At 66.1% G+C, this 53,550-nt stretch carries 48 protein-coding genes and 1 pseudogene; 11 read left to right on the forward strand and 38 right to left on the reverse strand.

What is annotated here, in order from left to right; translation table 11 throughout:
- Positions 1-274: pseudogene (locus Q673_RS33025) on the forward strand (hypothetical protein); the annotation flags it as partial.
- 56 nt (positions 275-330) lie between these two features.
- Here Q673_RS33025 and Q673_RS33030 read toward each other — a convergent pair.
- From Q673_RS33030 to Q673_RS33060, 8 genes are all read right to left on the reverse strand, one after another.
- Positions 331-981, reverse strand: a complete 651-nt coding sequence (locus Q673_RS33030; RefSeq protein WP_023007058.1) for a TetR/AcrR family transcriptional regulator — start codon at positions 979-981, stop codon at positions 331-333.
- Positions 982-1,139: 158 nt separating this feature from the next.
- A complete protein-coding gene (locus tag Q673_RS33035; protein WP_023007059.1) occupies positions 1,140-1,580 on the reverse strand; it encodes a DMT family transporter in 441 nt (146 codons plus the stop codon).
- Positions 1,581-1,721: 141 nt separating this feature from the next.
- Positions 1,722-3,161, reverse strand: coding sequence for a dihydropyrimidinase (hydA, locus tag Q673_RS33040; RefSeq protein ID WP_023007060.1), 1,440 nt, complete (start codon positions 3,159-3,161; stop codon positions 1,722-1,724).
- 45 nt (positions 3,162-3,206) lie between these two features.
- Positions 3,207-4,700 carry an NCS1 family nucleobase:cation symporter-1 gene (locus Q673_RS33045; RefSeq protein ID WP_200861425.1) on the reverse strand — a complete coding sequence of 498 codons (1,494 nt, stop codon included), beginning with the start codon at positions 4,698-4,700 and terminating at the stop codon, positions 3,207-3,209.
- 79 nt (positions 4,701-4,779) lie between these two features.
- Complete coding sequence (locus tag Q673_RS0118710) at positions 4,780-5,655, reverse strand: nitrilase-related carbon-nitrogen hydrolase (protein WP_031218613.1); 876 nt, start codon at positions 5,653-5,655, stop codon at positions 4,780-4,782.
- A 678-nt stretch (positions 5,656-6,333) separates the two neighbouring features.
- Complete coding sequence (gene ald, locus Q673_RS33050; RefSeq protein ID WP_023007063.1) at positions 6,334-7,449, reverse strand: alanine dehydrogenase; 1,116 nt, start codon at positions 7,447-7,449, stop codon at positions 6,334-6,336.
- A 69-nt stretch (positions 7,450-7,518) separates the two neighbouring features.
- Positions 7,519-9,009, reverse strand: coding sequence for a CoA-acylating methylmalonate-semialdehyde dehydrogenase (locus Q673_RS33055; RefSeq protein ID WP_023007064.1), 1,491 nt, complete (start codon positions 9,007-9,009; stop codon positions 7,519-7,521).
- A 39-nt stretch (positions 9,010-9,048) separates the two neighbouring features.
- Complete coding sequence (locus Q673_RS33060; protein ID WP_023007065.1) at positions 9,049-10,392, reverse strand: aspartate aminotransferase family protein; 1,344 nt, start codon at positions 10,390-10,392, stop codon at positions 9,049-9,051.
- A gap of 169 nt (positions 10,393-10,561) precedes the next feature.
- Between Q673_RS33060 and Q673_RS33065 the strand changes: the two genes are divergently transcribed.
- Positions 10,562-11,491, forward strand: coding sequence for a LysR family transcriptional regulator (locus Q673_RS33065; protein WP_031218614.1), 930 nt, complete (start codon positions 10,562-10,564; stop codon positions 11,489-11,491).
- Between the two features lie 81 nt (positions 11,492-11,572).
- On the opposite strand, the gene Q673_RS33070 is transcribed toward Q673_RS33065, so the two are convergent.
- The 10 genes from Q673_RS33070 to Q673_RS33115 form a co-directional block, all read right to left on the reverse strand.
- The gene (locus Q673_RS33070; protein ID WP_023007067.1) at positions 11,573-12,535 is read right to left on the reverse strand and encodes a GlxA family transcriptional regulator; all 963 of its coding nucleotides are present in this window, start codon (positions 12,533-12,535) and stop codon (positions 11,573-11,575) included.
- 60 nt (positions 12,536-12,595) lie between these two features.
- Complete coding sequence (locus Q673_RS33075; protein WP_031218616.1) at positions 12,596-13,339, reverse strand: Crp/Fnr family transcriptional regulator; 744 nt, start codon at positions 13,337-13,339, stop codon at positions 12,596-12,598.
- A complete protein-coding gene (locus tag Q673_RS33080; protein ID WP_023007069.1) occupies positions 13,299-14,528 on the reverse strand; it encodes a molybdopterin molybdotransferase MoeA in 1,230 nt (409 codons plus the stop codon). Before Q673_RS33080 ends, Q673_RS33075 begins: the two co-directional genes overlap by 41 nt.
- Positions 14,525-15,130 (reverse strand): molybdenum cofactor biosynthesis protein B, encoded by a 606-nt coding sequence (gene moaB / locus Q673_RS33085; RefSeq protein ID WP_023007070.1) that lies wholly within the window; start codon positions 15,128-15,130, stop codon positions 14,525-14,527. The genes Q673_RS33080 and moaB overlap by 4 nt, the downstream gene beginning before the upstream one ends.
- A gap of 96 nt (positions 15,131-15,226) precedes the next feature.
- Positions 15,227-16,045: a peptidylprolyl isomerase gene (locus tag Q673_RS33090; protein ID WP_023007071.1), complete on the reverse strand. Its 819-nt coding sequence runs from the start codon at positions 16,043-16,045 to the stop codon at positions 15,227-15,229.
- Positions 16,046-16,219: 174 nt separating this feature from the next.
- Positions 16,220-16,903, reverse strand: coding sequence for a respiratory nitrate reductase subunit gamma (gene narI / locus Q673_RS33095; RefSeq protein ID WP_023007072.1), 684 nt, complete (start codon positions 16,901-16,903; stop codon positions 16,220-16,222).
- A 12-nt stretch (positions 16,904-16,915) separates the two neighbouring features.
- Complete coding sequence (gene narJ / locus Q673_RS33100) at positions 16,916-17,698, reverse strand: nitrate reductase molybdenum cofactor assembly chaperone (RefSeq protein ID WP_023007073.1); 783 nt, start codon at positions 17,696-17,698, stop codon at positions 16,916-16,918.
- The gene (gene narH / locus Q673_RS33105) at positions 17,691-19,253 is read right to left on the reverse strand and encodes a nitrate reductase subunit beta (protein WP_023007074.1); all 1,563 of its coding nucleotides are present in this window, start codon (positions 19,251-19,253) and stop codon (positions 17,691-17,693) included. Before narH ends, narJ begins: the two co-directional genes overlap by 8 nt.
- A complete protein-coding gene (locus Q673_RS33110) occupies positions 19,250-23,005 on the reverse strand; it encodes a nitrate reductase subunit alpha (protein WP_023007075.1) in 3,756 nt (1,251 codons plus the stop codon). Before Q673_RS33110 ends, narH begins: the two co-directional genes overlap by 4 nt.
- A gap of 217 nt (positions 23,006-23,222) precedes the next feature.
- Entirely contained in the window at positions 23,223-24,494 is a 1,272-nt protein-coding gene (locus Q673_RS33115; protein WP_023007076.1) for an MFS transporter, read from the reverse strand.
- A 171-nt stretch (positions 24,495-24,665) separates the two neighbouring features.
- Here Q673_RS33115 and Q673_RS33120 point away from each other — a divergent pair, with 171 nt between their 5' ends.
- The 7 genes from Q673_RS33120 (at position 24,666) to Q673_RS33150 (ending at position 31,954) form a co-directional block, all read left to right on the forward strand.
- Entirely contained in the window at positions 24,666-26,597 is a 1,932-nt protein-coding gene (locus tag Q673_RS33120) for a type IV pili methyl-accepting chemotaxis transducer N-terminal domain-containing protein (RefSeq protein ID WP_023007077.1), read from the forward strand.
- The gene (gene narL / locus Q673_RS33125) at positions 26,594-27,259 is read left to right on the forward strand and encodes a two-component system response regulator NarL (RefSeq protein WP_023007078.1); all 666 of its coding nucleotides are present in this window, start codon (positions 26,594-26,596) and stop codon (positions 27,257-27,259) included. The genes Q673_RS33120 and narL overlap by 4 nt, the downstream gene beginning before the upstream one ends.
- 285 nt (positions 27,260-27,544) lie before the next feature.
- Complete coding sequence (locus tag Q673_RS33130) at positions 27,545-29,137, forward strand: MFS transporter (RefSeq protein WP_023007079.1); 1,593 nt, start codon at positions 27,545-27,547, stop codon at positions 29,135-29,137.
- Between the two features lie 45 nt (positions 29,138-29,182).
- Positions 29,183-30,481 (forward strand): MFS transporter, encoded by a 1,299-nt coding sequence (locus Q673_RS33135; RefSeq protein WP_023007080.1) that lies wholly within the window; start codon positions 29,183-29,185, stop codon positions 30,479-30,481.
- A gap of 103 nt (positions 30,482-30,584) precedes the next feature.
- On the forward strand, positions 30,585-31,046 hold the full coding sequence (locus Q673_RS33140) for a DUF4870 family protein (protein ID WP_023007081.1): 462 nt from the start codon (positions 30,585-30,587) through the stop codon (positions 31,044-31,046).
- A complete protein-coding gene (locus tag Q673_RS33145; protein ID WP_023007082.1) occupies positions 31,043-31,612 on the forward strand; it encodes a cytochrome c oxidase subunit 3 family protein in 570 nt (189 codons plus the stop codon). Before Q673_RS33140 ends, Q673_RS33145 begins: the two co-directional genes overlap by 4 nt.
- A 51-nt stretch (positions 31,613-31,663) precedes the next feature.
- The gene (locus Q673_RS33150; protein ID WP_023007083.1) at positions 31,664-31,954 is read left to right on the forward strand and encodes a hypothetical protein; all 291 of its coding nucleotides are present in this window, start codon (positions 31,664-31,666) and stop codon (positions 31,952-31,954) included.
- Positions 31,955-32,032: 78 nt separating this feature from the next.
- Here the strand turns inward: Q673_RS33150 and Q673_RS33155 are convergent, their stop codons facing one another.
- From Q673_RS33155 to Q673_RS33250, 20 genes are all read right to left on the reverse strand, one after another.
- The gene (locus tag Q673_RS33155; protein ID WP_023007084.1) at positions 32,033-32,251 is read right to left on the reverse strand and encodes a hypothetical protein; all 219 of its coding nucleotides are present in this window, start codon (positions 32,249-32,251) and stop codon (positions 32,033-32,035) included.
- A 37-nt stretch (positions 32,252-32,288) separates the two neighbouring features.
- Positions 32,289-34,235 carry a nitric oxide reductase activation protein NorD gene (locus tag Q673_RS33160; protein WP_023007085.1) on the reverse strand — a complete coding sequence of 649 codons (1,947 nt, stop codon included), beginning with the start codon at positions 34,233-34,235 and terminating at the stop codon, positions 32,289-32,291.
- A gap of 267 nt (positions 34,236-34,502) precedes the next feature.
- Complete coding sequence (locus Q673_RS33165) at positions 34,503-35,315, reverse strand: CbbQ/NirQ/NorQ/GpvN family protein (RefSeq protein ID WP_023007086.1); 813 nt, start codon at positions 35,313-35,315, stop codon at positions 34,503-34,505.
- Between the two features lie 56 nt (positions 35,316-35,371).
- Positions 35,372-36,727, reverse strand: a complete 1,356-nt coding sequence (locus tag Q673_RS33170; RefSeq protein WP_023007087.1) for a cbb3-type cytochrome c oxidase subunit I — start codon at positions 36,725-36,727, stop codon at positions 35,372-35,374.
- Between the two features lie 61 nt (positions 36,728-36,788).
- Complete coding sequence (locus Q673_RS33175; RefSeq protein ID WP_023007088.1) at positions 36,789-37,241, reverse strand: c-type cytochrome; 453 nt, start codon at positions 37,239-37,241, stop codon at positions 36,789-36,791.
- Positions 37,242-37,471: 230 nt separating this feature from the next.
- Positions 37,472-38,200: an amino acid ABC transporter ATP-binding protein gene (locus tag Q673_RS33180; RefSeq protein ID WP_043525339.1), complete on the reverse strand. Its 729-nt coding sequence runs from the start codon at positions 38,198-38,200 to the stop codon at positions 37,472-37,474.
- A gap of 58 nt (positions 38,201-38,258) precedes the next feature.
- A complete protein-coding gene (locus tag Q673_RS33185) occupies positions 38,259-39,362 on the reverse strand; it encodes an amino acid ABC transporter permease (RefSeq protein ID WP_023007090.1) in 1,104 nt (367 codons plus the stop codon).
- 1 nt (position 39,363) lies between these two features.
- Complete coding sequence (locus Q673_RS33190; protein ID WP_023007091.1) at positions 39,364-40,542, reverse strand: amino acid ABC transporter permease; 1,179 nt, start codon at positions 40,540-40,542, stop codon at positions 39,364-39,366.
- A gap of 83 nt (positions 40,543-40,625) precedes the next feature.
- A complete protein-coding gene (locus Q673_RS33195; RefSeq protein WP_023007092.1) occupies positions 40,626-41,654 on the reverse strand; it encodes an amino acid ABC transporter substrate-binding protein in 1,029 nt (342 codons plus the stop codon).
- A 130-nt stretch (positions 41,655-41,784) separates the two neighbouring features.
- A complete protein-coding gene (locus Q673_RS33200) occupies positions 41,785-42,102 on the reverse strand; it encodes a carboxymuconolactone decarboxylase family protein (RefSeq protein WP_023007093.1) in 318 nt (105 codons plus the stop codon).
- A 59-nt stretch (positions 42,103-42,161) separates the two neighbouring features.
- Entirely contained in the window at positions 42,162-42,548 is a 387-nt protein-coding gene (locus Q673_RS33205; RefSeq protein WP_023007094.1) for a SirB2 family protein, read from the reverse strand.
- 22 nt (positions 42,549-42,570) lie between these two features.
- Positions 42,571-43,782, reverse strand: coding sequence for an NnrS family protein (locus Q673_RS33210; RefSeq protein ID WP_023007095.1), 1,212 nt, complete (start codon positions 43,780-43,782; stop codon positions 42,571-42,573).
- Between the two features lie 305 nt (positions 43,783-44,087).
- Complete coding sequence (locus Q673_RS33215; protein ID WP_081712088.1) at positions 44,088-45,668, reverse strand: cytochrome D1 domain-containing protein; 1,581 nt, start codon at positions 45,666-45,668, stop codon at positions 44,088-44,090.
- A complete protein-coding gene (cobA, locus tag Q673_RS33220; RefSeq protein ID WP_023007097.1) occupies positions 45,668-46,504 on the reverse strand; it encodes a uroporphyrinogen-III C-methyltransferase in 837 nt (278 codons plus the stop codon). Before cobA ends, Q673_RS33215 begins: the two co-directional genes overlap by 1 nt.
- A gap of 20 nt (positions 46,505-46,524) precedes the next feature.
- Complete coding sequence (gene nirJ / locus Q673_RS33225; protein ID WP_023007098.1) at positions 46,525-47,742, reverse strand: heme d1 biosynthesis radical SAM protein NirJ; 1,218 nt, start codon at positions 47,740-47,742, stop codon at positions 46,525-46,527.
- A gap of 18 nt (positions 47,743-47,760) precedes the next feature.
- Positions 47,761-48,312, reverse strand: a complete 552-nt coding sequence (gene ahbB, locus Q673_RS33230; protein ID WP_023007099.1) for a siroheme decarboxylase subunit beta — start codon at positions 48,310-48,312, stop codon at positions 47,761-47,763.
- Positions 48,287-48,745, reverse strand: a complete 459-nt coding sequence (locus Q673_RS33235) for an Lrp/AsnC family transcriptional regulator (RefSeq protein WP_023007100.1) — start codon at positions 48,743-48,745, stop codon at positions 48,287-48,289. Before Q673_RS33235 ends, ahbB (Q673_RS33230) begins: the two co-directional genes overlap by 26 nt.
- Positions 48,742-49,284: a siroheme decarboxylase subunit beta gene (gene ahbB / locus Q673_RS33240; protein ID WP_023007101.1), complete on the reverse strand. Its 543-nt coding sequence runs from the start codon at positions 49,282-49,284 to the stop codon at positions 48,742-48,744. Before ahbB (Q673_RS33240) ends, Q673_RS33235 begins: the two co-directional genes overlap by 4 nt.
- Positions 49,281-49,796 carry an Lrp/AsnC family transcriptional regulator gene (locus tag Q673_RS33245; protein ID WP_023007102.1) on the reverse strand — a complete coding sequence of 172 codons (516 nt, stop codon included), beginning with the start codon at positions 49,794-49,796 and terminating at the stop codon, positions 49,281-49,283. Before Q673_RS33245 ends, ahbB (Q673_RS33240) begins: the two co-directional genes overlap by 4 nt.
- Before the next feature lie 57 nt (positions 49,797-49,853).
- Positions 49,854-51,584: a nitrite reductase gene (locus Q673_RS33250; RefSeq protein WP_023007103.1), complete on the reverse strand. Its 1,731-nt coding sequence runs from the start codon at positions 51,582-51,584 to the stop codon at positions 49,854-49,856.
- A 359-nt stretch (positions 51,585-51,943) separates the two neighbouring features.
- On the opposite strand from Q673_RS33250, the gene Q673_RS33255 reads away from it, so the two are divergent.
- Positions 51,944-52,285: a c-type cytochrome gene (locus tag Q673_RS33255; protein WP_023007104.1), complete on the forward strand. Its 342-nt coding sequence runs from the start codon at positions 51,944-51,946 to the stop codon at positions 52,283-52,285.
- Between the two features lie 27 nt (positions 52,286-52,312).
- Complete coding sequence (locus tag Q673_RS33260; RefSeq protein ID WP_023007105.1) at positions 52,313-53,515, forward strand: cytochrome D1 domain-containing protein; 1,203 nt, start codon at positions 52,313-52,315, stop codon at positions 53,513-53,515.
- Positions 53,516-53,550 lie beyond the last annotated feature (35 nt).

The following is a 53,550-nucleotide window of genomic DNA, read 5'->3' on the forward strand; positions in this document are numbered from 1 at the left end:
CGCTGGCTTCACGGAATCAGGTGCTCCTTTTACGCTGGGAGCTGCACGCTTCCTTTTCGACGGGTTTCTTGACTATTCAACGGCAGAATCCGACCACAAGTCTGAGCTTAACTTCACCCCTCAGCTGAAACTGGATATTGGCCACTTCAGTGGCAACCCTGGCGTGCTGTATGCCGGCATCGAGTATGCCTATTGGCGTAACAAATTCGGTCTTTCCGATGAGGTCATGGATACTGAAAGCTCGGTAAGTGCGCTGGTCAAGTTCCACTTCTAGAGCCGAGGCCCATGACATGTCACATAGGAGGAGCGCACTGCGCTCCTCCTTTTTTCTCAGCCACTTCGGAGTCCCAGTCCTTTGAGTAGCACATGCGTCAGGAAGTCCCCGGCACGCCGAAAATCGTCCTCATCTAACTCACTCTTACCCATTGCCAGACAGACCTGCGTGGAAAAATCGGCATACGTCTGCGTGGAAGCCCAGATAGAGAAAAAGAGATGCTCAGGCTCTATGGGGTCCATCTCACCGCTAGCAATCCATCCACGCACTAGTTCAATATCGGTTTCGAGCTGCGGCAGAAGATTCTGTTCGATATAATCCTTCAGATGAGCGGCTCCGCTGATCACCTCATTGGCGAAGACCTTGGATCCATAAGGACGAATACGAGAGAGCTCCAGCTTGCCCCGAATATAGTTCTCCAGCATGCCAGCAGGCGTATCACCGGCCTGCTCCATCAGCGCCATCTTCTCGATCCACAGGTCGAGGATATATTTCAGCACGTTCTGGTAGAGACTCTCCTTGGAAGGAAAGTAGTACAACATGTTCTGCTTGGAGAGGCCGGCCCTCTCCGCGATGGCTTCCAGTGAAGCACCGTTGAGGCCCTGCTCGGCGAAGATGATCTCGGCGGCATCGAGGATCTTCTGTTCCAGGGCCTTACGATTCGCTGAACGGCGGGGTGAATTTTGCTCGGAGGCGGGTTGACTCATGGGGCTATCGACCGGTTTGTCGTGTGCCGTTCCGGCAAGCCGTCATCGCAAGCAGGGCAATAACTCACGACACGTCCAGAGTACCGGTGCAAGAGGCACACCAAGGGAGGTATGAAGTTCGTTCAGCATACCGTCGCCCTATTGCAGCGTCCAGCCACTCAGTAACGGCGAATCAACATCACGCCTACGAAAAGCAGCACCACTCCCACAAGCCGTGGCAAAGAGATGGAGTGCTGGGGAAACCCCAGCGCTCCGAAATGGTCCAGTAGCACGGAGGCCAGCATCTGGCCAGCCACCACCAGCGCCAGCAGCGTTGCGGCCCCCAGCTTGGGAGCAAAGGCTACCATCACGGTCACATAAAAGGCTCCCAGCACTCCGCCGGACCAGCTCCAGGCAGGAATGTCTGATAGCTGCTGCCAGCTGGGTACGATGAGCCGTGCGCCCAAGGCAGCCCCTAACAATACCAGGGTTCCCACACCGAAGGAGACGGCAGCCGCCCATAGAGGATGCCCCCATCCGCGAGCCAGGCCAGCATTGATCCCCGCCTGCATGGGCAGCATGGCACCGGCTGCCAACACAGTGATGAAGTGAAACCACATAGGGTACTCCCCCTATAACGCAGTCAACAGAACGACCAGCCGCAGGCTTAGCGTCCAGATACTATACGGGGCCCACAGCACTCGCTGTGGGCCCCTTCACCATTGACACCGGATTACCAGTTGTTCCGGAGTCATATTTTCTCAGCGCTTGACGGCCTGAGGTTCGTTCAGCTCGGTCTGGCGCGCCACGGCTTCCAGCACCGGGGCATAAGCAGGCCGTTTGACATAGCGCCCTGCTCCTCGCTCAGCATTAAGCTCGCCATCACGCCACACCACCTTGCCATGACTGAGAGTGTGGGAGGGAACGCCCGTAACAGTACGCCCCTCGAAGATATTGAAATCCACATTCATATGGTGAGTTTCCGCAGAAATGGTACGTTTACCCTGAGGATCCCATACCACGATATCCGCATCAGCCCCTACCGAAATACTTCCTTTGCGAGGATACATGTTGAAAAGCTTGGCCGTATTGGTGGAGGTCACCGCCACGAACTCGCTTAGCGTAAGGCGGCCTTTATTGACGCCTTCATCCCAGAGAATGGCAAGGCGATCCTCCACCCCAGCGGTACCGTTGGGGATCTTGGTAAAGTCATCACGGCCTGCAGCCTTCTGATCTTTGCAGAAACAGCAGTGATCTGTAGCGGTAGTGTGAAGATTACCGCCCTGCAGTCCGTTCCAGAGTGCATCTTGGTGCTCTTTCGGGCGGAAGGGGGGGCTCATCACGTGTCCCGCGGCAAAGTCGAAGTCCTCGCTGCGATAGACGCTATCGTCGATTGCCAGATGGCCTGCGAGGACCTCGCCGTATACACGCTGACCTGCAGAGCGGGCCCTGGTGATGGCATCCAGAGAATCCTTGCAGGAGACATGGACAATATAGATCGGCGTATGCATCGCCTGCGCGACCTGAATCGCCCGGTTGGCCGCTTCGCCTTCTACGAAGGGTGGCCGCGAGAGGGGGTGAGCCTCAGGGCCGGTAATCCCCTTTTCCAACATCTCTTGCTGAAGTTGATAGACCAGTTCGCCGTTTTCAGCATGCACCGTCGGCATGGCACCCAACTCTACACAGCGACGGAAGCTTTTCACCAGGGTCTCGTCATCGGCCATGATAGCATTCTTGTAGGCCATGAAGTGCTTGAAACTATTAACGCCATGCTCGCGCACAAGAGTTTCCATGTCTTCATATACCGAGTCATCCCACCAGGTGATAGCGACATGAAAGGTATAGTCAGCAGCAGATTTCTCTGCCCATTCTCGCCACTGGTTATAGGCGTCAAGCAAGCGCTGTCCAGGCTGAGGGATGACGAAGTCGATGATACTCGTGGTGCCACCGGCCAGCGCAGCGGCAGTCCCCGTGTAGAAATCATCGCTTGCTACGGTCCCCATAAAGGGAAACTGCATATGAGTGTGAGGATCGATGCCGCCAGGCATGACATATTGCCCTTTTGCATCAACAATTTCTGCGCCCGATGGGACATCCAGATTCTCACCGATGGCGTCAATTTTTCCATCTTTACAGTAGACATCGGCCTTGAAGGTGTAATCGGCGGTGACAACGGTTCCACCCTTGATCAACACAGACATGAGACTCTCCTTCTTGCTTTTGTAGATAATGCTTCATGGATGAAGCTAGGATGTTGCACTTGCAGCAACAGGCCGTGTCATTTTCATCAGCACCAAGTAGACCATGGCACCGACCACGACACCGACGAACCAGGCGTAGTTGTAGATTTGAGAGAAAATCTGGGGAACGCTGTCTATCAGCCCTGCCGCCGCCAAGAATCCAGGAAGGTTGGGAAGAACCGCAATGATAAATGCGATCCAGGCGATGGGGTTCCAGCCATTGGAATAGCTGTAACGGCCATGGTTCTTGAAGAGCTCATCATGCGCCAACTCGGTCTTCCTCAGGAGCACATAGTCAGCCAGCATAATCCCCGCCAACGGCCCGAGCAGCGCCGAGTAGCCAATCAACCAGGTAAAAATATATGCACCAGTCGTCTCAAGCAGCTTCCAGGGCATGATAGCAATACCCAGGCCTGCGGTGATGTACCCCCCCATCCGGAAAGAAATCTTGCCGGGCAAAAGGTTAGCAAAGCCATTGGCAGGTGCCACGACGTTGGCAGCCAGGTTAGTAGTAACGGTTGCAATAATAAGTGCCAACAAGGCGATGACTACAGCGGTACCGCCCATACGCTCAGTAATCGCGACTGGATCCCAAAGCGCTTCTCCATAGATCACGATGGTTGCCGACGCGACGGCTACAGCAATGAATGCCAGGATTGCCATGGGAATTGGCAGCCCCAACGCCTGACCAATGAGTTGGTGCCTCTGACTCTTGGCAAAGCGAGTAAAGTCAGGAATGTTCAATGCCAGGGTCGCCCAGAAGCCCACCATCGCCGTCAGGCCAGGCCAGAATACCAGCCAGAACTCACCTTCTCGAGAGCCACCCTCAACGAACTCTGACGGGGTCGAGAGCATGGGGCCGAAACCACCGGCCTTGGTCACCGCCCAGATAAGCAAACCAAAGCACATTGCGATCAAGAAGGGAGCAGCATAGGTCTCAAGGAAGCGGATCGACTCAGTACCGCGTGCGATGAAGTAGACATGCATACCCCAGCTGGCGAGGAAACATAGCAGCTGTGCCAGGTCGATACCCAACCCTGGGATAGGTTCTCCTACCAATGCTCGTTCTGTCAGAATATTAAGAATGGAATAGATGGCGGAACCGCCGATCCAGGTCTGGATGCCGAACCACCCACATCCGACTACGCCACGCATCATGGCTGCAAGCTTGGCGCCAGAGGTGCCGAAAGAGGCCCTCAACAATACCGGAAATGGGATACCGTGCTTGGCTCCGGCGTGCCCAAGAAGCAGCATGGGAACCAATATGATGGTATTGGCTATGAAGACAGTCAGTACCGCTTGCCACCAGGCCATTCCCTCTGGGATCAGACTTGCCGCCAGCATATAGGCCGGGACGCACACAACCATCGATACCCAAAGGCTGGCTATGTTCTGCCAGGACCAAGTCCTTTCCTCTTTATCAACAGGTGCCAGGTCGACATTCCATAGTTCAGAGCTGTAACCAGATTTCATCTGAGCTTTATTTGTTTTTTCACTCACGACTCATCTCACTATTTTGTTATCTTTACTTCAGGAGGGGTAATAACACCCCCTCCCAACTTTTCATTTTTCAGCTTGCTTAATACTCCACCAGGTCATCATAAGACTCCGGCCGCCGATCCCTGAAGAACTGCCAACCCTTGCGAACCTCACGTATCATGTCGAGATCTATTTCGTGAACAAGCAGTTCATCCTGGTCTTCGCTAGCTTGAGCCTCAATCTGGCCCATGGGGTTGGCAATATAGCTGGAACCGTAGAACTCCCCCATGCGGTCGTCCCATGGGGCCTCTCGCCCTACCCGGTTGATGGCTCCAATGAATACGGCATTGGCTGCGGCAGATGCCGGCTGCTCCAGCTCCCATAGGTACCGACTCTTGCCCTTGACGGTAGCGGAGGGGTTCACAATATACTCAGCTCCGTTAAGCGCAAGAGCCCGCCAGCCTTCCGGGAAATGCCGGTCATAGCAAATATAAACACCTAACTTACAGTAGGCCGTCTCAAATACCGGATATCCTGAGTTTCCAGGTTTGAAATACAGCTTCTCCCAGAAGCCGGGAGCCGTGTCGGGGATATGGTTTTTGCGATACTTACCTAGGTAGCTTCCGTCGGCGTCAATAACAGCCGCAGTGTTATAGAAAACACCAGGCATGGCTTCTTCATATATAGGCACGACGATAACCATGCGGTGCTTCTTGGCATATTCTTGCATCAAGCGAGTGGTAGGGCCGTCAGGTATATTTTCGGCTGCATCATACCACTTGCTATCCTGACTGGGACAGAAATAAGGCTGTGTAAACACCTCTTGAAAGCATAGCACCTGCACGCCTTTTTCTGCCGCTTCATCAATCATTGGCAGGTGTGCATCGATCATCTTTTTTCTAATCTCTTCAGGTGACATTGATGTATCACCTTTCAGAGACATTTGAATTAGCCCACACATTACCTTGCTTGGCATAAGACACCTCTCTTATATTGTTAGCTTACTATTAGCTTCCTGCCTAATAACAAGGGATCCTCATCTTTCCCTGGTTTATTCATGGCCTTCATCAGCATACCGGCCACACCATATGCAATACATTCAGCCCCGGCAGTCTCCCTACCCCCCCTTATTTACCTCAAGAAAAACTGTCTGCCACAGGGCAATGTCACTTCTACACCCGTGGCTTTGCGCGTCATGTCGTCTGGATATTTTGCGTGAGATACACAGGTCATTTAATACTCGCCATGGCTTTATATTTTGTTTTACCTACTGGTAAAGGTAAGAGCCATAGCCAGGATGGTCAAGGATTTTTTTGCCAAGTGGTAAAACCCTGTTTTCTCGCTCAAAATGAGTGCATCGCAGCCCTTGTCGCATCAATATCGTGCATGATTAATCCATAAGGCCCGCCTGGACCTCTGTCGATAAGAAGCCACAGGCTCGTCGAGAAAAAGGAGGGAGGAGGCAAATCATTCGCAATGCATGCGATGCCGTTAATGATCAAAGCGTTTTGCTGTTTGAACAAGCGGAGACCCCGGCTGACAGCGACGGCTGTCGCTACCAGCCGGGGTTAGGTTGCAGGGGGGTGAATTTGCCTAATCAAACTGAGAAAACGTCAGCATCATAATCAGGCAAATGGTGCGCCTATAATAAGCTTTAGGCCAATAACCCTGTGATAGGGGCATGGCTCAGCCCGAATGCTTCGGCCACCGCGGCATAGGTGACCCGGCCGGCATGGACGTTGAGCCCGGCGGCGAAGTGGGTGTCGTCGGCCAGCGCCTTGCGCCAGCCCTTGTCGGCCAGCGCGATCACGTACGGCAGGGTGGCATTGGTGAGCGCCTGGGTGGAGGTGCGCGCCACCCCGCCGGGCATGTTGGCCACGCAGTAGTGGACGACACCATCGACCATGTAGGTGGGCTCGGCGTGAGTGGTCGGCTTGCTGGTCTCGAAGCAGCCGCCCTGGTCGATGGCCACATCCACCAGCACGCTGCCGGGCTTCATCTCGGCAAGCATGGCACGGGTGATCAGCTTGGGGGCGGCGGCACCGGGGATCAGCACGGCGCCGACGATCAGGTCACTCTCACGCACCGCCTCATCGATGGCATCCGCGGTGGAGAAGACCGTCTTCATGCGCCCCTGGTAACGATCATCGAGAGTCTCAAGCCGCGGGATCGACTTGTCCAGCACCGTCACCTCGGCACCAAGGCCCAGCGCCATGCGCGCCGCGTTCTCACCAACCACGCCGCCACCGATCACCGCGACCCGGGCCGGCGCCACGCCGGGCACTCCGGGCAGCAGCACGCCGGACCCGCCCTGGGCCTTCTCCAGGCTGTGGGCACCGGCCTGGATCGCCATGCGCCCGGCCACGGTGCTCATCGGTGCCAGCAACGGCAGGCCGCCCTGGTTGTCGGTGATGGTCTCGTAGGCGATGCAAGTGGCGCCGCTCGCCATCAGGCCGCGGGTCAGCGACTCCTCGGCGGCGAGGTGTAGGTAGGTGAAGAGCGTCTGGCCCTCCTTCAGGCGGGCAACCTCCTCGGGTTGGGGTTCCTTGACCTTGAGAATCAGCTCGGCGCCGTCCCAGAGGCGCGCCACGTCCGCTTCGATGCGGGCGCCAGCAGCTTCATAGGCGGTGTCGGCGAAACCGGCGCCATCACCGGCACCGGCCTGCACGGTGACCGCATGACCACGCCCGACCAGTTCCCTGGCGCCGGTGGGAGTGAGCGCAACGCGATACTCATGATTCTTGATTTCCTTGGGAATAGCGATCTGCATGGTAGTTGTCTCTTGTTAATCTGCAGAGGCGCATGCAAGGAGATGCATGCGCCACGCCTTATGCTGACGTTACGAGGGGAAGGAGAACTGCGCCCCTTCGCGCACCCCGGCCGATGGCCAGCGCTGGGTGATAGTCTTGCGACGGGTGTAGAAGCGTACCGAATCGGGCCCATAGGCGGCGAGGTCACCGAACAGCGAGCGCTTCCAGCCGCCGAAGCTGTGGTAGGAAACAGGCACCGGGAGGGGCACGTTAACGCCTACCATGCCCACCTGGATATGGTCGCTGAAATAGCGCGCCGCTTCGCCGTCACGGGTGTAGATACAGGTTCCATTGCCATACTCATGGTCATCGATCAGCTGCATGGCTTCTTCCATGGTATCGACTCGCATGACCAGTAGCGCTGGACCGAAGATCTCCTCCTGGTAGCAGGTCATCTCCGGCGTCACCCGATCGATAAGGGTACCGCCTACATAGAAGCCTTCCTCATGGCCCGGCACCTGCACATCACGGCCATCGACCACGATGGTCGCGCCCTGCTGTTCGGCACTGTCGATGTACCCACACACCTTCTCCTGATGGGCCTTGGTGATCACCGGCCCGAAATCGTTCCCGGCATCATGGAAGGGGCCGACCTTCAGGGTGGTCATCTGCTCCTTCATCTTGCTGATCAAGGTGTCGGCGGCCTCGTCACCCACGGCCACGGCCACCGACAGTGCCATGCAGCGCTCACCGGAGGAACCGAATGCCGCCCCGGTCAGAGAGTTGACCACGTTCTCCATGTCGGCATCGGGCATCACGATGGCGTGGTTCTTGGCACCGCCCAGGGCCTGGCAGCGCTTGCCATTGGCGCTGGCCCGCGAGTAGATGTACTCCGCGATCGGCGTGGAGCCGACGAAGCTGACGGCCTGGACACGCGCGTCGTCGAGAAGGGTATCCACCGCTTCCTTGTCGCCGTTGACGACGTTGAGGACGCCCGCGGGCAACCCCGCCTCCAGCGCCAGCTCGGCAATGAAAAGCGCCGAGGTGGGGTCTCGCTCGGAAGGCTTGAGCACGAAGGTGTTGCCACAGGCGATGGCCATGGGGTACATCCAAAGCGGCACCATGGCGGGGAAGTTGAACGGCGTGATGCCGGCCACCACGCCCAGCGGCTGGAACTCGCTCCAGGAGTCGATGCCGGGCCCGGTGTTCTTGCTGTGCTCCCCCTTGAGCAGTTCCGGTGCACCGCAGGCGTACTCCACGTTCTCGATACCCCGGGCCAGCTCTCCCTGGGCGTCATGAACGATCTTGCCGTGCTCCTCACCGACCAGCCGGACGATTTCGTCGGCATGCTGCTCAAGCAGCTGCTTGAAACGGAACATCACCCTGGCCCGCTTGGCCGGAGGCGTATTCCGCCATGCCGGGAAGGCGGCCTGCGCTGCGCTAATGGCTTCCTCCACCGTGGCCTTGGAGGCCAGACTGACCTGTCCCTTGACGGCTCCGGTAGAAGGGTTGAAGAGCTCTTGGGTGCGTCCGTCGCGTTCGACGCGGGCACCATTGATCAGATGGCCAAGTGTTGTCATGGAAAACCTCTTGAAAATTGATTGTGGTTTTAAGAGTTATTAGCCAAGTTCAGCAATCGACTCTCCGATGGCACTCACCACCCGGTCGATTTCTTCGCGCTCGACGATAAAAGGGAGGCCGAGCTGGATGGTGTCGCCGCCATAGCGCACGTAGAAGCCCTTCTCCCAACACTTCATGGCTATCTCGTAGGGCCGGCGAGCCGGCTCGCCGGGATAGGGCTCGATCGTGAGCGCGCCGGCCAGGCCATAATTGCGGATGTCACTGATATAGCGCGTGCCCTTGAGCTCGTGCAGCGCCTCCTCGAAGTGCGGGCTCATCTGACGCACCCGTTCGATGAGGCCCTCCTGCTCCAGGATATCCAGGGAGGTCAGGGCGGCGGCACAGGCCACCGGATGGCCAGAGTAGGTGTACCCATGGGGCAGCTCGAGCATGTAGTCGGGCCCACCCTGCTCCATGAAGGCCTGGTAGATCTCGCCCGTGACCATGACCCCGCCCATGGGTACCGCACCGTTGGTCAGCTGCTTGGCGAAGTTCATCATGTCGGGTACCACGCCGAACGCCTCGGCGCCGGTCATGGCGCCCATGCGCCCGAAGGCGGTGATCACCTCGTCGAAGATGAGCAGGATATCGTGCTGATCGCAGATCTCGCGGAGGCGCTTGAGATAGCCGACCGGTGGCGGGATCACCCCTGCGGAGCCGGCCAGGGGCTCGACGATCACCGCGGCGATATTGGAGGCATCATGCAGGGCGATCAGCTCCAGTAACTCTTCGGCCTTCTCGGCCCCGCGCTCGGGCATGCCACGGGTGAAGGCGTTCTCAGGGATCAGGGTGTGGGGCAGATGATCCGCATCGACACCCTGGCCATAGAGGGTACGGTTGGCACCGATCCCCCCCACGCTGAAGCCGCCGAAGTTGACTCCGTGATAGCCCTTGGCACGGCCGATCAGCTTGGTCTTGGCCGGCTTGCCCTTCTTGCGCCAGTAGGCGCGGGCGATTTTCAGGGAGGTGTCGGCACTCTCGGAACCGGACCCCGTGAAGAAGGCGTGGTCCAGCCCCTCCGGCGTCAGCTCACGCAGGCGGTGCGCCAGCTCGAAGGCCTTGGGGTGACCAAACTGAAAGGCCGGCGCATAGTCGAGCTCGCGCAGCTGGCGACTGACGGCGTCGGCGATCTCGGGACGCGAATGCCCGGCACCACAGGTCCACAGGCCCGAGAGGCCATCGAAGACGCGACGTCCCTGAGCATCGACCAGATAACTGCCCTCGGCACCGACGATGATGCGCGGGTCGCGCTTGAACTGACGGTTGCCGGTGTAGGGCATCCAGAATGCATCCAGCTGCTCGGCACTCAAGCCGGCAGCATGGGGAAATTCCTGAGCGGTCATGGCGGTGGCCTCCCTTTATTGTTGGCATCGACAAGCGCTACATGACTCAACTTAGCCCCCCACCTTTATCAATTAAATTAAAATGTATTGAATCTCACGCAAGCATTTAGTTAACTTATTCGGCGATCAAGCCACCCTCAGCATCCACGCCAGCCAGGAGGCAGTCATCATGTCCCAACGTAGAGGCAGTCCCATGGGGCAGATGGGTGATGCCGACCTTCGGCTTCTGCGTATCTACCGTAAGGTGGTGGAGTGCGGCGGCTTTTCAGCCGCCGAGGTGGAGCTCGGCATCAGCCGGGCTGCCATCAGCATGGCCATGAACGACCTTGAGACACGTCTCGGTTTACGCCTCTGCCAGAGGGGGAGAAGCGGTTTCGCTGTGACCGATGAGGGCGCGGAGGTTTATGAGTCGGCGCTGCAACTGCTGGCTTCCGTGGAAGGCTTCCGCACGCGGGTGAATGGGTTGCATGCTCAACTCAAGGGCGAGCTCAACATCGGGATCACCGACAACCTGGTGACCATGCCGGAGATGCACATCACCAATGCGCTGAGGGCGCTGAAAGAGAGGGGACCCGATGTGCGAATCAATATCCGCATGATTCCCCCCAGCGACATCGAGCTGGCCGTCCTGGACGGAAGGCTACACACGGGCGTGATTCCCAACCTGAAGGTCCTCCCTGGCGTCCACTACATGCCCCTGTACGAGGAGGCCTCACAGCTTTACTGCTCGAATGAGCACCCACTCTTCACCATGGATAAGGCGACCGAGGTCGAACTGGGCCATCACGATGCGGTAGTGCCGGCCTATGCCCAGACCCCCGAGATCAAGGAGGTACATGAACCGCTCAAGCCTGCCGCCACCGCCAGCGACAGGGAGGGGGTCGCCTTCCTTATCCTCTCCGGCCGGTACATTGGCTACCTGCCGACCCATTACGCTGAACGCTGGGTTCGCGACGGAAGGATGCGCGCCTTGACCCCTGAGCGATGGCACTACTCGACACGCTACAGCGCCATCACTCGCAAGGGCGCCCCCCCCAACCTGGTGCTGGAAAGCTATCTGGAAGAACTGGCGAAAGACCTCAACAGTCGACCCCGCTGAGGGCCAAGCCAGACCCAGGGCCGTAGTTGCTCGTTCTGCGACAGCATAGGTGATCCATTACCTATTACATTCGCTGCACCATTACTGCCGCCGCGCCTCCCGCGGCGGGTGGCCGTAACGCTCGCGGAAGGCGCGGGAGAAGCTGGTGCCGGAGGCGAAGCCGCAGGCCAGGCCGATGGCGAGCACCTCCATGTCGGTCTCGGTGAGCAGGTGGTGGGCGCGTTCCAGGCGCAGGCCGAGGTACCAGCGGCGGGGCGTGGTGGCGAGGTGCCGCTCGAAGAGGCGCTGCAGCTGGCGGGAGGAGACCCCGCAGCGCGCGGCGATCTCGGCCAGCGGCAGCGGCGCCTCCAGGTGGCGCTCCATCAGCGCCACCGCCTGCACCAGGCGCCGGTTGTGGGTGCCCAGGCGGCGGGCCAGGGTCATGCGCTGCTGGTCGCTGCGGCTGCGCAGGCGCTCATGGATCAGCTGCTCGGAGACATCCACCGCCAGCCGGGTGCCATGGCGGCGGGCGATCACCTCCAGCGCCATGTCCATGGCGGCGGCGCCGCCGGCGCAGGAGAAGCGCCGCGGGCCGAGCTCGAACAGCTCGTCGCTGGTGGGGATGGCGGGGAAGCGCTCGCGGAAGGCGGGCAGGCTCTCCCAGTGCAGGGTGACCCGCTCCCCCTCCAGCAGGCCGGCGGCGGCGAGCAGGAAGCAGCCGGTATCGAGCCCACCCAGGGTGCAGCCGGCCTGGTCCAGGCGGTGCAGCCAGGCCATCAGCGGCCGGGTGAGCATGGCCTCGGGCGCGAAGCCGCTGCACACCGCCAGCGAGGGCAGCTGGTGCACCTCGTCGATGGCGGCGTCAGCGAGCAGGGTCATGCCGTTGCTGGCGGTGACGGGCTCGCCGTCGACGCTGATCAGGCGCCACTCGAAGAGCGGTCGACCGCTGATGCGGTTGGCGATGCGCAGCGGCTCCACCGCGGCGAAGAAGGCCATCATCGAGAACTGCGGCAGCAGCAGGAAGCCTACCGCCTCGGGCAGCGGGCCCTTGTAGTCCAGTCGCACGCCGTCCGTTCCCCTCGGTCAGTCGTCGGTCGGGTCGTCGCTGCTCCCTACGGCGCGACCTCAGTCATCGGCCATCATCAGGTCGCGCAGCTTCTGCTCGTCGAGCACGGTGAGCCGCTGGCGGTCGATGTTGATGGCGCCGTTGTCGCGCAGCTTGGCCAGCAGCCGAGAGAGGGTCTCCGGGGTCATCGCCAGCTGGGCGGCCAGCCAGCGCTTGGGGATGGTGAGGCGCACCACCCGGGGCTCCTTGCCGCGCCCGGCGGGCAGCTGGCGCAGGATGTAGCTGACCAGCCGCGACATGGCATCCCCCTGGGTGAGCAGGGCGAGATCCTCGAGGCGGTCAGTGAGCTCCAGGGCCAGGCGGCTCATGAACTCGGCGCGGCACTCGGGGTGGCGGTCCATGGCCTCGCGGCAGCGCTCGGCGGGGATCGACAGCACATGGGTGCGGCGCAGCGCCTCGGAGGAGTAGAGGTAGATGCCCTCCCGGGAGACCATGCTCAGCTCGCCCAGGGTGCCGCCGCGCTCCACGCAGCGGATGGTGGCCAGGCGGCCGTCGCCGGCGCTGCGCACCAGGCGCACCGCGCCGCTGATGACGATATGCAGCCAGCGCGCCGGGGTGTCCTGGCGGAACAGCCACTCGCGGCTGGCCAGGGTGCGCGGCTCGCAGTCCTCCAGCAGCGCCTCGACCTCGTCGTCGGAGAGCGCGCCCAGCCAAGGCACCCCGCGCACCAGCTCGCGCAGCTGGCGGGGCTTGAACAGCAGGTCAGCGGCCGAACTGGGCGGCTGGGCAGTATCCATAGACATGGCCTTCCTCCACATCGGTATCGGCATCCACCAGCAGGTAGCCATGGGCCTGGCTGGCGGCACTCAGCATGTGCGACCCCTGGCCGCCGGCCAGCCGCGCCACCGGCTCGCCCGTTTGCCAGTCGATCACCACCCGCAGCAGCTCGCGGCGCCCGCGCGGGCCGCGCCGGGAGAAGCCGGCGGTGACCGCAAAGCGCTCGAGTGCCGCGGGCACCATGCCCTGGCGACCCTGCAGCAGCGGCAGGGCCAGGAACTGCCAGCCCACCAGCGAGGCCACCGGGTTGCCGGGCAGGGCGATCAGCGGGATGCCGGTGGCAAGCGAGTCGCCCAGGTAGCCCAGCGCGAAGGGCTTGCCGGGCTTGATGCCCACGCCATGGAAGGCGATGCCGCCCAGCCGCTCGATGGCGGGGCGCACGTGATCCTCCTCGCCCACCGACACGCCGCCGCTACAGACTACCAGATCGGCCTCGTCGCGGGCCCGGCCAAGGGCCTGATGCAGATCAAGGGGATCGTCGAGAACCACTCCCAGGTCCAGCACCTCGACGCCCGGCTGGCCCATCAGCGCCTTGAGCATGGCGCGGTTGCTGTCGAAGACTTGGCCCGGCGCGCGGGTCGCGCCCGGCTCGATCAGCTCGTCGCCGGTGGAGAGCAGCGCCACCCGCACCCGGCGGTGCACCGTGACCTCGGCGATGCCGTGGCTCGCCAGCAGGGCGATGGCGGCGGCCTCCAGGCGCGTGCCGGCGCGGCTCTCCTCGCCCCGGCGACGGATGTTGGCGCCACGCGGCAGCTCGCCGTCGACATGCACGCGTCCCTCGGCGTCGAGGCGCACCTTCTCCTGGGGCACCACGGCGTCGGCGCCCAGCGGCACCGGGGCGCCGGTGAAGATGCGCGCGCAACCGCCCTCCGGCAGGTGCAGCACGCCGGCGCCGGCGGGGATGCGCTGCACCACCGGCAGCCCCTCGGGGCCGAGCTCGGCGACGCGCAGGGCGTAGCCGTCCATGGCGCTGTTGTCGACGCCGGGCAGGTCCAGGGCGGCCTCGACCGCCTCCGCCAGCACCCGCCCCTCGGCGTCGCCCAGCGTCACCCGCTCGCGCCCTTGCACCGGCCGGCCGGCGGCGATCATGCGCTCGCGCGCCTCGAAGAGGTCGAGCAGGCCGGAGGTGACAACCTCCGCACAGCCGCAGTTCATGCGTCGACCTCCGCGCCGCTTTCTGTCTCGATCGGAGCCTCGCGCGGCGCGGTGTCGGGCTGGCGGCTGGCGCAGCTCGCGCCCTGGGGCAGCACCATGGCCACGAAGTTGCAGGGACGGGTGCGGGCGTCGAGCTGCTCGGCCAGGATGCCGTCCCAGGCGGTGGCGCAGGCCTTGGGCGAGCCGGGCATGGCGAACACCAGGGTGCGGTCGATCACCCCGGCCACGGCGCGGGACTGCACCGTGGAGGTGCCGATGCTCTGGTAGGAGAGCTGGCGGAACAGCTCGCCGTAGCCGTCGATGGCCTTGTCGAACAGCGGGGTCAGCGCCTCGGGGGTGGTGTCGCGCAGGGTGAAGCCGGTGCCGCCGTTGACCAGCACCACCTGGATGTCGTCGCGGATCACCCACTTCGAGACCACCGCGCGGATGCGGTAGATGTCGTCGGGGACGATGCGCCGCTCCACCAGGGCATGGCCGGCATCGGTGAGCCGGGCGGAGAGCAGGTCGCCGCTGCCGTCCTCGTCGAAGCCGCGGGTGTCGGAGACGGTGAGCACGGCGATACCGAGGGGCGCGAAGGGGGTATGGGCGTGAACATGGGCCATGGGATCCTCCTCGTCGCCCACCAGGGGCAGGCGACGCATGAATGGCGAGAAAAGGAGAGGAACCGATGAGGGGGCCAGGCGGCCCCCTCCATCCGGCTACTGCATCAGGGCGCTGCTGCCCTCGTCGTCGAGCGATACCCCCTCGACGCCAATCTCGGCCTGCAGTGCCAGCAGGTAGTGGCGCAGGGAGCGGCGGGTCGACTGCTCGCGCAGGCTGTGGCGGACATGCTCGGCGACCTGCTCGTAGGGCAGCTCGCGCCCCTCCTGGCGGGCGTCGATGCTGACCACGTGCCAGCCGTAGCGGGAGGCGAGCGGGCGGTCGTGCAGCCCCTCGGGGAGGTGCTGCAGGGCGCCGTCGAGCTCGGCCACGGTCTGCCCCGGGGCCAGCCAGCCGAGCTCGCCGCCCTCGTCCTTGGAGGGGCAGGCGGAGTGGCGCTGGGCGAACTCGGTGAAGCGCTCGGGGTGTTCGCCGAGCTGCTTGATGAGCTTCTCGCCCAGGCGGTAGCCGGCGTCCCGGGCCTCGGCGTCGTCCGGCGCCGCAGGCAGCAGGATATGGCGCACCTTGAGGCGGGTCGGCTCGCTGAAGCGCTCGGCATGGGCGGCGTGGAAGCGCCGGCAGTCCTCCTCGGAGGGCTCGGGCACGTCCAGCTCCTGCTCCAGCAGGGTGGCGATGGCGGCGTCATCCTCGTCGAGGTCGGCGCCCGCCTCCGCCAGGCCCAGGGCGGCGGCGCGCTGGCGCAGCAGCTCGCGCACCACCAGGGCACGGGCGGCCTTGAGCTGGGCGCTGCCGGCGCTGTCCGCCGGGTGGTACTGCATCTCCTGGGCGATCTCGGCCTCGGGGATGGTGGCCTCGCCGACCCGGATGGGAGGGGGGCTCGCGCCCCCCGGGATCATCTCGATATCGATCTTCTGCATGACTCTGTCCTTGGATCTCTTCTCACTCGCCGGCGGAGAGGGGCTTCTCCGGCGGCAGGGCTGCGAGGAGGCGCTGTGAACCCTTCCCTGGGCGCTACCGATGCCATCCCTGGCGTAGGACCTCCTCTTCGCCCTGCCCCCGGCGCCCCTGTCGAGCGGATCAGGTGGCTGGGTTCAGCCCCGCTTGCGGACGACCTGGTAGCGCCGCGTGATGTAGCCGAAGGGCACGCTCCACACGTGGACCAGGCGCGAGAAGGGGAACAGCAGGATGATGGTCAGGCCGACGAAGATATGGATCTTGTAGATCCAGGAGACCTCCGCCATGTAGTCCGCCGCGCCGCCGCTGAAGAAGACGATGGACTGCGCCCAGCTGGAGAGCGTCAGCATCATCTCGCCGTCGAGGTGGCCCAGGGAGAAGATGACGGTGACCAGGCCCAGCGCCGCCTGGAAGACGATCAGGCCCAGGATCACGGTGTCCATCAGGCTGGAGGAGGCGCGCACCCGCGGGTTGGTGATGCGGCGATGCAGCAGCATGGCGCCGCCGATCACGCACAGGACACCGGCGATGCCGCCCACCACGATGGCCAGCAGCTGCTTGGTGCCGGCATGCAGGAAGGGCGCGTAGACCCAGTGCGGCGTGAGCATGCCGAACAGGTGGCCGAAGAAGATCACCAGGATGCCGATATGGAAGAGGTTGCTGGCCAGGCGCATGTTCTTCGAGGAGAGCATCTGGCTCGAGCCGGTCTTCCAGGTGTACTGGCCATGGTCGTAGCGCAGCAGGCTGCCGACCAGGAACACCGTGCCGGCAAGATACGGGTAGTAGCCGTAGATCAGGTGTTGCAGGTATTCGCTAAACATGACGGGTCTCCTTTAGCGATCGGTCACGGTGCGGTCGGTCGGGCCGCTGCCGGGCATGATCTTGACGGGGTCGCTGGGCACGGCCTGCTTGCGCTCGGCCAGCCGCCGCCCCTCGGCGGACTGCAGGGCGCAGTCCTGGTCGGACTCGGCGGTGAAGCGCACCGCCTCCTCCTCCCACACCTCGTCCAGGGCCTCGGCGGTGTAGTCGGGTGCCTCCTCCCTCGCCGTCTGGCGAAGGGGGGCGACGTCCTCCTCGGCGCCGATCAGCGCCAGCAACGCCAGCGGCACCAGGGCGTGGTCCGCCTCGCGCTCCTCGAGGCGTGCGGTGAGCAGCGCCAGGATGTGGCGGATCTCGCCCAGCCAGCGGCCGATGTCGGCCTCGTCGCGGGTGGAGAGGTACTCCAGGAACAGCGGCAGGTAGTCCGGCAGCTCGTGGGCATCCAGCTCGAAGCCCGCGGCGCGATACTCGGCCATCAGGTCGACCATCGCCTGGCCGCGGTCGCGGGACTCGCCGTGGACGTGCTCGAAGAGCAGCAGCGAGGTGTTGCGGCCGCGGTCGAAGAGCGCCACGTACTCCGCCTGCAGGTCCATGATGTCGGCCTCCAGGATCCGCTGGCACCACTCCATCAGGGCGCCGCGCACCGCCGCCGAGAGGCGGCGCTCCGCGTCGAGGATCTCGATCATCTCCGGGGCGGCGGCCTGGAGCGCCTCGCTGGGGTAGTCCAGCAGCCGGGCCAGCACGCGCAGGCTGCGCATGCCGACGTCCGGTTCCAACTGTTGTGCGGCATCAGCCATGACGGGCCTCCTCGCTCTGGGCCTGCGGGTCGAAGGTCTCCACCGGCTTGACCAGGGTGGTGGTGGTCTTGCGACCGCCGAACAGGCTCTGGCTGCTGTCACCGTGGCAGCCGTCACCGAAGGTGAAGCCGCAGCCGCCGCGCTCGGGGAAGGCCTCGGTGGCCATCTCGCGGTGGCTCGTCGGGATCACGAAGCGATCCTCGTAGTTGGCGATGGCCAGGTAGCGGTACATGTCCTCCACCTGCTGCTCGGTGAGCTCGACGCCCTCCAGCACCGAGGCGTCGGCCTGGCCTTCCACATGCTTGCCGCGCATGTAGAGGCGCATCGCCATCAGGCGCTTGAGCGCCAGCACCACGGGCGCCTCCTCGCCGGCGGTGAGCATGTTGGCCAGGTACTTCACCGGGATGCGCAGCGACTCGATCTTGGGCATCACGCCGTCGAACTCGACCTTGCCGGCCTCGGCGGCGGACTGGATCGGCGACAGCGGCGGCACGTACCAGACCATCGGCAGGGTGCGGTACTCGGGGTGCAGCGGCAGCGCCAGCCCCCAGTCCATGGCCAGCTTGTAGACCGGGCTCTCCTGGGCGGCCTTGAGCACGTTGTCGGTGATGCCGTCCTTCTTCGCCTGGGCGATCACCTCCGGGTCGTGCGGATCCAGGAAGATCTCGCGCTGACGATGGTAGAGGTCGCGCACATCCGGGGAGCTGGCCACCTCCTCGATGCGGTCGGCGTCATACAGCAACACGCCGAGGTAGCGGATGCGGCCCACGCAGGTCTCGGAGCAGACGGTGGGCTGGCCGGCCTCGATGCGCGGATAGCAGAAAATGCACTTCTCGGACTTCCCGGTCTTCCAGTTGTAGTAGATCTTCTTGTAGGGGCAGCCGGAGATGCACATCCGCCAGCCGCGGCACTTGTCCTGGTCGATCAGGACGATGCCGTCCTCCTCGCGCTTGTAGATGGCGCCGGAGGGGCAGCTCGCCACGCAGGTCGGGTTGAGGCAGTGCTCGCACAGCCGCGGCAGGTACATCATGAAGGTGTTCTCGAACTGGCCGTAGATATCGGCCTGCACCTTCTCGAAGTTCATGTCCTTGCGGCGCTTGGCGAACTCGGTGCCGAGGATCTCCTCCCAGTTCGGGCCCCACTCGATCTTGTTCATGCGCTCGCCGGAGATCAGCGAGCGCGGCCGCGCGGTGGGCTGGTGCTCGCCCTGCTTGGCGCTGTGCAGGTGCTCGTAGTCGAAGGTGAACGGCTCGTAGTAGTCGTCGATCTCCGGCAGGTCGGGGTTGGCAAAGATGTTCGCCAGCACCCGCCACTTGCCGCCGATGCGCGGCTCGATCTTGCCATCCTTGCGACGCATCCAGCCGCCCTTCCACTTGGACTGGTTCTCCCACTCCTTGGGATAGCCGATGCCGGGCTTGGTCTCGACGTTGTTGAACCAGGCGTACTCGACGCCCTCGCGGCTGGTCCAGACGTTCTTGCAGGTCACCGAGCAGGTGTGGCAGCCGATGCACTTGTCGAGGTTGAGGACCATGCCTACCTGGGAACGAATCTTCATTTCACGGCCTCCTGCTCGTAGTCGTTGCCTTCGCCATCCAGCCAGTCGATCTTCTTCATCTTGCGCACGATGACGAACTCATCGCGGTTGGAGCCGACGGTGCCGTAGTAGTTGAAGCTGTAGGAGAGCTGCGCATAGCCGCCGATCATGTGGGTCGGCTTGGGGCAGACGCGCGTCACCGAGTTGTGGATGCCGCCGCGGGTACCGGTCATCTCGGAGCCCGGCATGTTCAGGATGCGCTCCTGGGCGTGGTACATCATCGCCATGCCGTTCTTGACCCGCTGGCTGACCACCGCCCGCGCCGCGATGGCGCCGTTGGCGTTGTAGAGCTCGATCCAGTCGTTGTCCTCGACGCCGATGGACTTCGCATCGTCTTCGGACATCCACACGATCGGGCCGCCCCGCGACAGGGTCTGCATCAGCAGGTTGTCCGAGTAGGTGGAGTGGATGCCCCACTTCTGGTGCGGGGTGATCCAGTTCAGGGCGATCTCCGGGTTACCGTTACCCTTGGGCTCGGCCACGCTCACCGCCGCCTTGGTATCAATGGGCGGACGGTAGACAAGCAGGCTCTCGCCGAAGGCGCGCATCCAGGGGTGGTCCTGGTAGAACTGCTGGCGGCCGCTGACGGTGCGCCACGGGATCAGCTCATGCACGTTGGTGTAGCCGGCGTTGTAGGAGACATGCTCGTCCTCGAGGCCGGACCAGGTGGGGCTGGAGATGATCTTGCGCGGCTGGGCGACGATGTCGCGGAAGCGGATCTTCTCCTCCTCCTTGGGGTGCGCCAGGTGGGTATGGTCGCGCCCGGTGATCTTGGAGAGCGCGCCCCACGCCTTCACCGCCACCTGGCCGTTGGTCTCCGGCGCCAGGGTCAGGATCATCTCGGCGGCATCGATGGCGCTGTCGAGCTGCGGGCGGCCCTTGTGCGGCCCCTCGGTCTTGCGATGGTTCAGGTCGCCCAGCAGCTTGACCTCCTTCTCGGTCTTCCAGGCGATGCCCTTGCCGCCGTTGCCGATCTCCTCCAGCAGCGGGCCGATGGAGGTGAAGCGCTCATAGGTCTCGGGATAGTTGCGCTTGACCTCGATCAGCGCCGGCATGGTCTTGCCGGGGATCGGGTCGCACTCGCCCTTCTTCCAGTCCTTGACCTCGGGCTGGGCCAGCTCGGCCGGGGAGTCGTGCTGGTGCGGCAGGGTGACCAGGTCGGTCTCCTCGCCCAGGTGCCCCTCGGTAGCCTCGGAGAAGGCCTTGGCGATGCCCTTGAAGATCTCCCAGTCGCTGCGCGACTCCCACGCCGGGTCGGTGGCCGCGGTGAGCGGGTGGATGAAGGGGTGCATGTCGGAGGTGTTGAGGTCGTCCTTCTCGTACCAGGTCGCCGTGGGCAGCACGACGTCCGAGTAGAGGCAGGTGGTGGACATGCGGAAGTCCAGGGTCACCAGCAGGTCGAGCTTGCCCTCGGGCGCCTCGTCATGCCATTTCACCTCTTCCGGCTTCTGGCCACCGAACTCGCCCAGGTCCTTGCCCTGGATGCCGTGGCGGGTGCCCAGCAGGTACTTGAGCATGTACTCGTGGCCCTTGCCCGAGCTGCCCAGCAGGTTGGAGCGCCAGATGAAGAGGTTGCGCGGGAAGTTCTGGGGGTTGTCCGGATCCTCCGCGGCGAAGGCGAGCTTGCCCTCCTTGAGCTGCTGCACGGCGTAGTCCTTGGTGGACATGCCGGCGGCCTCGGCGGCGGCGGCCAGGCGCAGCGGGTTGGTGCCGAGCTGCGGCGCCGAGGGCAGCCAGCCCATGCGCTCGGAGCGCACGTTGAAGTCGATCAGGCTGCCGGAGTAATCCTCGGCCTTGGCCAGCGGCGACAGGATCTCCTTGACCTCGAGCTTCTCATAGCGCCACTGGGAGGAGTGGTTGTAGAAGAAGGAGGTGGAGTTCATGTGGCGCGGCGGACGGTGCCAGTCGAGGCCGAAGGCCAGCGGGGTCCAGCCGGTCTGCGGGCGCAGCTTCTCCTGGCCCACGTAGTGGGACCAGCCGCCGCCGCTCTGGCCGATGCAGCCGCACATGACCAGCATGTTGATCAGGCCGCGGTAGTTCATGTCCATGTGGTACCAGTGGTTCATCCCGGCACCGACGATGATCATGGAGCGCCCCTGGGTCTTGTCGGCGTTCTGGGCGAACTCACGGGCGATACGAGTGGCCTGCTCGGCGGGCACGCCGGTGATCTTCTCCTGCCAGGCCGGGGTGTAGGGCTTGACCTGGTCATAGGAGGTGGCGCCGTCGTCTTCTCCGAAGCCGCGGTCGATGCCGTAGTTGGCACACATCAGGTCGAACACGGTAACCGCCAGCACGTCACTGCCGTCGGCCTTCTTCATGCGCTTGGCGGGCAGGCTGTGGAACAGCAGCTCGTCGCTGGCGCCGCCGCTCTTGACGTGCTCGAAGTGCTCGTGGGCGATGCCGCCGAAGTAGGGGAAGGCGACCTTGGCCACCTCGTCATGCTTGTCGGCCAGGGTCAGCAGCGGCTTGATCTCGGCGCCGTCGGCGTCCAGCGGCTCGAGGTTCCACTTGCCCTCCTCGCCCCAGCGGAAGCCGATGGAGCCCCGCGGCACCACCGGCTGGTCGCGGGTCTCGTCCCACGCCACGGTCTTCCACTCGGGGTTGTTGTCCTGCCCCATGTTGCCGTCGAAGTCGCTGGCGCGCAGCTGGCGGCCGGGCGCGTAGCTGCCGTCCTCGCGGGCCTCCAGCTCGACCAGGAAGGGCATGTCGGAGTAGCGCCGCACGTAGTCGGTGAAGTAGGCGCTGGGGTTCTCGAGGTGGAACTCCTTGAGGATGACGTGGCCCATGGCCATGGCCAGGGCGGCGTCGGTGCCCTGCTTGGCGGAGAGCCACTCGTCGGTGAGCTTGGAGACCTCGGCGTAGTCCGGGGTGACCGAGACGGTCTTGGTGCCCTTGTAGCGCACCTCGGTGAAGAAGTGGGCGTCCGGGGTGCGGGTCTGGGGCACGTTGGAGCCCCAGGCGATGATGTAGCCGGAGTTGTACCAGTCGGCGGACTCGGGCACGTCGGTCTGCTCGCCCCAGGTCATCGGCGAGGCCGGCGGCAGGTCGCAGTACCAGTCGTAGAAGCTCATGCAGACGCCGCCGATCAGCGACATGTAGCGGCTGCCGGCGGCGTAGCTGACCATGGACATGGCGGGGATCGGCGAGAAGCCGATGATGCGGTCCGGGCCGTACTGCTTGGCGGTGTAGACGTTGGAGGCGCCGATCAGCTGGTTGACCTCGTTCCAGTCGGCACGCACGAAGCCGCCCATGCCACGGGCGCGCTTGTACTGCTTGGCCTTGGCCGGGTCCTCGACGATGGAGGCCCAGGCCTCCACCGGATCCTTCTTCGCCTGGAGGGCCTCGCGCCACAGCTTGAGCAGCGGCTTGCGGATCATCGGGTGCTTGAGGCGGTTGGCGCTGTAGAGGTACCAGGAGTAGCTGGCGCCGCGCGGGCAGCCACGCGGCTCGTGGTTGGGCAGGTCGGGCCGGGTGCGCGGGTAATCGGTCTGCTGGGTCTCCCAGGTGACTAGGCCGTTCTTGACGTAGATCTTCCAGCTGCACGACCCGGTGCAGTTCACCCCGTGGGTGGAACGCACGACCTTGTCATGCTGCCAGCGCTGCCGGTAGCCGTTCTCCCAGCCGCGGGACTCGTCGCGAAGCTCGCCGTGGTCGTTGGCGAAGGGCTCGCGGGCCTTGCGGAAGAAGTTCAGCCGATCGATGAAGTGACTCATGGTCGCTCTCCAGGCTCCTGAAAAGATGCGTGGCCTCGTCGGGCCACCCGGTCAGCCTTGGTCGAGAGCGCGCTCGGCGCGGGACCAGGGCCGGTTCCTTGCCAGCAATTCTGGGCGATGGCGGCGGCGAATACTGCCTGGTTACCTCCATATACCCCTCGTCTACCCCCAAGGGGATAGACGCCGCCATCGCCGGGGAGATAGCCCGCATGACGGGTCAGGCGCGCCGCCCTCGGCCGCTGGCGTGGTCCCACACCATCACCAGCATGCACACCACCAGGGAGGCGTAGAGGAACATGAACCCCGCGGTGCGGATGCCCACCCAGCTGTTGCCCAGCGCGAACACCGGCGGCAGCAGGGCACCGAACAGGCCGCCCAGGGCCAGCGACAGGCCACCCACCAGCGCCATCTGGTCGCCGTGGTCGCGATGGATCATGCGCATCAGGCTGCCCTGGCCGAGCCCCATGGCCAGCCCCATGGCCACCAGCAGCGCCAGGAAGCCCCATAGCGGGGCGGTGTAGCGCAGGGTGAGCATGCGCTCCACCCCCTCGATCCGCATCGTGAAGGGGGGGTAGGAGAGCAGGAAGAGGCACACCAGCACGAAGGCGCTGACCCACCAGCGCAGGGCACGGAAGTCGCGCACGTCGCCCCAGGCGCCGCCCGCCACCTGGCCCAGGCCCACCGCCAGCGGGAAGGGCAGCGCCAGCAGCGCCGCCTCGCGCAGCCCCAGCTGGTACTGGGCGCCGAGATAGCCCGGCAGCCACAGCGTCAGCGCCACGAAGGCGCCGTAGAAGAAGCTGTAGACCACCGCCAGGCGCCAGGGATGCCAGTGGCGCAGCAGCGATGGCCACTCCCGCAGCGCGCCGAGCGCCCGGGGCGGCGACGCCTCGTCACCGGCCGGGCCCGACGCCTCGGGATCGTCGGCGAACAGCCACAGCAGCGCGGCCACCGCCAGCACCGGCATCAGCAACAGCAGCGGGGCGCTGCGCCAGCCGTAGGCCTGGCTGACCAGCGGCAATAGCAGGTAGCAGAGCCCGGCGCCGATCATGCCGGCGCCGTAGAGGCCCAGCGCCAGGCCGACGTGGCGGCGCGGGCAGAGCTCGGCGACATAGACCAGCCCGGCCGAAAGCGACCCTGCCCCCAGCCCCAGGCCGGCACCGGCCAGCAGGAAGTGCGGGAAGAGCCGGGAGTGGGCCACCGCCAACAGGAAGGGACAGATCAGCAGCAGGCTGGCGACCATCACCCGACGCCCGCCGAAGCGCCGTGCCAGGGCCGCCATGGGCAGCGCCGCCAGGGCGCCGGCGGCCATGGGCGTGGCCAGCAGCAGGGCGAAGCCGAACTCGTCCAGCCCCAGCAGGGCGCGCAGCTCCAGCCCCAGCACGGCGAACAGGGTCCAGCTGGCGAACACCAGGGCGAAGGCCAGCGGCGACAGCAGCATCACCACGAGCGGTCGGTAGCCGACGGCGGCGGGTTCCGGGGGGGCGGTCATCGGGGGCCATGGAAACGATGGGAGTGGAGAGAAGTCTCAGTAGCCGCCCCCTGGGGGTCAAAGGGGCATCGGAGGTATCCTCCCTACCCCCTTGGGTGTAGTAGACTGCCTAGGTTGCCTGGTATGGGGGCCCCTTCGCCCCGAGCCACTCCCCCTGACGGCTGCGACTCGATGAAACTGCTGCAACACTCCCTGGTGGCGCGCATCGTCGCCTCGCTGCTCGCCATCAGCGCCATGGCGCTGGTCAGCATCGTGGTCACCATGACGGTGGCCAGCGACAGCCGTGGCGACGCCGCCGCCATCAACATGGCCGGCTCGCTGCGCATGAACACCTACCAGATCGTCGCCGCTCTGCAGCGCCACGAGCAGCGCCCGTCGGCGGAACAGCGGCAGCGGGTCGAGGCGCTGATGGCGCGCTTCGAGGCTCGCCTGGAAAGCCCCGAGCTGATCGATGCCCTGCCGGGGGCCGGCGACCATGCCCTGTGGGAACAGTACCGGCTGCTGCAGACCCGCTGGGAGGAGGCGCTGGCCCCCGAGGTCAACCGCACCCTGGACGACGGCGGGCTCGAGGTCGAGGCCCTGCGCCAGACGCTGGATGGCCTGGTGGATGACATCGACCGCCTGGTCACCCTGCTCGAGCAGAACAGCGAGTCGAAGATCCAGCTGCTCAGCGCCCTGCAGATCCTCTTCCTGGCCCTGACCGCCGTGGTGGTGGCCATCGCCCTCTACGACATCCGCCACAACCTGGTGGCGCCGCTGCGCCAGCTGGTGGTGCTGGCCCGAGAGGCCGCCCAACGCAACTTCGCCTATCGCACGCACCTCGAGGGCCGCGACGAGCTTGCCCTGCTGGGGCGCACCTTCGACGGCATGGCCGAGGAGCTGGCGGCGAGCTACGCAGAGCTGGAGGCGCGCGCCTCCAGCAAGAAGGTGGAGCTGGAGCGCAGCAATCGCGCCATGCAGGTGATGCACGAGGGCAGCCGCGCCCTCTACGGCGGCGGCAACGACCTCTGCGCCAGCGCTGCCCCCATGCTGCGCCACCTCGAGCAACTGCTCGAGGTGGGACCCATCCGGCTGTCGCTCAACGACCCCCACGACGACCGCCAAATCCCGATACTCGCCACCCACTCGGCGCGGCGACCGGAGTACTGCCGCGACCACGACTGCCACGCCTGCCTGATCGACCCCCAGCCGTTGCGCCTGGAGGCCACCCGGCAGGGCGAGTGCCTGCTGCTGCCGGTGAGCGTCGGCGAGCTGATGCTCGGCACCCTGGAGGTGTGGCACCCCCGTGAGCGGCCGCTCTCCGACAGCGTGCGCCGCCTGCTCAACGCCCTGGCGGACCAGCTGGCCACCGCGGTCTACCTGCAACGGCGCATCGAGGAACAGCAGCAGGTGACGCTGATGAACGAGCGCACCATCATCGCCCGGGAGCTACACGACTCCTTGGCCCAGTCGCTCTCCTACCTCAAGATGCAGGTGGCGCGCCTGGAGCGCATGCAGCAGAAGGAGACCCCGCGGGAGACCCAGGCGGCGGTCTTCGGCGAGCTGCGCACCGGGCTCGACAGCGCCTACCGCCAGCTGCGCGAGCTGCTCACCACCTTCCGCCTCAAGCTCGAGGGGCCGGGACTGGCCAGCGCCCTGCGCCAGACCGCCGGGGAGTTCGGCGAGCGCCTGGGCTTCCCGGTGTCGCTCTCCGTGGACGTGCCACCCCACCTGCTCAATCCCAACGAGGAGATCCACGTGCTGCAGGTGGTGCGCGAGGCGCTGGCCAACGTGCACAAGCACGCCAATGCCCACTGGGCCGCGGTGACCATCGGCTTCCAGGCGGCGCGGCTGCACGTCGCCATCGAGGATGACGGCGTGGGCCTCGAGGACGACACCTCGCCGCCGATGCACTACGGCCTGGTGATCATGCGCGACCGCGCCGACACCCTCGGCGGCCGCATGACGGTAAGCAACCGCCCCCAAGGCGGCACCCGGGTCGAGCTGATCTTCACGCCCCAGACCGCGCGCCTGATCCACCAGCAGGCCAGCGCCGAGGCGAGCCACGTGGACCCGCGCAGCGCCCTTACCACCGATTCACACGACGACAGGACCCCAGGATGACCGATACCGCCGCCGACAGCCCTGCCACCATCCTGATCATCGATGACCACCCGCTGCTGCGCCGCGGGGTCTCCCAGCTGCTGGAGCTGGAGGATGACCTGGTGCTTGCCGGCGAGGCGGGCGAACCCGAGGTAGGCATCCGCCTGGCTTCCGAGCTGGATCCCGACATGGTGCTGCTCGACCTCAACATGCCGGGGCTCGACGGCATCGAGACGCTGCGCCGCCTGCGCGACGCGGGCTACGCCGGGCGCATCGTGATGTTCACCGTCTCCGACCACGAGGAGGACGTGGTCAATGCCCTGCGCAGCGGCGCCGACGGCTACCTGCTCAAGGACATGGACCCCGACGAGATGGTGCGCCAGCTGCGCCAGGCCTCCCTGGGGCGCATGGTGATCAGCGAGAGCCTCACCGCGCTGCTCGCCGAGGCGCTGCGCAGCCAGCGCAACCAACCGGCGGCGCCGGATATCCACAGCCTCACCCAGCGCGAACGCGAGATCCTGCGCGAACTCGCCGCCGGGCTCTCCAACAAGATGATCGCCCGCAAGCTGGAGATCACCGAGGGCACCGTCAAGGTGCACGTCAAGCACCTGCTCAAGAAGCTCAACCTGCGCTCGCGGGTCGAGGCGGCGGTGTGGGCGGTGCAGGAGGGGATCGACAGGTAGCGATCGATACCCGCCCCCGGTTCTGTGTGGATACCTCCAAATACCCCGGAGCCCGCCGGCGCCCTACCCCTGCTACCCCGCCGGCGAAACAAACCGTATTAAAACAAGGAATTACACAAAAAACCCCTCTACCCCTCTGGAGGTAGTCCTCCCCTTTCCGGCCCGTGGCGGCACGTTTCGCGCCCGCGGGCTCAGGCGTATCTTTCCCCCAACAGTTCCAGCGCCTTGACATCGATCAACCGATGGCCGGGCCACCGGGATACCGCAGACCTGAGGGGAAACGCCATGACCAGGAAGAATGCCGACATCGAACACTGGGATGTCGAGAACGAGGAGTTCTGGGAGTCGGAGGGCAAGAAGGTTGCCAACCGCAACCTGTGGATCTCCATCCCCAGCCTGCTGCTCGGCTTCGCCGTGTGGCTGATGTGGGGGATGATCACCACCCAGATGCAGAACCTGGGTTTCCCGTTCACGGTGAACCAGCTCTTCACCCTGACCGCCATCGCCGGCCTCGCCGGGGCCACCCTGCGCATCCCCGCCTCCTTCATGATCCGCATCGCCGGCGGGCGCAACACCATCTTCCTGACCACCGCCCTGCTGATGATCCCGGCCATGGGCACCGGCATCGCGCTGATGAACCCGGGCACCCCCTTCTGGGTGTTCCAGGCCCTGGCACTGCTCTCCGGCATCGGCGGCGGTAACTTCGCCAACTCGATGAGCAACATCTCCAACTTCTTCCCCAAGAAGCAGCAGGGCTATGCCCTGGGGATGAACGCCGGCCTCGGCAACTTCGGCGTCACCACCATGCAGATCCTGATCCCGCTGGTGATGACCGTGGGCCTGTTCGGCGCCCTAGGCGGCGAGCCGATGGCGCTCGAGAAGGCCAGCGGCACCCTGATCGGGCGCATCGAAGCGGGCACCGATACCTGGATCCAGAACGCCGGCTTCGTGTGGATGCTGTTCCTGATTCCGCTGGCCTTCGCCGGCTGGTTCGGCATGAACAACCTGCGCACCATCACCCCCAACCCCGGCACGCCGCTGCAGGCCTTCGGCAAGATCCTGGGCCTCTACGGGGTGGGCGTGGTGACCTCCATCGTCGGCGTGGTGGCGCTGGGCTTCCTCAACATGTGGCTCGCCCTGCCGCTGACCATCGTGCTTACCGTGGTGCTGCTGCGCCTGATCCCAGGCGACATCAAGCCCGGCATCAAGAAGCAGTTCGAGATCTTCTCCAACAAGCACACCTGGTCGATGACGGTGCTCTACATCGCCACCTTCGGCTCCTTCATCGGCTTCTCCGCCGCCCTGCCGCTCTCCATCTCGGTGATCTTCGGCAACATGATGGAGGTCGCCGCCGACGGCACCGTGACCCGGGTCGCCAACCCCGACGCCCCCAGCGCCCTCACCTGGGCCTGGATGGGACCCTTCGTGGGCGCCCTGATCCGTCCGGTGGGCGGCTGGATCTCCGACAAGCTGGGCGGTTCCATCGTCACCCAGGTGATCACCGCCATCATGGTGGTGGGGTCGGTGGGTGCCGGCTACGTGATGATGCTGGCCTACAACGCCACCGACCCCAACCAGTACTTCTGGATGTTCCTGCTGCTGTTCATCGTGCTGTTCGCCGCCAGCGGCATCGGCAACGGCTCCACCTTCCGCAGCATCGGCTTCATCTTCGACCCGCAGCAGAAGGGCCCCGCGCTGGGCTGGACCTCCGCCATCGCCGCCTACGGCTCCTTCATCGCCCCGCGGGTGATGGGCGAGCAGATCAAGGCCGGCACCCCGGAGCTGGCCATGTACGGCTTCGCGGTCTTCTACGCCATCTGCCTGGTGGTCAACTGGTGGTTCTACCTGCGCAAGAACGCCTACGTGAAGAACCCCTGACGGACCTCGACACCATCCCTTCAACCGGCAGACTCGGAGGGTCCCATGGCCTCTGAACGCTTCAAGCAAACCTCGGTGCTGGTGGCCAACACCTTCGCCTTCACCATGTGCTTCATGGTCTGGACGATGTTCGGCGAGATCGGCGTGCCGATCGCCGAGCAGCTCGACCTCAACGGCACCCAGTTCGGCATCCTCACCGCGGTGCCCATCCTCACCGGCGCGCTCTCGCGGCTGCCGCTGGGCTCGCTGACCGACCGCTATGGCGGTCGCCCGGTGTTCTTCATCATCCTGCTGGTGATCGTGCCGGCCATCTGGCTGGTGCAGTTCGCCACCGCGTACTGGCAACTGCTGGTGCTGGGCGCCTTTGTAGGCCTCGCCGGCGGCTCCTTCTCGGTGGGCATCACCTACACCGCCAAGTGGTTCGAAAAGGATCGCCAGGGCCTGGCCATGGGCATCTTCGGCGCCGGCAACGCCGGGGCCGCGGTGACCAAGTTCATCGCCCCCACCGTGATCGTGTTACTGGGCTGGCAGGCCGTGCCCAACATCTACGCCGGCATCATGCTGGTCACCGCGGTGTTGTTCTGGTGCTTCACCTACTCCAACCCCGCCCACCGCACCGCCAGCAGCGTCTCCCTGCGCGACCAGCTCAGGGTCCTCAACGACCCCAGGGTGTGGAAATACTGCCAGTACTACTCCGTGGTGTTCGGCGGCTACGTGGGGGTCTCGCTGTGGCTGACCCGCTACTACATGGGCGAGTACGGCCTGGGCATCCAGGTCGCGGCGCTGATCGCCACCATCTTCGTGCTGCCCTCCGGGGTGATCCGCGCCTTCGGCGGCTGGCTCTCCGACCGCTTCGGCGCCCACACCGTCACCTGGGCCTGCATGTGGGCCAGCCTGATCGCGCTGTTCATCATGTCCTACCCCGAGACCCAGTACCGCGTGGCCGGCGCCGGCGGCGAAGGAGTGGTGGAGTTCGGCTTCGGCATCCCGGTATGGCTGTTCACCGCGGCGCTGTTCGTGGTGGGTATCGCCTGGGGCATCGGCAAGGCCTCGGTGTTCAAGTACCTCTCCAACGAGTACCACGAGAACCTCGGCCTGGTCTCCGGCATCGTCGGCCTGGCCGGTGGCGTCGGCGGCTTCCTGCTGCCGATCATGTTCGGCGCCCTGGTGGACATCACCGGTGTGGCCACCACCGTGTGGATGCTCTGCTTCGGCGTGACCCTGGTGTCGATCATCTGGATGTGGTGGACCGAGCGCCGCGTGCCGATGCTGACCCGCGACGAGACGCACCCGGGCAAGGCCGAGGAGGCCCACGCCACCGCGTCCAAGCCGGCCGAGAGTTGATCCAGGCCAAGGCGTTTCGCGTCGCCTCGCCTTATAGTAGCATCTGAAATGCACCATTAGACCGGCCCGCCAGGGCTGGTCGCCTGCCAAGCGAGGACCCGTCATGTCCACCCCTCAGGCCTTCCCCGCCGCTTCCGGCGACCACTTCGACGACGCGAATCCCGGCAAGCAGTCCCGCGGTCGCGGCGCCGCCATCATCGTCTACATGCTCTTCCTGGGCAGCGTGCTGGCGGTGGTCACCGCGCCCATCGGGGTGCTGATCGCCCACCTCAAGCGGCGCGGCGCCGAGCCCTGGGTACAGAGCCACCTGCAGTTCCAGATCCGCACCTTCTGGCTGGGGGTGCTGGGTGGCGCGCTCTTCATCGCCGCCTGGCAGCTGCTCGGCCTGCTGGGGGTGCCGCCCATGGCACCCTGGGCGCTGGGCTACCTCTACTTCACCGCCTGCCTGATCTGGATGCTGGGGCGCTGCGCCGTGGGCATCGCCCGGCTGACCGCCAACCGGCCGGTGGCCAACCCGAAGAGCCTGGCCTTCGGCGGCGCCCGGGTGACCCTCGCCGACGCATGAGGGAACAGGAGCTTCCCAACCCCGGCTGGGGCCCGCTCTCCGCCCTGCCCGGCAACCCGCTGATGTGGGTGCTGATCCTCAGCGAGTTGCTGGTGTTCATGGCGTTCTTCGCCCTCTATGCCGCCGAGCGCGCCGCCCAGGTGGAGCTGTTCGACGCTTCACAGCAGGACCTCGACCCGCTGATGGGCGGGCTCAACACCCTGGTGCTGCTGACCAGCGGCCTGTGCGTGGCGCTGGCCGTGGAAGCCAGTGCCGCGGAGCGTATCCGCCGTACCCGCCAGTGGTTGGCCGCCGCCATGGGGCTGGGCGTGCTGTTCGGGGTGATCAAGGTGGTCGAGTATTCGAGCAAGTTCGCCGTGGGGATCACGCCGGACACCAATACCTTCTTCGGCTTCTATTACGGCCTGACCGCCTTCCACTTCGCCCACGTACTATTCGGCCTGGCGCTGCTGGCCCTGGTCAGCTGGCGCACCAACCTCGAGAACGTGGAGACCGCCGCCGCCTTCTGGCACATGGTCGACCTGATCTGGATCCTGCTCTACCCGCTGCTCTATTTATTGCGCTGAGGGCTCCCTATTGCGCTGAGGGCTCCCTATTGCGCTGACACGGAGGCTGTCATGACCTCGCTGCCCGGCACCCGCCGCCTGTTGACCACCTGGGCGATCCTGATGGGACTGACGCTGGTCTCCATGGTCTCGGCACGCCTCGACGCCGACGCCTGGCAGGCGCTGCCGCTGTGGTCGGCGGCCCTGGTGCTGCTGGCCACCGGCTTCAAGGCCCAGCGCCTGCTGATGGTCTACCTCAACCTGCGCATGGCCACCCCGGCCTGGAAGGGCGCCTTCGTGGGCCTGGTGGCGCTGACCCTGGCGCTGATCGGCGCCGGCTACCTGGTGGCACGGCTGACCTGACACTCGCTGCCCACAATGCCGAAGGGCCTGCATTTGCAGGCCCTTCGTCGTCGTGCGGTGCTGTTTCCTGAGGGGTGGCTAGCGCCGCTGCGGGTGATCGGGTGGCGTGCTTGCCCGGGCCCAGTTCTCCAGGGCGCGGCCCAGGCGCATCAGGGCATAGACCATGAACGGGGTCAGCAGCATCAGGCCTATGCCCCAGTCGCGGTTGTTGATCAACCATACCAGCGGCAGCACCAGCGCCACGGCGACCAGGCACCAGGCCGCCACGGCAAGGATCAGTCGGGTTTGAACGGTCATGGCGCGCTCCTCAGCGACGGTTCGACGGACCACAGGCTCAGGTGGCGATGATCTGGCGATAGATGCCCGGCAGGGCCAGTGACAGGTGCTCCGGGCGCTGCACGATGGCGTAGCCGCCGCGACCGAACAGGTGGGGTATATACTGCCCCGCCTCACGGTCGATGGTCACCCCGAACACCCGCACCTCCTGACGCCGCGCTTCCAGCACCGCCTTGCGGGTATCCTCGATGCCGTAGCGCCCCTCGTAGTAGTCATTGTCGTTGGGCTTGCCGTCGGTCAGCATCAGCAGCAGCCGGTGCCGGTTGGGGCGTTCGCTCAGCTGCTTGGTCAGGTGACGAATGGCCGGCCCCATGCGGGTATAGCTGCCGGGACGCAGCGCCGAGATGCGCCGCGTCACTCGATCCCCCATGGGCTCGTCGAACTCCTTCAGGGTGTTGACCCACACCTTGTGGCGGCGCTGGGAGGTGAAGCTGTGAATCGAATAATCGTCGCCACAGCCGGCCAGGCCATTGCCCAGCACCAGCAGCGCCTCCTTGGCCACGTCGAGCACCCGGCGGTCCTGCAGCCACGCCTCGGTGGAGAGCGAGACGTCCACCAGGATCGATACCGCCAGGTCACGGGCCTGGGTGCGGCTGGCCATGTAGAGGCGATCGCTGGCCTCGCCGGTGGCGGCCAGGTCGCAGCGCGAGCGGATCACCGCGTCCATGTCTAGCTCGCTGCCATCCAGCTGGCCGCGCAGGATCTCGCGCCGCGGGCGCAGCGCCTCGAATTCACGACGCACGCGGCGGATGCGCCGGCGGGTCGCCTCGTCGGGCTCCCACTCCTCGCCTTCCTCACTCTGCACGTCGCTGAGCACCACACAGTGATCAGGCAGGTAGGCCTGCTTGCGGTGGTTCCACTCGGGGTAGAGGTGCCTGCCCTTGAGGCGGTCGCCAACAGCCTCGTCAGGGGCGAGGTCGAGGTCGAGCTTGAGCCGGGAGGAGGCCTTCTTGCGGTTGGAGCTGAGCACGATCTCGTCCATCTGATCCGCCGCCTGGCGTGCCTCCTCCTCTTCCTCGTCATCCACATGGCGATTGAGGTTCACCATCTCCGCCCAGGAGAGCATCTTCTCCATGTTGTTGAGCATCAGCGGGTCGTCACGATCGGCCTGGTCCTGCTCGCGGCGATCGGCCTGGCGCTTGCCGTGGTCATCGTCGGGCGAGGCGGCGGCGCTGGCCAGCTCCTCGTCATCGTCCACGTTCTGCTCGCGAGCGCCGTCGCGGGTGCCTAGAGTGACCGCCTGTCCCCACAGCGGCACCGGCAGCGGCGGGCGATAGCCGCGTGGGGCCCGAAACTCATCCAGCGGGAAGTCGCTCTCGCGGATGGCACGCTGCATGGCCACGGCCCAGGCCTCATCGGGGTCGGGGGCTCCGAGCTCGGCGCATATTGCGGACTCCAGGGCCGCCTCCCTGGGCGGCAGACCCTTGCGCCGGGGACGCAGGGCGAGCAGCTCGCCGCCCAGACGCACGTAGCGCTCGGCGAGGCCGGGGAAGCGCGCCAGGGCGGCGCGGGCGGTGCGCCGTGCCTCGCGCAGGCGGGCCAGGTCGGCCTGCAGGGGGTCGGCCGGCAGCTCGACGGGGCGCGCCTCGGCCAGGTAGGCGGTCAGCCACAGGTAGAGGTCGCGGTTGAGTGCGGCGTCCGGGTAGAGGGCCAGGCGCGGGGGCAACAGCAGGTGCTCCTCGTCGCGACGGGCCTGGTCCAGCGCCTCCTCGTCGAGGCCCAGGCGCTGGCGCAGGCTGAGGCGGTGGCGCGAGGCGCGCCGGGCGATGGCGGCCACCTCGAGGCCCGGCTCGCCGCCGCCGGCGCGGAAGAAGACGCCCAGCATGGGGCGCAGGCTCTCGAGGCTGACCGCCGCCTCGGGGTGATCGGGGTAGCTCGCCGCCCCGGAGGCCCAGCGGTGCCAGAAACGACCGACGGTCTCCTCGACCTCAAGAAAGTCCAGCATGATCAAGCTCCCGGGTAAGGCGAAACGGACTCTGACACCACGGGGCTGATCCGGCGGCAAGCCCCGGAGCGCCGGACCGACGAGGAGGCGCTGTGAATACCTCCCTGTACGCTACCGACGCCCTGCGGCGCTCTCGCATCCTGCGCCGCTTGCAGGGCCGGTGCGGGCCATCCATGGCCCGCCCGTTCGGAGCAATGCTCCTCACCCCTGGCGTAGGACCTCCTCTTCGGCTTGCCCCCGGCGCCCCTTCCTTCTCGAAATGTCTTATCAACCAAAGGTGGCCTGGATCGCCTCCATCAGCCCCTCCTGGACGTCGGCGTCGTCGGAGAGCGGCTCGACCAAGGTGGCGCGGGCCGCCTCGCGGATCGGCATGCCGGCCTGTATCAGGGTCGCGCAGTAGACCAGCAGGCGGGTGGAGACGCCCTCCTCCAGGTCCTGGCCCTTCATGGCGCGCAGGCTGGCCGCCAGATTGACCAGTGCGCTGCAGCGCTCGGGGTCCAGGCCGCTCTCGCGGGCGACGATATCGCGCTCCACCCTGGGCGGCGGGAAATCGAAGGACATCGCCACGAAGCGCTGGCGGGTACTGGGCTTCAGTGACTTGAGGATGTGCTGGTAGCCGGGGTTGTAGGAGACCACCAGCATGAAGTCGTCGGGCGCCTCGAGCAGCTCGCCGGTGCGCTCCAGGGGCAGCAGGCGGCGGTCGTCGGTGAGCGGGTGCAGCACCACGGTGACGTCCTTGCGCGCCTCCACCACCTCGTCGAGGTAACAGATGCCGCCCTCGCGCACGGCGCGGGTCAGCGGGCCATCCACCCAGCGCGTCTCGCCGCCCTGCAGCAGGTAGCGGCCGGTGAGGTCGGCGGCGGTGAGGTCGTCGTGGCAGGAGACGGTGAACAGCGGCTTGCCCAGCTTGGCCGCCATATGGCTGACGAAGCGGGTCTTGCCGCAGCCGGTGGGCCCCTTGAGCAGCAGCGGCAGGCGCTGGGTGTAGGCGTGCTCGAACATCGCGCACTCGTTGCCCACGCTCTCGTAGTAGGGAATCTCCTGGTCGGCCGGCTGGGCGGCCACGGTGGCTAGGGTCATGGGGAGTCTCCCGTCAGGGTCAATCAAGGAGGGCCCCTGCCGGGGCCCTCGGAAGGTCAGGCGCGCTCGGGGCCTGCGGTCAGCTGGGTGCCGCCCGCGGGAACCTGCTCACGGGCAGGGCCGAAGAAGGCGTAGAGCAGCAAGACGGCGCCGATGGCCACGGCCACGCCGGAGCCCAGGCGCATGCCGTAGAACAGCAGCAGCTGGTCCTGCACTTCCATGAAGTTCATGCCCAGCACGCGCTGCAGGTGGGTCTGGACGACACCGGCGAAGGTCAGGGTGAAGGTCATGAAGGCCATGGCGCCGGTCATGATCCAGAAGCCCCACATGTTCATCACCTGGTTGTAGGGCTGCACGCGGCGCAGCTGCGGCATGGCGAAGGTGATGATGCCCAGCAGCAGCATCACGTAGGCGCCGTAGAAGGCTAGGTGGCCGTGGGCCGCGGTGACCTGGGTGCCGTGGCTGTAGTAGTTGACCCAGTGCAGGGTGTGCAGGAAGCCCCAGACGCCGGCGCCGAAGAAGGCCATGGTCGGGCACCCCAGGGACCACAGCATGGCGGCCTTGTTGGGGTGGTTGCGGCTGCCCTTCCAGAACATGGTGAAGGCGAACACCACCATGGCGAAGAAGGGGATCACCTCCAGGGTGGAGAAGATGCTGCCGATGGGCTGCCAGTAGCTCGGCGCGCCGATCCAGTAGTAGTGGTGGCCGGTACCCAGCAGGCCGGAGAACAGCGACAGCCCGACGATGACGTAGAGCCACTTCTCGATCACCTCGCGGTCGACGCCGGTCATCTTGATCAGCAGGTAGCCGAGCAGGGAGGCCATGATCAGCTCCCAGACGCCCTCGACCCAGAGGTGCACCACCCACCACCAGTAGAGTTTGTCCACGGCGAGGTTGGAGGGGTTGTAGAAGGCGAACAGCCAGAACACCGCGGCTAGCCACAGGCCCAGCATCAGCACCAGGTTGATGGCGGTCTTGCGTCCCTTGAGCAGGGTCATGCTGGCGTTGAACAGGAACATCAAGAAGGAGATGGTGATCAGCACCTTGACCCAGAACGGCTGCTCCAGGAACTCGCGGCCCTCGTGGATCCCGAACTGGTAACCGACCAGTGCCGCGGCACCGGCGAAGGCGAAGATCGCCAGCTGGATATAGGCGATGGTGGGGCTGTGGATCTCCTGCTCGGCCTCTTCCGGCATCAGGTAGTAGGTGGCGCCCATGAAGCCGATCAGCAGCCACACAATCAGCAGGTTGGTGTGGCTCACCCGCATGATGTTGAAGGGCATCAGCTCGGCCATGAAGTTCGGCCAGACGTAGACGGAGGCGGCCAGCAGTCCGAAGACGATCTGCAGGGCGAAGAGCGCCATGGCCACCATGAAGAATGGCAGGGCCACCTTCTGGGTTTCGTATTTCATCGGTGTCGTTCTCCTTGATTCATCCCGGTCCGGCGTTGCGGCGAAACGGCGTTCAGGCGGCTCAACCCGCGGGCGTCGGCGGCCAGTCCTGGTCGTCGATGCCGTCGGTCCACTCGAGGAAGTCGATCAGCGCGTTCATCTCCTCGTCGTTGAAGTCGTAGGCCGGCATCTGGCGGCGGCCCTGGGTGCCCAGCGGCTGGGCACGGATCCAGGCGGCGAGGCCGGCGCGTGCCGCCTCGGGGTTCTGGTGGCCGCCGTAGCGTTCCCAGACGTTACCCAGCTCCGGCGCGAAGTAGGCGCCCTCGCCCATGATGCTGTGGCAGTTGATGCACATGTTCTTTTCCCAGATGTGCTTGCCCTGCACGACAGACTCGGTGAGCCCCTCCTTGTCGGTGGACTTGTTGACCATGTACCAGTGGCTGTGCGCCGTCAGGGCGGTGAACAGCAGAAAGAAGAACAGCGACCCGCCATAGAAGATATTGCGGGCCGCCGACTTGGTGAGACCGTCGGCCATGAACCTTTCCCCCTTGCTCGTCTGGCAGACGCGTCGCCGTAAGGGCGGGTGGCGCCTGGCGTTTCCTTAATATGCATTGCTGATGCATGTTAAGCGTAGCAGAAGAGGGCGACTCGAGGCTTTGACGCCGGTCAAAGAGTGCAGGAAGGAAGGAAGATGGGGGCGATGATTCGTCGGGAATCACCGCCCGCAGGCCGGCGTCCTGCCGGGAAGGCTAGCACAGGGCCGGCTCAGTGGCCGAGGATCTGGCTCAGGAATAGCTGGGTGCGCTCCGACTCGGGGTGGTTGAAGAAGCGTTCAGGCGGCGCCTGTTCGATGATCTGCCCCTGGTCCATGAAGATCACCCGGTCGGCGACGGTCTTGGCGAAGCCCATCTCGTGGGTGACGCAGAGCATGGTCATGCCCTCGTGGGCCAGCTCGATCATCACGTCCAGCACCTCCTTGATCATCTCCGGGTCCAGCGCCGAGGTCGGCTCGTCGAAGAGCATCACCTCGGGCTGCATGCACAGCGCCCGGGCGATGGCCACCCGCTGCTGCTGGCCGCCGGAGAGCTGCCCCGGGTACTTGTGCGCCTGGTCGGCGATCTGCACCCGCTCGAGGAACTCCATGGCGGTGGCCTCGGCCTCGCGGCGCGGCTTCTTCTGCACCCAGGTCTGGGCGATGCAGCAGTTGTCGAGCACCGTGAGGTGGGGAAAGAGGTTGAAGTGCTGGAACACCATGCCGACGTTGCGGCGGATCTGCTCGATGCGCTTGACGTCCTGGGTCATGGCCACGCCGTTGACCACGATGCGCCCCTCCTGGTGCGCCTCGAGGTGGTTGATGCAGCGGATCAGGGTCGACTTGCCCGACCCCGAGGGGCCGCATATCACGATCCGCTCCCCCTGCGCGACCGTCAGGTCGATGTCGCGCAGCACGTGGAAGTCGCCGTACCACTTGTTGAGCCCGGAGATCTCGATCATCGGCGAGTCGTCCCGGGCGGCGGTTGCCTGGTTCATGTGGAAGTCCCGTGATGGTTGGTCAGTTGCGATGGCCGGTATGCAGGCGCCGCTCGATGTACTGGCTGTAGCGCGACATGCTGAAGCAGAACACCCAGAACACCAGGGCGGCGAAGACGTAGCCCTCGGTGGCGAAGCCCAGCCAGTCGCTGTCGGTAAGGCCCGCGCGGATGATCGCCAGCAGGTCGAACAGGCCGATGATCAGCACCAGGGAGGTGTCCTTGAACAGCGCGATGAAGGTGTTGACGATGCCCGGAATCACCAGCTTGAGCGCCTGGGGCAGCACGATCAGCGCCATGCGCTGCCAGTAGCCCATGCCCAGCGCCTTGGCGGCCTCCTCCTGGCCGCGGGGGATCGCCTGCAGGCCGCCCCGCACCACCTCGGCCATGTAGGCGCTCCAGAACAGCATGATGCCCACCAGGGCGCGCAGCAGCTTGTCGAACTCCACCTGGGTCGGCACGAACAGCGGCAGCATCACCGAGGCCATGAACAGCACGGTGATCAGCGGCACGCCACGCCAGAACTCGATGAACACCACGCTGAAGCCGCGCACCAGCGGCATCTGGGAGCGCCGCCCCAGGGCCAGCACCACCCCGATGGGCAGCGAGCCGACGATGCCCACGGTGGCGATGGTCAGGGTCAGCATCACCCCGCCCCAGTCGCGGGTGGGCACGTGGGCAAGGCCGAAGCTGCCGCCCACCAGCAGGAAGAAGGCCACCACGGGGAAGATCAACAGGGCGACCAGCACCGCCCAGCGCTTGCCGGGCAGTCGCGGGATGGCCAACCAGGCCACCAGCGCGGCCATCAGCAGGAACACCAGGTCCACCCGCCAGCGCTCGGCCTCGGGGTAGAAGCCATAGACGATGGACTCGAAGCGGGCACTGATGAACACCCAGCAGGCCCCCTCGCCGCTGCACGCCTCGCGGGAGTCGCCCAGCCAGTCGGCCTGGAACACCGCCCACTGCAGCGCCGGCCACAGCAGCCAGGCCAGCAGCGCCAGGGTGACCAGGGTGACCGCGCCGTTGAGCGGGGTATCGAAGAGGTTGGCGCGCAGCCAGCCCATGGCGCCCCGCCGCAGGTCGGGCGGGCGCCGCTGGGCAATTATCTCGGTTCGGGTCGATGCCATGTCACCGCTCCTTGAGCAGGGTGCGCGCGTTGTAGAGGTTCATCAGCGCGGACACCACCAGGTTGATCAGCAGGTAGACGGCCATGGTCATGGCCACGATCTCGATCGCCTGACCGGTCTGGTTCAGCGCCGTGCCGGAGAACACCGCCACCAGGTCGGGGTAGCCGATGGCCGTGGCCAGCGACGAGTTCTTGATCAGGTTGAGGTGCTGGCTGGTGAGCTGCGGCACGATCACCCGCATCGCCTGGGGGATCACCACCTTGCGCAGGATGATGCCGGCGGGCAGGCTCAGCGCCTTGGCCGCCTCCACCTGCCCCTGGGGCACCGACTGGATCCCCGAGCGCACGATCTCGGCGATGAAGGAGGCGGTGTAGATGGAGAGCGCCAGCCACAGCGCCATCAGCTCGGGGATCACGGTGATCCCGCCCTGGAAGTTGAAGCCCTTGAGCGCCGGGATGGACCAGGTCAGCGGCATCCCGGTGGCCAGGAAGGCCGCCGCCGGCAGGCCGATCAGCAGCAGGGCCCCCAGCTTGAACACCGGCAGCGCCTGCCCGGTCGCCGCCTGGCGGCGCCTGGCGAAGCGCACCAGCCACCAGGTGGCGGCGATGGCCACCAGCAGCGCCAGGGGCGTGGCGGCGAACCCCGGCTGTGCCTGGGGGTCGGGCAGCACCAGGCCGCGCACGTTGAGGAACACCACCTCCATCAGGGAGAGGCTGCCGCGCGGGCTGGGCAACGCCTGGAGCACGGCGAAGTACCAGAACAGGATCTGCACCAGCAGCGGGATGTTGCGGAAGATCTCCACGTAGGCGGTGGCCAGCCGGGCCAGCAGCCAATTCGGCGAGAGCCGGGCGATGCCCACCAGGAAGCCGATCAGGGTAGCCGCCACGATGCCCATGGCGGAGACCAGCAGGGTGTTGAGCAGCCCCACCAGGAAGGTGCGGCCGTAGGTGCTGTCGCCGGAGTAGGCGATCAGCGTCTGGGGGATGGAGAAGCCGGCGCGCTCGTTGAGGAAGCCGAAGCCGGTGGTGATGCCCCGGGCCTCCAGGTTAGCCAGGGTGTTGGCGACGATCATGACGATGAAGGCCACCAGCGCCAGCAGCAGGATGCCCTGCACCAGCAGGGCACGGAAGGCGGGGTCGCGCCACAGCGGCCCCCGCTCCCGTGAGGAAGAACGCAGCATGTCGAAACCTCGTGGACCTACCCAGGGAGGCACCGCGCGGCCAGGCCGCGCGGTGCCGTCTCGCGTTCAGGTGTCGGGAGGCCTCAGCGCACCGGCGGCGCGTAGAGGATGCCGCCCTCGTTCCACAGGGCGTTCATGCCGCGGCTGATCTGCATCGGCGAGTCCTCGCCCACGGTGGCGGCGAACACCTCGCCGTAGTTGCCCACGTGCTTGACGATGTTGTAGGCCCAGTCATTGCTGATGCCCAACTGCTCGCCATAGTTGCCGTCCACGCCCAGCAGGCGCGCCACCTGGGGATTGGGGGCGTCCTCGCGCATCTCGTCGACGTTCTCGGAGGTCACCCCCAGCTCCTCGGCGTTGACCATGGCGAAGATCGACCACTGCACGATATCCAACCACTGGTCGTCACCCTGGCGCACCACGGGCCCCAGCGGCTCCTTGGAGATCAGCGTCTCGAGGATCTCGACGCTGTCCGGCTCCGGCAGCTGCAGGCGCAAGGCGCTGAGCTGGGAGGTGTCGGAGGTCAGGATGTCACAGCGGCCGCTGGCGAAGCCCTGGGCGGTCTGGTCGGGGGTGTCGAAGGTGACGGTCTGGATCTCGATGCCCCGGGAGGGGAAGTAGTCGGCCAGGTTGAGCTCGTGGGTGGTGCCGGACTGGATGCAGATGGAGGCACCGTCGAACTGGTCGGGGCTCTCCACGCCCAGGTCCTTGGCCACCATGAAGCCCTGGCCGTCATAGAAGGTCGTGGCGGTGAAGTTGAGCCCCAGCGAGTTGTCGCGGGTGGCGGTCCAGGTGGTGTTGCGCGACAGCACGTCGATCTCGCCGGACTGCAGCGCGGTGAAGCGCTCCTTGGCGGTGAGCGGGGTGAAGGAGACCGCCTCCGGGTCGCCCAGCACGGCGGCGGCGATGCCGCGGCAGGTCTCCACGTCCAGCCCCTGCCAGGTGCCGTTCTCGTCGGGGGAGGAGAAGCCGGAGAGGCCGACGTTGACCCCGCAGCGCAGCTCGCCCCGCTCCTTCACCTCGTCCAGGGTGGCGGCAGAAGCCTGGGCGGAGAGCCCCAGGCCGAGGGCCAGGGCAGGAAGGGACCACAGCATCTTGTTGTTGTAACGCATGAAAGACTCCCGGTCTGTTGGATCATCAGCTACCGATGCAGCAGCTTCGAACCTAGCAGAGCCGGGAGTCGCGTCGCCAACAAGGCGATTAAACGCTTGTCCCTAATCCCGCGTCATCCAGGCGACGCGATCACTTCTCGGTGATGTCCTCGATCCAGGTCAGCGCCGCGACACCGCGGGGCAGGCCCAGGGTGGGGATGGAGAGCATGGCGACCTGCTTGAGGGCCTCGGCGGATTCCCCCTCCTCCAGGGCACGGCGGGCATGGGAGTGGACGGCGCCCTCGGAGCGCGCGCCCACCGCCAGGGCCAGCTTGACCAGGCGCCGGGTGCGGGCGTCCAGCGGGCCACTCTCGGCCACGGCACGACCCAGCTCGGCATAGGCGTCCCACACCTCGGGATAATGCTCGGCCACCTGGCCGGCGCCGGAAGGGAGATCCTGTTTCGACATGCCATGTTCCTTCTGAGAATGAGTGTGGCCCCAGTATAGGCCAGACCCCGGGCCCGTCGTCACGCCAGCCAGGAGAACGCGCTCTTGGTGATGGCCGCCCCCAGCATGTAGAGGAACACCAGTACCGCCGCCACCGCGGCCGCGCCCCGCACCGCCGGGGTGCGCCCGCGCTTGATCGCCAGGGTGCCCAGGCCGATGTAGGCGAGCAGGGCGACCAGCTTGGCGGCGAGCCAGGGGTGCTGGTGGGGCCACAGCGAGAGCATCACCATCAGCACCACGCCCAGGGTCAGCAGCAGGGTATCGATGACATGGGGGGCGATCCTCACCCAGCGCGCCTTCAGCACCTCGGCGTCGCTCACCGACCAGACGGCGCGCAGGATGAAGAACAGCAGGCTCAGGGTCGCGGCGGTGATGTGCAGGTGCTTGATCAGGAAGTAGTGTTCCATGGGCGAGGCTCCGGGTGCGTGGCTATCCGTCCTTGCCGTCGGCACGGGGCGACAGCAACGGCCCCGTATAGTGGAACAGGAAGACGCCATAGGCCAGGCACCAGAAGATGATCCCCAGGTTGTAGGTCCAGTGGGTGATCTGCGGGAAGAGCGCCAGCACCGGCGAGCGCAGCAGCGCCGCGGCCACCATCAGCGCGAGGGCCACACCGATCCCCGGCAGGGAGCGGATGGGACGCGCGGTGTGGCCCAGCGAGACCCGCGCCATCATCGACAGCATCATGGTGCCCATGCCGCCGATGGTCAGGGCATGCAGGGCGGCGTCCGCTCGGCTGCCGGCGAGCAGCGCCAGGGCCCACATGGTAAGGCCCACGGGGATGAAGGCGTAGCTCAGGTGCAGGCCCCACAGCAGCGGCTCGCGCCAGCTGTGCTGCCCGCCCCAGCGGGCGAAGCGCACCAGGTTGGCCAGCGCGGCGAGCCCCATCAGGCCGGCCAGCAGCACGGGGGGCAGCGCCACGCCCAGGGCGACGAGCAGCTGGCCCAGCACCACCGCCATCACGCTGCCCAGGCTCGCGTACTCGAGGGCCGCGATAGGCGGCTTGCGGGTCAGCCCCAGGCGGTTGGCGGTGAACATGGCGATCACCCGACCGCCCACCACCACCATCAGCAGGGTGATCAGCAGCACCGCCAGGTGCGCGGCCGGGCGGATCAGCTCGGCCTTGCCGGTGAGCACCCCCAGGTGCATCAGCAGGTTGGCCAGGAACAAGAGCCCCAGGGCCGGCAGGAAGATCAGGTTGCGCCAGCGCCTGGCGCGGATCACCAGGCTGGCCATCACCGCCGCCACCAGCGGCAGGAAGGCGAGGTCGATGGCCGCCACCAGCCCACCCGGCAGTCCCAGGGGGAAGGCCATCAGCACGCGTGCCGCCAGCCACAAGGCGACCAGCCCCAGCAGCGGCCCGCCCTTGAGGCTGGCAAGCCCGGTCCAGTTCTGCACCGCGGTGAGCAGGAAGCCCGCCACCACGGCGGCGGCGAAGCCGAACAGCATCTCGTGCTGGTGCCAGAACAGCAGCCCGCCCTGGGGGCGCAGCAGGATGTCGCCATGCCAGAAGGCGAGCCACACCACCAGCGAGAGGATGCTGAACAGTGCGGCGAGCAGGAAGAAGGGGCGGAAGGCCAGGCGCGCCACGGCGAGCCGGGTTGGCGCGAAGGCGGTGTGGCTGGTGCGGGAGGAGGACATGGCGCGATACCCGTATGAGACGCTTGGATAACGCCATTGTGCGCCTGCGGGCTCGCGACTTCCATGACAGGTATCAAGAATGCTTCTTATGACAAGAGCCGTTCAATCCTGTCGCGAGCGAAGAGAGGCTGACCGCCGCCGGAACGCAGCAACCGGAGTTGACTGGCGGCTCAATGAGGATTCGACCGGGCCGGCGTTCCGGTACCGCCGGCGGCCGGGATCCCTAGGTTCGTTCCCGACGAACCAACGCACTTCCCACGTCCATGTGGGTCGTCGAGCGCAGCAAGGATTGTCGGCTTTTGTCCTCAGTGGCTGGTGCCCTCCTCGTACCTGGTCTTGTTCCAGACGTTGTACTTCCCCGAGGGCTTGCTCATCGGGATACGCGCCTCCTCCTCCAGGGTCTCGGCGTCGTAGACGATCACCGCGCCGTCGTCTTCCCAGAGGCTGAGCAGCAGCTTCTCGCCGTAGCGGTCGAACTCCACGTGGGCGGCGGTCTTGCCGGGCTCGGGGATCAGCGTCTCGACGATCTCGAGGCTCTGCTTGTCGATGACATGCACCCGGTCGCGGTTGGGGCCGAAGAAGACGTCGGCCCAGACGTAGGGCGAGTTGGCGTGGCTGCGCATGAAGAAGCCGGGACCGTCGGTCTCGAGGGTCTTGATGACCTCCCAGCTGGTCATGTCGATGATCGAGACCGCCGCCCGGGTGAGGTGGGGCGTCGCCATCACGCGGCGCCCCTCATGTTCCCAGGTGATGCCCGAGCCCAGGTGGGGCATCCCCTCCAGGGGCAGGTCGGCTACCTTCTCGCCGCTCTCCAGGTCGACCACCATGCCGCCCTCTCCGCCCCGGGAGGCGCCGATGACATGCCGGTAATCGAGGTCGAAGAAGAAGTCATCGAGGTAGTCCGGCACCGGGATACGCCGCACCCGGAAGTTGGGGGTGTCATGGCTGCGCCGCGGCGCCAGCGGCGTCGCCATATGGCCGGTGGAGACCACCGGCTCGGTGGGCAGCGGCCAGGGGATCTCCCACACCTCCTCGATATCCTTGAGGGCGGCGATGAAGCTGCCCCGCGGCGGGGCGGCGTAGACCGCGCTGACCCGGGAGCTCTCGCCGTTCTCCCCCACCGCCGGATAGACCTTCATCAGGTCGAGGTTGTGGGCATCGAACAGCACCAGGCTGTGGGGCAGGTAGTTAGCGGCCATCACGTAGCGGCCATCGGCGGAGACGGCGATGTTGCGCATGTTGATGCCGGCGCGCACCTCGGCCACCACTTCCATGTTGTAGATGTCGTACTTGGTGATCCAGCCGTCCCGGGAGCCGAAGAAGACATGGCGACCGTCCGGGGTGTACTTGGGCCCGCCGTGCAGGGCATAGCGGGTGGCGAAGCGATGAATCGGCTCGAAGGTATCGCCGTCGAGCAGGGTCGCGTGGTGATCCCCGGTCTCCACCACGATGAAGAGGTTGAGCGGGTCGGCGTCGAAGCGCGGCACGTCGGGCAGTGTCCCGTCGGGATGGTGCACCCTGTGGCTTGCCAGGATCTCGTCGCGCCCCCAGCGGGGCTCCACCTCGGGCTCGCGGTAGATCCACTCGGCCAGGGAGGCGATCTGGTCATCCTCGAGCTGGTCGGCAAAACCCGGCATCTGGCTGGCCGCACGGCCATCACGGATCACCGCCTCGGCGGCGGCCGGCTTGAGGCGCGACAGGTTGCCCGGCAGCAGCGCCGGGCCGAGGCCCCCCAGGCGATCCTCGCCATGGCAGGCGGCGCAGTGGGTCCGGTAGAGCGTCTCGGTCACCGTCTCGGCCGAGACGGCGACGGGCAGCAGCGCCAGGACGGTAGTCAACAGCAGGGGCAGAAGGCGCAATGAGATGGCAAGTCTCGTGTCAGCCATCACAGGGCCACCTGCGCCAGGGCCTCGCCCTCGATAAAGGCCGCCTCCTCCGCCACCGGCTGGGCCAGGGTATCGGCCAGGCGCACCACCTCACCCACCACGATCAGGGTAGGCGGGCGCAGCTCCTCGCGCTCGATGGTCTCGACCAGCTCCCCCAGGCAGGTGATGACGCGGCGCTGCTCGGGGGTGGTGCCACGCTCCACCAGGGCCACCGGATGGTCCGCGGGCAGCCCGTTGCGCTGCAGCTCGCGGCGGATCAACTCGGCGTTGGCCAGGCCCATGTAGAACACCGTGGTCTGGTGCGGGGCGGCCAGCGAGGCCCAGTTCAGGGCCAGGTCGCCATCCCCCTTGCAGTGGCCGGTAACGAAGGTGACACTCTGGGCATAGTCGCGATGGGTCAGCGGGAAGCCGCCGTAGGCGGCGCACCCCTGGGCGGAGGTGATGCCCGGCACCACGCGGAAGCCCACGCCGTGCTCGATCAGCACCTCGGCCTCCTCGCCGCCGCGACCGAAGATGTAGGGGTCGCCGCCCTTGAGGCGTACCACGCGGCGGCCCTCGCGGGCCAGGCGCACCAGCAGGGCGTTGGTCTCGTCTTGGGTCAGGGCGTGGCAACGCGAGGCCTTGCCCACGTAGAAGCGCCGGGCCCGGGGGCTGGCCAGGGCCAGCACCTCGCGGGAGACCAGCCGGTCGTAGACCAGGCAGTCGGCCTGCTCGATCAGCGACAGGGCGCGCAGGGTCAGCAGGCCCGGATCGCCGGGGCCGGCGCCGATGATGGCCACCTCGCCATGGGCCAGGGGGGCCTCGGCCAGGTCATAGGAAACGCGGTGTGACGGCATGGCGATACTCCTCGCAGGCCTCAGCGGATCTGGACGGCCGGGATGGCCTCATGGGGTGGGGAGGCATAGGGGACGGAGATCCGGCGCTCGCCACCCTCGGCGACGCCGATCTCGGCGTTGGTCAGGTAGCAGCCGGGATCCTCCTCCCAGGGGTCGCCGGAGACTTTCCAGGCGCGCACCCGGGTATTGCCGTTGCAGATCGGCAGGTAACGGCACTCGGCGCAGCGCCCCTTGAGCGGCCGCGGCCGCTGGCGGAAGCCGACCATCAGCGGGTCCTGCGTATCACGCCAGATCGCCGAGAAGGGGCGTTCGCGGACACTGCCCAGGTCGTGGTCCCACCAGAAGGTATCCGGGTGGACGTGGCCCAGGTTGTCGATGTTGGCGATATGCTCGCCGGAAGCGTTGCCGCCCCAGTTGAGCAGCCGCTGCTCCAGGGCCTCGGCCTGGTCGGGGAAATGCTCCCGGGCCCACATCAGCAGGAAGGGGCCGTCGGCATCGTTGTTGCCGGTGACGTACTCGCGCTCCACGCCACGCGAGAGCTCATCGCGGCAGTGGTCGAAGAGCCGGGTCATGGCGTCGCGGGTCATCTGGTGCCAGGCGTCCTGCTTGCTGTGGCGCCGGCCGCGGCCGCCGTAGTTGAGGTGCGAGAGGTAGAACTTGTCGACGTCATGCTCGTCGAGCAGGGCCAGGATATCGCCGAGCTGCTCGTAGTTCTCGCGGGTCAGGGTGAAGCGCAGGCCGACCTTGATGCCGCGCTCCTTGCACAGCTTCACCGCATGCATGGACTCTCGGAAGGCACCCTTCCGCTGGCGGATGACGTCGTGGGTCTCCTCGAGGCCATCGATGCTGATGCCCACGTAGTCATAGCCGACGTCGGCGATCTCGTCGATGTTCTCCTCGGTAATCAGGGTGCCGTTGGTGGAGAGTCCGGTGTAGATCCCCAGCTCCCGGGAGCGACGCGACAGCTCGAAGATGTCGGGCCGCATCAGCGGCTCGCCCCCGGAGAGGATCAGCGCCGGCACCCGGAAGGCGGCGAGGTCGTCGAGCACCGCATGCGCCTCGGCAGTGGAGAGCTCGCCGGCGAAGTCGATGTCCGCGGAGGTGGTGTAGCAGTGCTTGCAGGTCAGGTTGCAGCGGCGGATCAGGTTCCAGATCACCACCGGCCCGGGTGGCTTGCGCGCGGGCGGGATGGGGCCCGGCTCCATGAGGGTCTTGATGTAGCGGGTGACACGGAACATGGCGTTCTCCTGTCGTGGTTACGCCTGGGCGCGGCGCGCCAGGCGCAGCCCGGTCTTCTTGAGGATGCGCGTGCTGTAGAGGATGCGGTGGTCGCGGCACGCCTCGCCCAGGCGCTCGCGCAGCACCGCGGCCTGGCGCTCGACCTCCTCGCGGCTGTGGCCATGGAGCATGGCGAACAGGTTGTAGGGCCAGTGGGGCAGGTGCCGGGGGCGGCGATAGCAGTGGCTGACGCCCTCGATGGCGGCGACCTCGCGGCCCAGGCGTTCGATCTCGGCGTCGTCGACGTCCCACACCGTCATGCCGTTGGCCACGTAGCCGAGCCGATAGTGGTTGGGCACCGCGGCGACCCGGCGGATGACGCCGCTCTGCTGCATGGCCCGCATCCGCGCCAGCACCTCGGCGCCGTCGAGACCCACCTCGCGGCCCACCGCCCCCCAGGGATCCGGCACCAGCGGCAGGCCCGCCTGGGTGGCCAGCACGATGGCACGGTCGATGGCATCCAGGCCCTGGGCGTCGCGCCCGGCGCTCGCTTCCGCGTCCGGCCTAGACGGGCAGGTGGAGACGGACATGGAACTCCTCCTCCTTGGGCATGTTGTAGACGGGCAGGCCCGTGGCCGCCTCGATGCCGGCGAGGGTCGCCGGGATCGCCTCGGGGGTCTCGGTGGCCAGCACGAACCACATGTTGAGCGCATGCTCACGGCGGTAGTTGTGGGCCACCTCGGGGAAGGCGTTGACCGCCTCCGTGACCCGCTCGTAGGCCTCCTCGGGCACCGCCAGGGCGGCCAGAGTCAGGCCGCCGCCCAGGCGCTCGGCGTGGTACATCGGGCCGAAGCGGCTGAGCACCCCGCCCTCGCGCAGTCGCTCCAGGCGGTAGAGCAGGTCGCCCTCGGCGATGCCGAGCTCCGCGGCCACCGCCGCATAGGGGCGTGGCTCCAGGGGCAGGCCATCCTGCAGGCGATTGATCAGGCGGCGATCGATGGCGTCCAGGTCATCGAGGGTCATGCTGCCCCCTCGCGCACGTAGCGGCCACCGCACTGGCGATAGGCGTGGCTGCTGAACAGCACCCGGTGTTCCAGGTCGCCCAGGCCCAGGCGCTCGACGATGGCGGCAAGCTCGGCCTCGACCCGCTCGCGGCGGGCGCCATGGATCATGCAGAACAGGTTGTAGGGCCAGTCGGGCAGCCGCCGGGGACGACGATAGCAGAGTGTCACGGCGGTCTCGTGGGCCAGGCGGCGGCCCACCTCGGCGACCCGCTCGTCGGGCACGTTCCATACCACCATGGCATTGGCCTGGATGCCCAGGCGGCGATGCTTCACCACCAGCCCCAGGCGCTTGATCATGCCGTCAGCCTGCCAGCGGCGCACGCAGGCCATCACCTGATCCTCGGCCATGCCGGCCTGTTCGGCCAGGGTTCGCCAGGGGCGCGGGACAAGCGGCAGTCCCTGCTCGAGCAGGCCGCGCAGGCGGCGCTCGGCCTCGGCCGAGGGCGCATGGCGGGCGGCGCCGGTGGCGGCGAACTCCAGGTCGTCGACGGTCTTCATGCGCGCTCCAGCTCGGCCCAGGGAATGGGGAACGACAGGTCGATATGGTAGCCCTCGAGCATCGGCAGCCGCAGGATCGGCACGCCCAGGCATGCCTCCAGGGCGTCGAGCCGCGCCTCGAGCTCGGATTCGTCCGGTGCGGTCATCACGAACCACAGATTGAAGTCGTGTTCGCGGGCATAGTTGTGGTTGACGCCGGGGGCGGCGTTGATGAGCTCTGCGAAGGCATCGCGTTCGGCCTCGGGTACGGCCACGGCGGCCAGCAGACTGGCGCCGGCCCGGGCATGGTCGAACACCGGCCCCACCCGGCTCAGCACGCCCATGTCCTGCAGGCGCTCGAGGCGTGAGATCACCTCGTCCTCACTGCTGCCCAGGCGTTCGGCAATGGTGTGGAAGGGGCGGCTACAGACCGGCAGGCCACGCTGATAGCTGTCGACCAGACGACGGTCCAGCGCATCGAGCTTTCGGGCCTGGTGAGTCGGGTCTTGGCTGTTCGGGGCTTGGCAATGCATTGGCACAGCTCACTTGCGGCGGGTGGCGGCGGGCTTGCGCCCGCCGCCGGGTCCCGATCAGTAGATGTCTTTCTGAGTGTTGATCACGTTGAACTTGCCGGTCGGGGTGACCAGCCGCTCGTCCTTGATCACGTGCTTCAGCTCGCGGGTCTCGTCGTCGACCACCACGATCGCGGAGGTGTCATCCATGGTGTTCCACACGGAGAACCACACCTCGTCGCCGGCCTGGTTGTACTCCGGCTGCACTACGCGCTTGGGCCCCTCACCCACATCGGCCCACTCGGCGATCGGCAGCACATCGTAGCCGGCCTCCAGGTCGTTGATGTCGTAGACCGCCACGCTCTGGCTGATCGCCTCGTTGGGGTTGAGCGCGGTGTCGACGTAGAGGTTGTCGGACTCCGGATGGGTCTTGATGAACAGCGAGCCGCCGCCCTGGCCTTCCAGGGTGCGTACCACCTTCCAGGCGTTGTCCGGATGCCCTTCCGGGTCGGTGCCGATCAGCTGGATGGTGGCGTCGCCCAGGTGGCTGGTGGCCCACACCGGCCCATGCTCGGGGTCGACGAAGTTGGCGCCGCGGCCCGGGTGCGGGATCTTGCCCACGTCGACGATCGCCTCGAGCTCACGCTCCTGGGCATCGATCACCACGATCTGGTTGGACTCGTTGGCCGCGGTGAGGAAGTAGCGACCCGAGGCGTCCCAGCCGCCGTCGTGCAGGAAGCGCGAGGTGTCGATCTCGACGGTGGAGAGGGCGTCCAGGTTCTCGTAGTTCACCAGGCGGACCTTGCCGGTCTCCTTGATGTTGACGATGAACTCCGGGTGCTGGTGGGAGGCCACGATGGCCGCCACGCGGGGCTCCGGGTGGTACTCCTGCTCGCCGACGGTCATGCCGCGGGTGGCCACGATCTTCTTCGGCTCCAGGGTCTGGCCGTCCATGATCACGTACTGGGGCGGCCAGTAGGCACCGGCGATGGCCAGGTCATCCTCGTAGCCCTCGAACTTGGAGGTCTCGACGGAGCGAGCCTCCATGCCGATCTTGATGGTGGCGACGATGCTCGGGTCTTCCATCCACAGGTCGATCATGTCGATCTTGGCGTCGCGACCGATGACGAACAGGTAGCGGCCGGAGGCGGACATGCGCGAGATATGCACCGCATAGCCGGTGTCGAGGATCTTGACGATCTCCTTGGAGGCGCCGTCGATCAGGGCGATCTGGCCGGCGTCACGCAGGGTGACCGAGAACAGGTTCTCGATGTCCAGGTCGTTCATCTGCTCGGTGGGGCGATCCTCGGGGGCGACCAGCACCTCCCAGGTCTCCTTCATGTCGGCCATGCCGAATTCGGGAGGCTGCGGCGGCTCGTGCATGATGTACTTGGCCATCAGCTCGACCTCATCCTCGGTCAGGTCGCCCGAGGTGCCCCAGTTGGGCATGCCGGCCGGAGAGCCGTAGTGGATGAACGCCTTGAGGTACTCGATACCACGTTCCTGGGTGATATCGGTGGTCAGCGGCTTGCCGGTGGCGCCCTTGCGCAGCACGCCGTGGCAGCCGGCGCAACGTTGGAAGTAGATCTCCTTGGCCTTCTCGAACTCCGCATCGGTCAGGTCCGGCGCGCCGGGGGTGCGAACCACCTTCGCCGAGCCCGGATCCACGGCGGACTCGGTGCCCTGATAGGCGGCCTGGGTCTCGTCGAGATCCTTCTTGCCATCCTGGGCGTAAGCCGCGGTAATACCCAGTGCGACGGTGGTGACCGCCACGGCCAGGGGCTTGAGATACCAGTCTTTCTTCATCATCGTTCCACCTCTGTCATGATCCTTGAGTGCGCTGTCGCCAGGACATGGGCGAGTCATTGTTGTATTTCTCAATGGTGTACTTCGCCGGACGGCCAGCCGGCATCACATGGCCGATGACCTTCCTGCGCAGAGAGTGGCCCAATAACGCGCATAATTCATGCTCCTTTAATGCTCTCAGGCCCTCTATCCGGGGAGACATTGACCTGTATCAAAGCACGGAACGGCTACCCACAAAGGGAAATTGAGCGCTTTTGGCTTTGCTGATAAGCACAAGCATAGGAGACTTTCGTTGACGCCAATCAATGCGCGCCGACGCCCGGGCAGGGACACTCTCCCCAGCCCTTACCTCAGGAGTCGCCATGTTGCCGCCCCTTAACCTACGCTTCGCGCTGCTGGCCATGGTCTGTGCACTGCCCCTCGTCGCCCAGGCCGAGACGCCACTCTCCGCCGAACGCGAGGCCGAACTCGAGACCCTGCTCTATCAGGACTGCGGCTCCTGCCACGGCATGACCCTGCGCGGCGGCCTGGGGCCTGAACTGCCCAGGTCGCGCATGAATGCCTACAGCCAAGACGGCCTGGCCGCGCTGATCCTCCACGGCGTCGAGGGCACCGCCATGCCGGGCTGGGAGGGGCTGCTGACCGAGCAGGAGGCCCTGTGGCTCGCCGACCACCTGCAGAACGACAACCCCCTGGATGAGTAACGTCCTTCCCGATCACAAGGAGTGACCATGATCGCCCCTGCCCTTCTCAAGCCCCTCGCCGCCCTCTCCTTCGCCGCCCTGATAGCCGGCTGCCAGGCGACCCCGACCACTGAGCTGCGTGGTACCGGCGACCTCGGTGTGGTGGTGGAGCGCGCCACCGGCAGCCTGGCGGTGGTGGATACCAGCGAGCGCCGCGTCCTCGACCGGGTCGAGGGCCTCGGGGATCTCTCCCACGCCTCGGTAAAGTTCTCCCGTGACGCCCGCTACGCCTTCGTGTTCGGCCGCGATGGCGGCCTCAGTCGGGTCGACCTGCTTACCGGCGAGATCACTCACCGGGTGATCCAGTCCGGCAACAGCATCGGCGGCGCCGTCTCCCAGGATGGCGCGCTGGTGGCGGTGGCCAACTACGAGCCGGGCGGCGTGAAGATCTTCGACAGCGAGACCCTGGAGGAAGTCGCCGATATCCCCGCCATCTGGACCGACGAGAAGGGTGAGGAGCAGCGATCCAAGGTGGTGGGCCTGGTGGATGCCCCCGGCAACCGCTTCGTCTACAGCCTGTTCGAGGCCGGCGAGATCCACCTGATCGACATGCACGGCGATACCCCCGAGGTGACGCGCTTCACCGATATCGGCAAGGAGCCCTACGACGCCCTGATCGGCCCCAACGGGCGCTACTATATCGCCGGGCTGTTCGGCGAGGATGGCCTGGCGATGCTCGACCTGTGGCACCCGGAGCAGGGCGTCACGCGCATCCTGCCCGACTATGGCCGCGGCGAGGAGCGCCTGCCGGTCTACAAGATGCCCCACCTGGAGGGCTGGACTCTGGCCGGCGACGAGGCCTGGCTGCCGGCGGTAGGCCGCCACGAGGTGCTTGTCGCCGACAGCGACGACTGGTCACTGGTCGACCGTATCCCGGTCCATGGCCAGCCGATCTTCGTGATGCGCCGCCCCGACGAGCGCCAGATCTGGGTGAACTTCGCCCATCCCGACAACGACGTGGTGCAGGTGATCGATACCGAGTCCCGCGAGGTCGTCGCCACCCTCACCCCCGGCGAGGCCGTTCTGCACATGGAGTTCACCCCCAAGGGAGAGCAGGCCTGGGTCTCGGCCCGGGACAGTGACCGGGTAGTGGTCTACGACACCCGCACCCTGGAGGAGGTCGCACGGCTCGACAGCGAGTCGCCCAGCGGCATCTTCTTCACCGACCGGGCGCACCGTATCGGGCTCTGAGAACCCGGCCACCCAATCGAGTAGGAGGGGGAGTC

The organism is Halomonas sp. PBN3 (assembly GCF_000475415.1).
In the GTDB taxonomy this organism is placed as follows: Bacteria; Pseudomonadota; Gammaproteobacteria; order Pseudomonadales; family Halomonadaceae; genus Halomonas; species Halomonas shengliensis.

Excerpts from the sequence above, each read along its gene's own strand:
- Q673_RS33030 (WP_023007058.1), bottom strand. The coding sequence starts at position 981 with ATGAGTCAACCCGCCTCCGAGCAAAATTCACCCCGCCGTTCAGCGAAT.
- Q673_RS33035 (WP_023007059.1), bottom strand. The coding sequence starts at position 1,580 with ATGTGGTTTCACTTCATCACTGTGTTGGCAGCCGGTGCCATGCTGCCC.
- hydA (WP_023007060.1), bottom strand. The coding sequence starts at position 3,161 with ATGTCTGTGTTGATCAAGGGTGGAACCGTTGTCACCGCCGATTACACC.
- Q673_RS0118710 (WP_031218613.1), bottom strand. The coding sequence starts at position 5,655 with ATGCCAAGCAAGGTAATGTGTGGGCTAATTCAAATGTCTCTGAAAGGT.
- ald (WP_023007063.1), bottom strand. The coding sequence starts at position 7,449 with ATGCAGATCGCTATTCCCAAGGAAATCAAGAATCATGAGTATCGCGTT.
- Q673_RS33055 (WP_023007064.1), bottom strand. The coding sequence starts at position 9,009 with ATGACAACACTTGGCCATCTGATCAATGGTGCCCGCGTCGAACGCGAC.
- Q673_RS33060 (WP_023007065.1), bottom strand. The coding sequence starts at position 10,392 with ATGACCGCTCAGGAATTTCCCCATGCTGCCGGCTTGAGTGCCGAGCAG.
- Q673_RS33065 (WP_031218614.1), top strand. The coding sequence starts at position 10,562 with ATGTCCCAACGTAGAGGCAGTCCCATGGGGCAGATGGGTGATGCCGAC.
- Q673_RS33075 (WP_031218616.1), bottom strand. The coding sequence starts at position 13,339 with ATGTCTATGGATACTGCCCAGCCGCCCAGTTCGGCCGCTGACCTGCTG.
- Q673_RS33080 (WP_023007069.1), bottom strand. The coding sequence starts at position 14,528 with ATGAACTGCGGCTGTGCGGAGGTTGTCACCTCCGGCCTGCTCGACCTC.
- moaB (WP_023007070.1), bottom strand. The coding sequence starts at position 15,130 with ATGGCCCATGTTCACGCCCATACCCCCTTCGCGCCCCTCGGTATCGCC.
- Q673_RS33090 (WP_023007071.1), bottom strand. The coding sequence starts at position 16,045 with ATGCAGAAGATCGATATCGAGATGATCCCGGGGGGCGCGAGCCCCCCT.
- narI (WP_023007072.1), bottom strand. The coding sequence starts at position 16,903 with ATGTTTAGCGAATACCTGCAACACCTGATCTACGGCTACTACCCGTAT.
- narJ (WP_023007073.1), bottom strand. The coding sequence starts at position 17,698 with ATGGCTGATGCCGCACAACAGTTGGAACCGGACGTCGGCATGCGCAGC.
- narH (WP_023007074.1), bottom strand. The coding sequence starts at position 19,253 with ATGAAGATTCGTTCCCAGGTAGGCATGGTCCTCAACCTCGACAAGTGC.
- Q673_RS33110 (WP_023007075.1), bottom strand. The coding sequence starts at position 23,005 with ATGAGTCACTTCATCGATCGGCTGAACTTCTTCCGCAAGGCCCGCGAG.
- Q673_RS33115 (WP_023007076.1), bottom strand. The coding sequence starts at position 24,494 with ATGACCGCCCCCCCGGAACCCGCCGCCGTCGGCTACCGACCGCTCGTG.
- Q673_RS33120 (WP_023007077.1), top strand. The coding sequence starts at position 24,666 with ATGAAACTGCTGCAACACTCCCTGGTGGCGCGCATCGTCGCCTCGCTG.
- narL (WP_023007078.1), top strand. The coding sequence starts at position 26,594 with ATGACCGATACCGCCGCCGACAGCCCTGCCACCATCCTGATCATCGAT.
- Q673_RS33130 (WP_023007079.1), top strand. The coding sequence starts at position 27,545 with ATGACCAGGAAGAATGCCGACATCGAACACTGGGATGTCGAGAACGAG.
- Q673_RS33135 (WP_023007080.1), top strand. The coding sequence starts at position 29,183 with ATGGCCTCTGAACGCTTCAAGCAAACCTCGGTGCTGGTGGCCAACACC.
- Q673_RS33140 (WP_023007081.1), top strand. The coding sequence starts at position 30,585 with ATGTCCACCCCTCAGGCCTTCCCCGCCGCTTCCGGCGACCACTTCGAC.
- Q673_RS33145 (WP_023007082.1), top strand. The coding sequence starts at position 31,043 with ATGAGGGAACAGGAGCTTCCCAACCCCGGCTGGGGCCCGCTCTCCGCC.
- Q673_RS33150 (WP_023007083.1), top strand. The coding sequence starts at position 31,664 with ATGACCTCGCTGCCCGGCACCCGCCGCCTGTTGACCACCTGGGCGATC.
- Q673_RS33155 (WP_023007084.1), bottom strand. The coding sequence starts at position 32,251 with ATGACCGTTCAAACCCGACTGATCCTTGCCGTGGCGGCCTGGTGCCTG.
- Q673_RS33160 (WP_023007085.1), bottom strand. The coding sequence starts at position 34,235 with ATGCTGGACTTTCTTGAGGTCGAGGAGACCGTCGGTCGTTTCTGGCAC.
- Q673_RS33165 (WP_023007086.1), bottom strand. The coding sequence starts at position 35,315 with ATGACCCTAGCCACCGTGGCCGCCCAGCCGGCCGACCAGGAGATTCCC.
- Q673_RS33170 (WP_023007087.1), bottom strand. The coding sequence starts at position 36,727 with ATGAAATACGAAACCCAGAAGGTGGCCCTGCCATTCTTCATGGTGGCC.
- Q673_RS33175 (WP_023007088.1), bottom strand. The coding sequence starts at position 37,241 with ATGGCCGACGGTCTCACCAAGTCGGCGGCCCGCAATATCTTCTATGGC.
- Q673_RS33180 (WP_043525339.1), bottom strand. The coding sequence starts at position 38,200 with ATGATCGAGATCTCCGGGCTCAACAAGTGGTACGGCGACTTCCACGTG.
- Q673_RS33185 (WP_023007090.1), bottom strand. The coding sequence starts at position 39,362 with ATGGCATCGACCCGAACCGAGATAATTGCCCAGCGGCGCCCGCCCGAC.
- Q673_RS33190 (WP_023007091.1), bottom strand. The coding sequence starts at position 40,542 with ATGCTGCGTTCTTCCTCACGGGAGCGGGGGCCGCTGTGGCGCGACCCC.
- Q673_RS33195 (WP_023007092.1), bottom strand. The coding sequence starts at position 41,654 with ATGCGTTACAACAACAAGATGCTGTGGTCCCTTCCTGCCCTGGCCCTC.
- Q673_RS33200 (WP_023007093.1), bottom strand. The coding sequence starts at position 42,102 with ATGTCGAAACAGGATCTCCCTTCCGGCGCCGGCCAGGTGGCCGAGCAT.
- Q673_RS33205 (WP_023007094.1), bottom strand. The coding sequence starts at position 42,548 with ATGGAACACTACTTCCTGATCAAGCACCTGCACATCACCGCCGCGACC.
- Q673_RS33210 (WP_023007095.1), bottom strand. The coding sequence starts at position 43,782 with ATGTCCTCCTCCCGCACCAGCCACACCGCCTTCGCGCCAACCCGGCTC.
- Q673_RS33215 (WP_081712088.1), bottom strand. The coding sequence starts at position 45,668 with ATGGCTGACACGAGACTTGCCATCTCATTGCGCCTTCTGCCCCTGCTG.
- cobA (WP_023007097.1), bottom strand. The coding sequence starts at position 46,504 with ATGCCGTCACACCGCGTTTCCTATGACCTGGCCGAGGCCCCCCTGGCC.
- nirJ (WP_023007098.1), bottom strand. The coding sequence starts at position 47,742 with ATGTTCCGTGTCACCCGCTACATCAAGACCCTCATGGAGCCGGGCCCC.
- ahbB (WP_023007099.1), bottom strand. The coding sequence starts at position 48,312 with ATGTCCGTCTCCACCTGCCCGTCTAGGCCGGACGCGGAAGCGAGCGCC.
- Q673_RS33235 (WP_023007100.1), bottom strand. The coding sequence starts at position 48,745 with ATGACCCTCGATGACCTGGACGCCATCGATCGCCGCCTGATCAATCGC.
- ahbB (WP_023007101.1), bottom strand. The coding sequence starts at position 49,284 with ATGAAGACCGTCGACGACCTGGAGTTCGCCGCCACCGGCGCCGCCCGC.
- Q673_RS33245 (WP_023007102.1), bottom strand. The coding sequence starts at position 49,796 with ATGCATTGCCAAGCCCCGAACAGCCAAGACCCGACTCACCAGGCCCGA.
- Q673_RS33250 (WP_023007103.1), bottom strand. The coding sequence starts at position 51,584 with ATGATGAAGAAAGACTGGTATCTCAAGCCCCTGGCCGTGGCGGTCACC.
- Q673_RS33255 (WP_023007104.1), top strand. The coding sequence starts at position 51,944 with ATGTTGCCGCCCCTTAACCTACGCTTCGCGCTGCTGGCCATGGTCTGT.
- Q673_RS33260 (WP_023007105.1), top strand. The coding sequence starts at position 52,313 with ATGATCGCCCCTGCCCTTCTCAAGCCCCTCGCCGCCCTCTCCTTCGCC.